Raw genomic sequence first — 54,583 nt, forward strand, 5'->3', positions numbered from 1 at the left:
TCCCGATCTGCGGATCCCGGTCACCACCCCGCAGCCAGAGTCCTGAGCCTCGCCGCCCCCGAAACCTGGAGTGGCATGATCCGTGCTCCACTCAACGCGCAACCCCACCCGCGCGGAGGATGCGTGATGACACCAGGTCTCGCCTCCCTGATCGCCCGCCCCACCGACGGCAGTTCCGGCGCCGGGGCGGCAAAGGCTGCCGCCCTCAACACCCGGAACGCGGCACAAACGGCCGCCCGGACCGGGGAGACCGGCGGCCCGCCTCGGGAGACACCCCCGGACGGGCGCAGCCAGGCGGCCCAGACGTTCCTCGATCTCATCGACGGCTCCCTTGAGGAGCGCTACTTTGAAATGTTGCTGGCCGCGAAAGGCTATATGCGCGAGCAGTTCGAGGCGCTGCCGCCCGAGAAGAAGCGGGAGGTGGACGACGCGATCCGCCAGGAGATCCGCCAGAAGACCAAGGCCAAGGTCGAGGCCGGGCCCCAGGCCGACCCCACGTCGGCCGGCACCGCCGCGATCCCCGGCGCGCGCCTGGCGCTCGGAACGCTGGCCGCGACCGGTCACGCACCCCCCGACGCGACCGCGGCCGGACCGGTGTGGGACCTCCTGGGGCAGCCGGCCCGCCGCGACGGTGGACCGTTCCGCCCGCCCGGCGACGCCGAGCCGGGCACCGGCCGCCCGTCCCGAACCACGCAGGCGTGAAAAAAGGGGGCCGGCCCGTTGGCCCGCCCCCTTGTTCACCTGTGTCTCGTCTCTGTCTCGTCGGCGTTCTGTCCGACCAGACCGCCGCGACCTAGAGCCGATTGTACGAAATCGGAACCGCAAATGCGGTCCGATTTCGAACGTGACTCGGCTCTACATTGTTGATTTTAGAGCAGAGTACCGTGCCAAAATGGGACCGCGGCGCGATTCCATTTTGGCGCGATCTGCTCTATGCCTCGTCGTCGTCGTCCTGGCCCCGGTTTTCCCAGGTCGGTCCGGCGTCGGTCGCCTTGGCGTCGGGGTCGCGGTCCACCAGTTCAATCACCGCCATCGGCGCCGCGTCGCCGTAGCGGAAACCGGCCTTCAGGACCCGGGTGTAGCCGCCGGGACGGGCCTGGTAGCGCTCGGCCAGGGTGGAGAACAGTTTCGCCACCACCTTCTCATCGCGCAGCTGTGCGAACGCCTGACGGCGGGCGTGTAGATCGCCGCGCTTGCCCAGCGTGATGAGCTTCTCGGCGATGGGCCGCAGTTCCTTGGCCTTGGGCAGGGTGGTCTTGATCTGCTCGTGCTTGAGCAGCGAGGCCGCCATGTTGGCGAACAGCGCCCGGCGGTGGCCGCGGGTGCGGCTGAACTTGCGATGCGCCATGCCGTGTCGCATGGGAGGCTCCTTTCACGTCTGGGCTTCGCGCGCGAAGCGGATCGGGGGACCCGCCACCACCCGGCCGCTCCGAAGAGGCGGCCGCGATGCCATGGCGGGCGGGGCCCGGGACGGGCCGGTGCGGGGCCGTTGGCCTCGGCCCCGCGGGGATCAGTACGGCTCTTCGAGTTTCTTGGCCAGGTCCTCGATGTTCTCCGGCGGCCAGTTCGGAATCTCCATGCCCAGATGCAAGCCCATCTGGGACAGGACCTCCTTGATCTCGTTGAGCGACTTGCGGCCGAAGTTCGGGGTGCGCAGCATCTCGGCCTCGGTCTTCTGGACCAGATCGCCGATGTAGATGATGTTGTCGTTCTTCAGGCAGTTGGCCGAGCGCACCGACAGCTCCAGTTCGTCCACCTTGCGCAGCAGGTTCTTGTTGAACGGCAGCTCCTCGTCCTCGCGCTCGGTCGGGGCGTGCTGCGGCTCCTCGAAGTTGATGAAGAGCTGAAGCTGGTCCTGAAGAATGCGGGCCGCCAGCGCCACGGCGTCGTCGGGCGTGATCGAGCCGTCGGTCTCCACCTGCATGGAGAGCTTGTCGAAGTCCGTCACCTGACCGACGCGGGTGTTCTCCACCTTGTACGAGACGCGGCGCACGGGGCTGAAGATGGCGTCGATCGGAATCAGGCCGATGGGCGCATCCTCCGGCCGGTTCATCGGACCCGGGACATAGCCCTTGCCGGTGTTGACCGTCAGCTCCATCGACAGCGTGGCGCCCTCGTCCAGGTGGCACAGCACCAGCTCGCCGTTCATGATCTCGATGTCGGCGCTGGTCTCGATCTGGCCGGCGGTGACCGGCCCGGGGCCGGTGGCCTTCAGGATCATGCGTCGCGGTCCCTCGACGTGCATGCGCACGGCGATGGACTTGACGTTGAGGATCACATCGGTGACATCCTCACGCACGCCCGGGATCGACGAGAACTCGTGCAGCACACCCTCGATCTGGATCGCGGTCACCGCCGCGCCCTGGAGCGACGACAGCAGCACGCGGCGCAGCGCATTGCCCAGGGTGATGCCGAAACCGCGCTCCAGGGGCTCGGCCACCACCGTGGCCAGGCGGCGCGGATCGGCGCCCGGCTGGACATTGAGCTTGTTGGGCTTGATGAGCTCCTGCCAGTTTTTCTGGATCAGCGACATGGCGGTTTCCTGCGGCCGGGGTTGGCGGGGTCGGCTCCGCGCCGTTCTTCGGCGGCGGCGGGGGGCTGGCGCGGCGGTTCGCCAGCCCGGTCCCGAACCGGAACCCGCTGGCCAGGGTGGCGGTGCCGTCGGACACCGGGACCCTGGACCGGGGACATGTTTCGCGGCGGGGGGACGCGGCGGCCCTCACCGGAGGGCCGGGGGCATGGGGCGGCGGACCGACCACCGCGACCGGGCGCCGCCCCTGCGCACGCACGACGGCGCCGGTCGGCGCGGCCCGGACGTCCCACAGCCCCCCGAACACGGTCGGTGGCGGGGACGACGCGGGGCCGCGCGCCCCGGCGCGCGCCCCTGATCCGCGTTACACGCGCCGGCGCTTGCGCGGCCGGCACCCGTTGTGCGGAATCGGTGTAACATCGCGGATGGCGGACACCGTGAAGCCGACGGCCTGAAGCGCACGCAGGGCCGATTCACGGCCCGAACCCGGCCCCTTCACCTGCACCTCCAGGGTCTTCATGCCGTGCTCCTGGGCCTTGCGGCCGGCGTCCTCGGCCGCCACCTGCGCCGCGTACGGCGTGGACTTGCGCGAGCCCTTGAAGCCCTGCGAACCCGACGAAGACCAGGAAATGGCGTTGCCCTGGACGTCGGTGATGGTGATCTTGGTGTTGTTGAAGCTGGCGTTGACGTGCGCGATGCCGGAGGTGATGTTCTTCCGCTCGCGACGCTTGGGCCTCGCTGCTGGTTTGGCCATGGACTTGTCCTGTCTCGGCTGCGTCGTGATAGGGGCGTGATCGGGAGAGGCGCCATCGCCCGGGCACGGCGAGCGCCGCGTCCGGGCCAGGGTCGCCAGGGTCGGCGCGGGTCGCAGGCCCGGCGCCGCCCACCGGCTCCGAGGCCGGCGGGCGCGGACCGACCGGGCGGACGCCTGCTATTTCTTCTTGCCGGCGATCGGCTTGGCCGGCCCCTTGCGGGTCCGGGCGTTGGTGTGCGTCCGCTGACCGCGCACCGGCAGGCCCTTGCGGTGACGCAGGCCGCGGTAGCAGCCCAGGTCCATCAGCCGCTTGATGTTCATCGCCGTTTCGCGCCGCAGATCGCCCTCGACCTTGTAGTCGTTGTCGATCAGCTCGCGGATGCGCTGAATCTCGTCTTCGCCCAGATCATTGACCCGGCGCCCCCAGTCCACACCGACCTGCGAACAGATCTGGCTGGCCTTGGTCCGCCCGATCCCGTAGACGTAGGTGAGCGCGACGCCCACCGGCTTTCCGCTCGGGACATTCACACCAGCGATTCGTGCCAAAACCCGCTCTCCTCAACCCAACAAACGAATGCTCGGCCCGTCACATCATGGGAGGGGCCGAATACAGCACAGACTGTCCTGGGGCGACGGCGACCGCCAAGGGCGCGGATTATAGGAACCCGCCGCCCCCTGTCAACCGCTGAGTCGCCACCGGTTTCGATTTCCCCGCCGCGGGGCAGGGCTCAGGCCACCCCCACCACGCGCTCCATATCGGCGGTGACCGCATCCATATCCTGGGTGCCATCCACCACGCGCAGCAAGTCCCGCGCCTCATAGAATGGCTTCAGGGGCTCGGTCTGCTCGTGATAGGCGGCCAGCCGGCCCTTCACCGTCTCGGGATTGTCGTCCGACCGGCGCGTGAACTCGGTGTGGCCACAGTAGTCGCACTTGCCCTGGACCTCGGGCTGATGGAACGTGTCGTGGTAGTTGGCGCCGCAGTGGGCGCAGAAGAACCGCCCCGTCAGCCGCTCCAGCAGCCGCTCGTCCGGCACCCGCAACTCGATCACGGCGTCCAGCGGCGTGCCCTTGTCCCGCAGCAACGCCTCCAGCGCCTCGGCCTGGCCCACCGTGCGCGGCACGCCGTCCAGGATGAAGCCGTTGGCGCAGTCGGGCTGATCCAGCCGCTCCGAGATCACGCCCATGATCTCGTCGTCCGACACCAGCCGCCCCTCGTCGAGGATCGCCTTGACGCGCTGCCCGAGCGGCGTACCGTCGGCGATCGCCTTGCGCAGGATGTCCCCGGTGGAGAGCTGAGGCCAGCCGTGTTTTTCTTCCAAACGCTTCGCCTGGGTTCCCTTGCCACCGCCCGGCGGGCCCAGAAGGACGATCCGACGCGCCTCGCTCATCCCCGTCTTCCCCTCAGCTTCGATTTCTTGATCAGGCCCTCGTACTGATGGGCCAACAGATGGCTCTGGACCTGGGCCACGGTGTCCATGGTGACCGTGACCACAATCAGGAGGCTGGTGCCGCCGAAGTAGAACGGCACGCCGACCTCGGCGATCAGATACTCCGGCATGACGGAGATGGCGACCAGGTACAGCGCGCCGACCGCCGTCAGCCGCGTCAACACGTAGTCGAGATACTCCGCCGTGTTCTTGCCCGGCCGGATGCCCGGCACGAACCCACCGTACTTCTTCAGGTTCTCCGCCGTGTCCTCGGGGTTGAACACAACCGCAGTGTAGAAGAAGGCGAAGAAGATGATGAGGGCCGAGTAGAGCGCCAGATAGAGCGGCTGCCCGTGACCCAACAGCGCGGTGATGCCGGTCAGCCACTCCGGCCCGCCCTGGCCGCCGCCGCTGAACCCGGCCACCGTCATCGGCAGCAGCAGCAGCGAGCTGGCGAAGATCGGCGGAATCACGCCCGGCGTATTGATCTTCAGCGGCAGATGCGTGCTCTCGCCACCGAACATCTTGTTGCCGCGTTGGCGCTTTGGATATTGCACCAGGATGCGCCGCTGCGCCCGCTCGATGAACACGATGAAGGCGATCACCGCCACCGCCAGAACCAGCAGGCCGACGATGATGACCGGCGACAGCGCCCCGGTGCGGCCCAACTCCAGGGTACTCGCCAACGCCACGGGCAGGTTGGCCACGATGCCGGCGAAGATGATGAGCGAGATGCCGTTGCCCACACCGCGGGCGGTGATCTGTTCGCCCAGCCACATCAGGAACAGCGTGCCCCCCACCAGGGTGACCACCGTCGTGAAGCGGAAGAACCACCCCGGGTCGATGACGGCGCTGGAGCCACCCGCGCTCATGCCCTCCAGGCCGACCGCGATGCCGTAGGCCTGCAAGGTGGTGATGAACACCGTGAGGTAGCGGGTGTACTGGTTGATCTTCTTGCGGCCGGTCTCGCCCTCTTTCTTGAGCTGCTCCATCGTCGGGCTGATGGAGGTCATGAGCTGCATGATGATGGCGGCCGAAATGTACGGCATGATGTTCAGGGCAAAGATCGTCATGCGCGACAGCGCACCCCCGGCGAACATGTCGAACATGCCGAGGATGCCGCCCTGCTGCTGGGCGAAAATCGCCTCCAGCGCCACCGGGTCGATGCCCGGCAGGGGAATGTAGGTCCCCAGGCGATAAACGATGAGCGCACCCAGCGTGAACCAGATGCGCTTCTTGAGTTCGGTGGCCTTGGCGAGGACGCCGAAGTTGAGATTGGCGGCAAGCTGTTCGGCGGCGGACGCCATGCTCTACTCCCAAATCCGCGGACGGCCGGCCCCGGTGGTCGGCCCCGACCGTCCCTTCCGTGTGCGGCTTCGTGCGCGGCGCGGCCGGCGGCCGCTGCGGCCCCCGGCGCCGCCGGTGCGCGACTGCGCCCCCCGCTGCGACGACGAGGCGTCACGGCCTGTCCGTCCGTCCGACCAGCAGCCCGCGATTACACCCAGTTCGGGCGTCAGACGCAACCCCTGGGAGGATCGGGTCAACACCGACCACGCGGCCACCCGACCCTCCGAGGGGCAGCGTCGCCCCGCCGCGGCGGGGCGACGGCCCGTCGGTCAGGCCGACTCGGACCCCGACTCCGGAGCCGCCGCCGGGCCCAGCCCGGTCACGGTGACGGTCCCGCCCTGGGCCTCGACCGCCGCGCGTGCCCCGGCCGACGCCCCGGTCACCGTGATGGTGACGGCGCTGGTCAGGGTGCCGGTGCCGAGCAGGCGCACACCGTCCCGGATACGGCCGACCAGGCCGGCCTCGACCAGCCTGGCCTCGTCGATGGGCTGGCTGGCGTCGAGCCGGCCGGCGTCGATGGCCTTCTGGAGCCGGCCCAGGTTCACCTCGGCGAAGTGCTTGGCGAACTTCGCGTTGGTGAAGCCGCGCTTCGGCAGGCGCCGGTAGAGCGGCATCTGGCCGCCCTCGAAGCCCTTGATCGACACGCCGGTGCGCGACTTCTGGCCCTTCTGGCCCTTGCCCGACGTCTTGCCGGTGCCCGAGCCGATGCCGCGACCGATCCGCTTGCGCGCCTTGGTCGCGCCCGCGTTGTCGCGCAGTTCGTTGAGTTTCATGATCGGAACATCCCTCTCGCAAACGGTCGCGCGCGCCGGACAGCGGCGAGCCGGGCCGCTCAGGCCGGCTCCACCGTCACCAGGTGCGCGACCTTGCGGATCATGCCGCGCACCGCCGGCGTATCCTGGATCACACGGGACCGGTGCATCTTGTTGAGGCCCAGGCCGACGAGCGTGGCCCGCTGGTCCGCCGTGCGGCCGATCGGGCTGCCCACCTGGGTCACCTTCAGGCGGCCGCCCTCGGCCGCGTTCGCGTCAGTGGCCATGCTCGCCTACTCCCTGCCCGCGCCGGCCGCGGCGGCCTCCTGGGCCGGCGCCTGGGTCGCGCTGCCCGGCGCGCCGTCCCGCCGCCCGATGATGTCGCCCACCTTCTTGCCGCGCCGCGCCGCGACCTGGCGCGGCGAGAACGAGTTCTGCAGCGCGTCGAACGTGGCCTTGACCATGTTGTACGGGTTGGTCGTGCCGTTGCACTTGCCGACCACGTCCTGCACGCCCATGGTCTCGAACACCGCGCGCATCGGGCCGCCGGCGATGATGCCGGTCCCGGCCGGCGCCGCGCGCAGGGTCACCCGGCCGGCGCCGAAGTGGCCCTTGATGTCGTGATGCAGGGTGCGGCCCTCGCGCAGCGGCACCCGGATCATGGTGCGCTTGGCCTGCTCGGTGGCCTTGCGGATGGCCTCCGGCACCTCGCGGGCCTTGCCGGTGCCGAAGCCGACGCGGCCCTTGCCGTCGCCCACCACGACCAGGGCGGCGAAGGCGAAGCGCCGGCCGCCCTTGACCACCTTGGCGACGCGGTTGATGTGGACCAGCTTGTCCTTGAACTCGTCGTCGCGCTCGTCGCGGCGATCGCCGCCGCGCGACCGGCCCCGGTCCCGATCGCCGCCACCGCCCCGTTCGTTGGGATTGCGTGCCATATCTCGTCTACCTTCCCTCGAACCTTCGGTGTTCAGAACTGGAGGCCGCCCTCGCGGGCGGCATCGGCCAGAGCCTTCACCCGCCCGTGATAGATGTAGCCGCCGCGGTCGAAGACCACCGCGCCCACACCCTGGGCCACGGCCCGCTCGGCCACCAGCTTGCCGACCGCCGCGGCCGCGGCCGTGTCGGCCCCGGTCTTGAGCGTGGCGCGCAGGTCCTTGTCCAGCGTCGACGCGGCGGCGACGGTGCGCCCCGCCACGTCGTCGATCACCTGGGCGTAGATGTGCTTCGAGGACCGGAACACCGACAAGCGGGGACGGCCTCGGGCCTTCTTGCGGAGCGCGTAGCGGACCCGGCCGCGGCGACGCTCGAACAGCTGCTTCGCTGACGTCATACCCGTATCCCCGCCTACTTCTTCTTGCCTTCCTTGCGCAGGATGCGCTCGTCCGCGTACTTCACGCCCTTGCCCTTGTAGGGCTCGGGCGGCCGGAAGCCGCGCAACTCGGAAGCGACCTGCCCGACCCGCTGCTTGGAGGCGCCGGAGATCTCCACCTGGGTGGGGGCCGGCGCGACGATCTTCAGATCGTCCGGGATCGGATACGTGATGTCGTGGCTGTAGCCCAGCGACAGCACCAGGGTCTGGCCCTGCACCTGCGCCTTGTAGCCGACGCCGACCAGTTCGAGCTTCTTGGTGAAGCCCTCGCCGACGCCCTTGACCACGTTGTTGAGCTGCGCCCGGGTGGTGCCCCAGTGCATGCGCGCCTGCTTGTGCGTCGCCTTCGGACGGACCCAGATCTGGTTGTCTTCCAGGCTGGTCTCGACCTCGTCGGAGCACCGGTAGGTCATCTCGCCGAGCTTGCCCTTGGCCGTCACCACATTGTCCTCGATGGTGACGGTGACGCCGCTGGGGACGTCGACGGGGTATTTTCCGACACGTGACATGGTTTCGTCCCCCTCGCCTAAAACACCTTGCAGAGGACTTCGCCACCCACGTTCGCCGCACGCGCCTCGGCGTCGCTCATGACGCCGCGCGGCGTGGACAGGATGGAAATCCCCAGGCCGTTGTAGACCTTGGGCAGGTCCTTGATCTTCGAGTAGACGCGCCGGCCGGGCCGGGAGACGCGGGCGATGGTGCGGATCGCGGGGGCGCCCTCGTGGTACTTCAACTCGACCACCAGTTCGTCCACGCCCTTGCGCACGTTCGCCCACGAATAGCCGCGGATAAAGCCTTCACGCTGCAGCACGTCCAGCACGTTCGCCCGCAACTTGGACGCCGGCGCCTTGATCACCGCCTTGCGGGCCTGCTGGCCGTTGCGGATACGGGTGAGCATGTCACCCAAGGGATCACTCAGAGCCATGGGCCACCTTCCTCACCAACTCGACTTGACCATGCCGGGGATCTGGCCCGTGGAGGCCAGGTCACGCAGCACCACGCGGCCCAGGCGGAACTTCCGGTAGACCGAATGCGGCCGGCCGGTCAGATCGCAGCGGTTCTTCACACGCACCGGGGACGAGTTGCGGGGCATCTTGGCCAGCTTCATGACCGCGTCGAACCGCTCCTCGGGGGAGACGTCCCGGTTCTTGACGACGGCCTTCAATTCCGCGCGCTTGGCGGCCCGCGTCTTGGCCATGCGGACGCGCTTCTTGTTGCGCTCGACGGCACTCACTTTCGCCATGGGTTCGTTTCTCCAAGCGCCTAGTTCTGGAAGGGCATGTTGAACCCTTCCAGAAGGGTCCGTGCCTCGTCGTTCGTCTTGGCCGTGGTGCAGATCGTAATGTTCATGCCCCGCATCTTGTCGACCTGGTCGTAGTTGATCTCGGGGAAGATGATCTGCTCCTTGACGCCCATGTTGTAGTTCCCGGCGCCGTCGAAGCCGCTGGCCGGCACGCCGCGGAAGTCGCGCACGCGCGGCAGGGCGATGTTCACCAGGCGGTCCAGGAACTCGTACATGCGCTCGCGCCGCAGGGTGACCTTGCACCCCACCACCATGCCGTCGCGCAGCTTGAACTGGGCGATCGACTTCTTGGCGCGGGTGATGATCGGCTTCTGGCCGGCGATCGCGGTCAGGTCCTTGACCGCGCCCTCGATGAGCTTGCGGTCCTGGGCCGCCTCGCCGACGCCCATGTTGATGACGATCTTGTCGAGCCGCGGGACTTCCAGCGGGTTCTTGTACCCGTGCTTGTCCTTCAGGGTGTCGCGGACGACGGTGTTGTAGTGTTCATGCAGCCGTGCGGTCATCGGGGCCTCCTCAGACGTCGATGACTTCGCCGGAGCGCTTGGCGAAGCGCACCTTGCGGCCATCCTCGAGAACCTTGAACCCCACCCGCGTCGGCTGGTTGTCCTTCGGATCCTCGTGCATCACGTTGGAGACGTGGATCGGAGCCTCCTTTTCGATGATGCCGCCCTGGGCGGTCTGGGTCTGGCGCTGGTGGCGCTTGACCTTGTTGACCCCCTGCACGATCACGCGGTCCTCCCGCGGCATCGCCTTCAGCACTTCGCCGTGGCGGCCCTTGTCGCGGCCGCTGACCACGACGACCTTGTCGCCCTTGCGGATTCGCGCGGCCATCACAGCACCTCCGGCGCCAGCGAGATGATCTTCATGAACTTCTTGGCGCGCAGCTCGCGCGTCACCGGACCGAAGATCCGGGTGCCGATGGGCTCGTTCTGCTTGTTCAGCAGCACGGCCGCATTGCCGTCGAAGCGGATCACCGAGCCGTCGGGGCGGCGGATCTCCTTTGCCGTGCGCACGATCACCGCCCGGTGCACGTCGCCCTTCTTGACGCGGCCGCGCGGGATGGCCTCCTTGACCGAGACCACGATGACGTCGCCCACGCCCGCCGTCATGCGCTTCGAGCCGCCCAGGACCTTCACGCACATGACCCGCCGGGCGCCGGAATTGTCGGCGACATCCAGGTTGGTCTGCATCTGGATCATGATGACTATTCCCTAAGAGTACCCGCGACTGGTCACGCGCCCACCGGCGCGTCCTGGTCCGCGGTGGAGTCGAGAACGACTTCCCAGGTCTTGCGCTTCGAAATGGGAGCGCACTCACGGATTCGCACGATATCGCCCACCTTACACTGGTTGGCCTCGTCATGCGCGGCGAACTTTTTCGAACGCCGGATGAACTTCTTGTAGACGGGGTGCTTGAAGCGACGTTCCACGCTCACGACCACGGTCTTGTCGTTCTTGTCGCTGACGACCACCCCCTGAAGGATACGCCTCGGCATCGGTCCTGCTCTCCTTACGACGTGGCGCCGGCGGCGGCCGCCTGGGCGGCCTGGGCCTTCTCGGCCTGGATGGTCTTGATGCGCGCAACCGTGCGGCGCACCTCCCTCACCCGGGCGGTGTTGGCGAGCTGACCGGAGGCGGCCTGGAAGCGCAGATTGAACTGCTCCTTCTTCAGCTCGATCAACTTGTCCCGGAGCTGATCCGGGCTCATCTGGCGCAGATCCTCCGCGCCGGTATCCTTGCCCTTCGCCATCGCTCCTTACTCCCCGATGCGGGCCACGAACTTGGTCTTGATCGGCAGCTTGGCCGACGCCAGCTCGAACGCGCGGCGCGCGACCTCTTCCGAGACGCCGTCCAGCTCGAACATGACACGGCCGGGCTTGACCTTGGCCACCCAGTACTCCGGCGAGCCCTTGCCGGATCCCATGCGGACCTCGGCCGGCTTCTTGGAGACCGCCACGTCCGGGAAAATCCGGATCCAGAGCCGCCCCTGGCGCTTCATGTAGCGCGTGATGGACCGGCGGGCGGCCTCGATCTGGCGCGCCGTGATGCGCTCGGGCTCCACCGCCTTGAGGCCATAGGCGCCGAAGTTGAGCGCGCTACCGCCCTTCGCCTCGCCCTTGATGCGGCCCTTGTGAAACTTGCGAAACTTAGTGCGTTTCGGACTCAGCATTGTCTTTCCGCTCCTTCAGCCCGGCACGGACCGTCGCGCGACCCCCGGGGGGTCAGCGCGGCGTGTCGCCGCGGCGCCGGTCCTGGGCCATGGGATCGTGCTCCAGGATCTCGCCCTTGAAGATCCACACCTTGACGCCGCAGCTGCCGTAGGTGGTCTTGCCCGTGGCGGTGCCGTAGTCCACGTCGGCGCGCAGCGTGTGCAGCGGCACCCGGCCCTCGCGGTACCATTCGGTGCGCGCGATCTCGGCACCGCCCAGGCGGCCGGCGCAGTTGATCCGGATGCCCTGGGCGCCCAGACGCATGGCGTTCTGCACCGCGCGCTTCATGGCGCGGCGGAAGGCAACGCGGCGCTCGAGCTGCTGGGCGATGTTCTCGGCGACGAGCTGTGCGTCCAGTTCCGGCTTGCGGATCTCGACGATGTTCAGGTGAACCTCGTTGCCGGTCATCTTCTGCAGATGCTGGCGCAGCTTCTCGATGTCCTGACCCTTCTTGCCGATCACCACGCCCGGCCGCGCCGTGTGGATGGTGATGCGGGCCTTCTTGGCCGGCCGCTCGATGACGATGCGCGACACCCCGGCCTGCGCCAGGCGCTTCTTGAGGTACTGGCGGATCATCAGGTCCTCGTGGAGGAGATCCGCATAGTCGTGGTCGGCGTACCAGCGCGAGTCCCAGGTGCGGTTGATGCCCAGCCGCAGACCGACCGGATTGACTTTCTGTCCCATTACGCCAACTCCTCGCGCTCACGCACCACGATCGTCAGGTTCGCCCAGGGCTTCAGGATCTTGCCGACCCGGCCGCGGGCGCGGGCGCGCCACCGCTTCATGACCAGCGACTTGCCGACGTAGGCCTCGGTCACCACGAGCTGATCGACGTCGAGCTGGTGATTGTTCTCGGCGTTGGCGATGGCGGACTCCAGCACCTTGCGCACCTCGACGGCGATGCGCCGGTTCGAGAAGGCCAGCTCCGACAGCGCGCGCTCCACCGGCATGCCGCGGATCGACGCGGCCACCAGGTTCAGCTTGCGCGGGCTGGTGCGGATCATGCGGGAGACCGCCCGGGCCTCGGTATCGTCGAGGCGACGTTCCGCAGACGTCTTGCCCATGGTTATCTCCTCTTCGCCTTCTTGTCGGCGGCGTGGCCGTAGTAGGTGCGCGTGGGCGAGAACTCGCCGAACTTGTGCCCGACCATGTTCTCGGTCACCAGCACCGGCACGAACTTATGCCCGTTGTAGACCCCGAAGGTGAGGCCCACGAACTGCGGCAGGATGGTCGAACGCCGCGACCAGGTCTTGATCACTTCATTGCGGCCGGAGGCGCGCGCCGCCTCGGCTTTCTTGAGAAGGTAGCCGTCGATGAACGGACCTTTCCAAACGGAACGAGCCACGAGCGGCCTCCTTACTTCTTCTTCGCCTGGTGGCGGCTGCGCATAATCAGGCGGTCGGTCTTCTTGTTCGACCGCGTGCGCTTGCCCTTGGTCGGCTTGCCCCACGGCGTGACCGGGTGGCGGCCGCCGGAGGTGCGGCCCTCGCCGCCGCCGTGCGGATGGTCGACCGGGTTCATGACCACGCCGCGCACGTGCGGGCGCTTGCCCATCCAGCGCTTGCGACCGGCCTTGCCGAGCTTCTCGTTCGCGTTGTCGGGGTTCGACACCGCGCCCACGGTCGCCATGCATTCGCCGCGCACCATGCGCAGTTCGCCCGACGACAGCCGGAGCTGGGCGTAGCCCTGGTCCTTGCCGATGAGCTGGGCATAGCAGCCGGCCGAGCGCGCCATCTGACCGCCCTTGCCGGGCTTCAGCTCGACATTGTGCACGATCGTGCCGACCGGCATGCCCTTCAGCGGCATGGCGTTGCCCGGCTTGATGTCGGCGCGCTCGTCGGCGATCACGGTGTCGCCCACGCCCAGGCGCTGCGGCGCCAGGATGTAGGACAGCTCGCCGTCCTCGTAGCGCACCAGGGCGATGAACGCGGTGCGGTTGGGGTCGTACTCCATCCGCTCGACCGTCGCCGGCATGCCCATCTTGCGCCGCTTGAAGTCGACCATGCGGTAGCGCCGCTTATGACCGCCGCCGCGCTGCCAGGCCGTGGTGCGACCCTGGTTGTTGCGGCCGCCGGTCTTGGTCAGGCCCTGCGTCAGGCCCTTGACGGGCTTGCCCTTGTGCAGCCCGCCGCGGTCGACCAGCACCAGGTTCCGCATCCCCGGCGTGACCGGGTTGAACTGTTTCAGTGCCATCGGATCAGACCCCCGTGCCGACGTCGATGGAATGGCCCTCGGCCAGGGTCACGATCGCCTTCTTGACGTCGGACCGCTTGCCGATGGTGCCCCGGAACCGCTTCACCTTGCCCTTTTGGATCAGGGTGTTGACGGCCGTCACCTTGACGTTGAACACGCCTTCCACCGCCTGCTTGATCTCCGGCTTGGAGGCGTTTAGCGGCACCTTGAAGGTGAACTGATTGTACTGGGACCCCATGGTCGCCTTTTCGGTGATCACGGGGGCGCGGATGATGTCGTACATCCGCTCCTTGTCGAGGGTCGCCACCGGCTTGCTCATTTCAGGCGCTCCTGCAGGTGGGCCACGGCGTCCTTGGTCAGCACCAGCGTGTCGCGGCGCAGGATGTCGCGCACGTTCGCGCCCTGCTGCGGCAGCACATCAAGGCCGACGATGTTACGGGCCGCGCGGGCGAAGCCCTCGTTCACCGCCGGGCCGTCGATGACCAGCGCACTGGTCCAGCCCAGGGCCGCCAGGCGGGCCGCCAGGTCCTTGGTCTTGCCGGTCTCGGACGTGGCCGCGTCCAGCACCACCAGCTTGTTGTCCGCCAGCTTGGCCGACAGCGCCGTCTTCAGGCCCAGCTTGCGGACCTTCTTGGGCAGGTCGTGGGCGTGCGAGCGCACCACCGGGCCGAACACCGTCTGGCCGCCCCGGAACTGGGTGGCGCGGCGCGAGCCCTGGCGCGCCCGGCCGGTGCCCTTCTGCTTGAAGGGCTTGGCCGTGGTGCCGCTGATCTCGCTGATGCCCTTGGTCTTGTGCGTGCCGGCCTGGCGCCGGGCCAACTGCCAGCGCACGACCCGGTGCAGGATGTCGGGGCGCACCGCGACGCCGAAGACGGCCTCGTCCAGATCGACGCTGCCGGCCGCCTCGTTGTCCAGCGTGATGACGTCGTGCTTCATGACTCTCAGCTCTCCTTGCCGGCGCCGTCGCCGTCACCGTCGGCGCCCGCGGCTTCGGCCGGGGCCTCGTCCGCCGCGGCCTTCACGCCGGCCGGCATCGGCACACCCTCGGGCAACGCCTTCTTGAGGGCATCCGAGATCTCGACCCAGCCGCCCTTGGCGCCGGGGACGGCGCCGCGCACCATCACGAGGCCGCGCTCGGCGTCGACATCGACCACCTTCAGGCTCTGCACCGTGACCCGCTCGAAGCCCAGGTGACCGGCCATCTTCTTGCCCTTGAACACCTTGCCGGGGTCCTGGCACTGGCCGGTGGAGCCGTGCGAGCGGTGCATGATCGACACACCGTGCGTCGCCTCCAGGCCGCGGAAGTTATGCCGCTTCATGGCACCCGCGAAGCCCTTACCGATGCTGGTGCCGACCACGTCGACATACTGCCCGGGCACGAAATGGGCCGCCGACAGCTCGGTGCCGGGCGCGACCAGACAGTCGTCGGACACCCGGAACTCCACGACATGCCGCTTGGGTTCCACCCGCGCCTTGGCGAAATGGCCGCGCATCGCCTTCGAGGTGTTCTTCACCTTGGCGCGGCCAGCGCCGAGCTGCACCGCCACGTAGCCGTCCGTCTCGCGCGTGCGGTTGGCCACCACGTGGCACTCCTCCACCCGCAGCACGGTGACCGGAACGTGGACGCCCTCGGCATCAAACAGTCGGGTCATGCCGACCTTCTGCGCTATCAGACCGGAACGCATCGTCCTTTATCCTCAAATCCTTGGACCCGACCCCGGAGCCGGCCCGCCGGGCCGGTCCTGACGGACCGCATCGCGTGATCGCACACCGGACCGCGACGGCCTGCCGGATGCCGGCCGCGCGCCGCACCCCGGTCGTCCCGTCGCGCCGGACGGTCCCCGCCGACCCGCGCCCGTGGGCCGGCCGGCGGCGCCGCCGTCGCCTAGAGCTTGATCTCCACGTCCACGCCGGCCGCCAGATCCAGCTTCATCAGCGCGTCCACGGTCTGCGGCGTCGGATCGACGATATCCAGCAGACGCTTGTGGGTCCGGATCTCGAACTGCTCGCGCGACTTCTTGTCGATGTGCGGCGACCGGTTGAGCGTGAACTTTTCGATCCGCGTGGGCAGGGGGATCGGCCCGCGCACCTGCGCGCCGGTCCGCTTGGCCGTGCCGACGATCTCGCGCGTGGACTGGTCCAGCACGCGGTGATCGAACGCCTTGAGGCGAATGCGGATATTCTGACTGTCCATCATGGCCATGCTCTGACCCAATCCTGTGCAATCCAGCGTCAATCTGCGATCCGCCCCGTGTCCCCGCCGGCCAGGCCGACGGTTGCGAAGCGGTGGGGCCCGACGCACGGCCGGGAGATCCCGTGTCCGGCGCCTTCCCGTGACCCCCCGGGGGTTCGCCGAACCAACGTCGAAAAAAGAACACCAAAAGAGACCGCAGCGGCTGTCTTTCGGGGCTCCCCCGCATCACCCGGCCCGGCGCGGGGTCCGCCGGCCCGGATGCCCGCCCGGCCGAGCCCGGACGCCACCCATCCCCGACCGCTTCCGGCCGGAGGAAGACGCGGACGGGTCCGGCGGCCGAAAGGCCGATCCCCCGGACCCGATCCGTGCCCGAACACCCTGCCCGCCCGGGGCGCGCCGCGGGGGCGGCGCCGGGCGGGACCTGGAGACTACTCCAGGATGTTGGCGACCACGCCGGCGCCGACGGTGCGCCCGCCCTCGCGGATCGCGAACCGCAGGCCCTCGTCCATCGCGATCGGCGCGATCAGGTTGACCGTCATCGCGATGTTGTCGCCCGGCATCACCATCTCGGTGCCCTCGGGCAGCTCGATCGTCCCGGTCACGTCCGTGGTCCGGAAGTAGAACTGCGGCCGGTAGTTCGAGAAGAACGGCGTGTGACGACCGCCCTCTTCCTTGGTCAGGATGTAGCACTCGCACTTGAACTTGGTGTGCGGCGTGATCGTCCCCGGCTTCGCCAGAACCTGACCGCGCTCCACGTCGTCGCGCTTCGTGCCCCGCAGCAGCGCCCCGATGTTGTCACCGGCCTCGCCCTGGTCCAGCAGCTTGCGGAACATCTCAACCCCGGTGCAGGTCGTCTTCACCGTGTCCTTCAGGCCCACGATCTCGACTTCCTCGCCGACCTTGATCACGCCCCGCTCCACGCGGCCCGTCACCACCGTCCCGCGCCCCGAGATCGAGAACACGTCCTCGATCGGCATCAGGAACGGCTGGTCCTTCGGACGCTCCGGCTGCGGCACGTAGCTGTCCACCGCCTTCATCAGTTCGATGATCGACTCCCGGCCGATCTTCGCGTCGCCATCCTCCAGCGCCGCCAGCGCCGAGCCCTTGACGATCGGGATGTCGTCCCCCGGGAAGTCGTACGACGACAGCAGCTCGCGAACCTCAAGCTCCACAAGCTCCAGAAGCTCCTCGTCGTCCACCTGGTCGACCTTGTTCATGTACACGACCAGCGCCGGAACACCCACCTGACGCGCCAGAAGAATGTGCTCGCGCGTCTGCGGCATCGGACCGTCCGCCGCCGACACAACCAGGATCGCGCCGTCCATCTGCGCCGCACCCGTGATCATGTTCTTCACGTAGTCGGCGTGACCCGGGCAGTCCACGTGCGCGTAATGCCGGTTCTCCGTCGTGTACTCCACGTGCGCCGTCGAGATCGTGATCCCGCGCGCCTTCTCTTCCGGCGCCTTGTCGATCATGTCGTAGGCCGAGAACGTCGCCCCGCCCGTCTCCGCCAAGACTTTCGTGATCGCCGCCGTCAGCGTCGTCTTGCCGTGGTCAACGTGCCCAATCGTCCCCACGTTGCAGTGCGGCTTGCTGCGGTCAAACTTTTCCTTCGCCATTCTCTCTGGTCTCCGTTCGCACGGTCGGGTTGGAGGGTCTGGACTCGTACTCGCCCGGTCGCGGCGGGCCGCCGATGCGCGGCCGCCGCCGGCGGCCGTCCCGCGGCCCTAGCCCGCCATCTTGGCCTTGATTTCCTCGGACACGTTGTTCGGCACCTCGGCGTAGCTGTCGAAGTGCATGGTGTACTGGGCGCGGCCCTGACTCATCGACCGCAACGTGTTGACGTAGCCGAACATGTTGGCCAGCGGCACCTGGGCGGAGACGACCCGCGCGTTGCCGCGCTGGTCCATGCCGGAGACGTTGCCGCGCCGGCTGTTCAGGTCCCCGATGATATCGCCCATGTACTCCTCGGGCGTGACCACCTCGACCTTCATCATCGGCTCCAGCAGCTTCGGCCCTGCCTTGGGCATGCCGTCGCGGAAGGCCGCGCGCGAGGCGATTTCGAACGCCATGACGCTGGAGTCCACGTCGTGATAGGCGCCGTCAACCAGGGTGGCCTTGAAGTCCGTGCACGGGAAGCCAACGATCACGCCGTTGTCGATGCTCGACCGCAGCCCCTTCTCGACACCCGGCACGTACTCCTTCGGCACCGTGCCGCCGACGATGGTGCTCGCGAACTCGAAGCCGGAGCCCGGCTCCAGCGGTTCGAACTTGATGACCACGCGCGCGAACTGGCCGGAGCCGCCGCTCTGCTTCTTGTGCGTGTAGTCCACCGTATACGGCTTGGAGATCGTCTCGCGGTAGGCCACCTGCGGGGCCCCCACGTTGGCATCGACCTTGAATTCCCGCTTCAGGCGGTCGACGATGATCTCCAGGTGCAGCTCGCCCATGCCCTTGATGACCGTCTGCCCACTCTCGACGTCGGTGGAGACGCGGAACGACGGATCCTCGGCGGCCAGACGCGCCAGCGCCATGCCCATCTTCTCCATGTCCGCCTTGGTGCGCGGCTCCACCGCGACCTCGATCACCGGGTCGGGGAATTCCATGCGCTCCAGGACGACCGGCTTGGCGGGGTCGCACAGCGTGTCGCCGGTGGTGGTCTCCTTCAGTCCGACCAGGGCCACGATGTCACCGGCCGACGCCCACTTGATCTCTTCACGGTTGTTGGAGTGCATCAGCAGCATGCGGCCGATGCGCTCGCGCTTGTTCTTCACCGTGTTCAGGACGTAGGAGCCACTCTCCAGCACACCGGAGTAGATGCGCGCGAAGGTCAGCGAGCCGACGAACGGGTCGTTCATGATCTTGAACGCCAGGGCCGAGAACGGCTCCTTGTCGTCGGCCTTGCGCTCCACCTGGTCCTCGCTGTCCGGCAGCACGCCCTTGATGGCCGGCACGTCGAACGGCGACGGCATGAAATCGACCACCGCATCCAGCAGGGTCTGCACGCCCTTGTTCTTGAACGCCGACCCGCACAGCACCGGCACGAAGCTGCGGCTGATGGTGCCCTTGCGGATACAGGCCTTCAGCGTGTCCTCGTCGGGCTCGTTGCCCTCCAGGTACGCCTCCATGGCGTCGTCGTCGACCTCGACCGCGGTCTCCACCAGAGCCTCGCGCAGCTCCTGCGCCTTCTCCTGAAGGTCGGCCGGGATGTCGAGGTAGTCGAACTTCGCTCCCAGGGACTCGCCCTGCCAGATCACGGCCTTCATCTTGACGAGGTCGACCACGCCGGCGAAGTCGCTTTCGCTGCCGATCGGCATGTTCAGCACCAGCGGCCGCGCCCCGAGCCGATCGACAATCATGTCGACGCAGCGATAGAAGTCGGCCCCCAGGCGGTCCATCTTGTTGACGAAGCACATCCGCGGCACGCCGTACTTGTCGGCCTGGCGCCACACCGTCTCGGACTGCGGCTCGACCCCGGCCACGGAGTCGAACACCGCCACGGCGCCGTCGAGCACGCGCAGCGAGCGCTCCACCTCAATGGTGAAGTCGACGTGACCCGGGGTGTCGATGATGTTGACGCGATGGTCCTTCCAGAACGCGGTGGTCGCGGCCGACGTGATCGTGATGCCGCGCTCCTGCTCCTGCTCCATCCAGTCCATGGTGGCGGCGCCGTCGTGCACCTCGCCGATCTTGTGCGACTTGCCCGTGTAGTACAGGATTCGCTCGGTCGTCGTGGTCTTGCCGGCATCAATGTGCGCCATGATCCCGATGTTTCGGTAGCGCTCGATCGGGGTCTCGCGTTTCATGTCAGCTTCCTCGCGGGCCTGGACGGTGTGGGGCGCGGTGTCGCGTCGAAGGGGTTACCAGCGGTAATGGGAGAAGGCCTTGTTGGCCTCAGCCATACGGTGGGTATCTTCGCGCTTCTTGACGGCGCCACCGCGGTTGTTCGACGCATCCAGGAACTCGCCGGAGAGACGGTCGACCATGGTGGTCTCGGAGCGCTTGCGCGCGAAATCAATGATCCAGCGCAGCGCCAGGGCCTGGCGACGCTCGGGCCGCACCTCCACCGGCACCTGGTAGGTCGCGCCGCCGACCCGGCGGGAGCGCACCTCAAGGGCCGGCTTCACGTTATCGACGGCATCGTGGAACACCTTGACCGGATCATTGCTGGTACGGGCCGCGATCTTGTCCAAGGCACCGTAGACGATGCGCTCGGCGACCGACTTCTTGCCTTCCAGCATGACGGCGTTGATGAACTTGGCGACGACCTTGTCGCCATACTTGGCGTCCGGCAGGACTTCGCGCTTGATGGCGGCACGACGACGGGACATCCGGGCTTCTCCTTACTTGGGACGCTTGGCGCCGTACTTCGACCGGCGCTGACGACGATCCTTCACCCCCTGGGTGTCCAGGGTGCCGCGGATAATGTGGTAGCGCACGCCCGGCAGGTCCTTCACACGGCCGCCACGGATCATCACCACCGAGTGCTCCTGGAGGTTATGCCCCTCGCCGGGAATGTAGGAGGTGACCTCGAAGCCGTTGGTCAGACGCACGCGCGCCACCTTCCGGAGGGCCGAGTTCGGCTTCTTCGGCGTGGTGGTGTAGACGCGCGTGCACACGCCGCGCTTCTGCGGGCAGGCCTGCATGGCCGGCACCTTGTTTCGTTTGACCTGCGGCGTCCGCGGCTTGCGGATCAGCTGGTTGATCGTCGGCATCCAACAACCGTCCCTATGTGTCTCGCGTCTCTGTCTCGCGTCATGCGCCTCGCGCCTGACCGTCGGCTCCACAGCGGAGCCCGCGCACCGGCCCGAGCGATCCCCCGAACCCGCGCCCCCAAGGCAAACACGACGCGCCCCAAGCGGACGCGTCGGTACAAAAGAACCCCGCGGGCCCCCTGGTCGAGGGCCCCGAGTCGAGGGGGGAGGCCGTCGGGCCTGGTCATGAGTCGGGCCCAGACGCGCACGGCAGCGCGGGTTCAAAGCGCGCGCCAGCGCCTCGGGAGCGCGCATACTATGCATCGGCCCCTACCCCGTCAAGCCCGACGGGGGAAAAACCGTGCACCACCAACCCGGTTCCCGCCGGCACCGACGGCCGGCGCGGCCGTCGGTGGCCATCCGGCCCGCGACCGCCGCCCCGTCGGCGGAAAAAACCGGCCCCGGTCGCCCGCCGCGGCCGCCCCCGCGCCGTGCGCGGCCCGCCGCCCACCCGCTTTACCGGCGGGCCGCGGGCGACTCGACGGCGCGCGCAGGCGGAGTCGCCCGCCCGCGGGTGCGCCCGGATCAGTCCTCGCCGCCGCCCGGACCGGGCTCGCCCGGCGCCGGATGCGGCGCGGCCTCCGTCGGCAGCGGCACCACGGTGCCCTCGCCTTCGGCCTCGCCCTCGTCCTCGTGCATCGCCAGCGCCATGGCGCGGTCGCGATCGGCCGCGATCTGGCGGTAGCGGTTCATGGTCGAGCCGGTCCCGGCCGGGATCAGGCGGCCCACGATGACGTTCTCCTTCAGGCCCACCAGCGAATCGCGCTTGCCGGCCGTGGCCGCCTCGGTGAGCACCCGGGTGGTCTCCTGGAAGGAGGCGGCCGAGATGAAGGAATGCGTCTGCAAGGACGCCTTGGTGATGCCCTGCAGCACCGGGTCGGCCACCGCCGCCCGGCCGCCATCCTTGATGGTCTTCTCGTTCTCGGCGGCGAACTCCATGCGGTCCACCAGCTCGCCGACCAGCAAGGTGGTGTCGCCCGGCTCGCGGACCTCCACCTTCTGGAGCATCTGGCGGATGATGACCTCGATGTGCTTGTCGTTGATCTTCACGCCCTGGAGTCGATAGACGTCCTGGATCTCCTTGATGAGGTAGTCCGCCAGCGCCTCCACACCCAGCACCCGCAGAATGTCGTGCGGCACCGGGTTGCCGTCCATCAGCGGGTCGCCCTTGCGGACGTAGTCGCCCTCCTGAACGGTGACGTGCTTGCCCTTGGGCAGCAGGTACTCCATCTCGGTGCCGTCCTCGGCCACCACCAGAATGCGCCGCTTGGACTTGTAGTCCTTGCCGAACTCCACCCGGCCGTCGATCTCGGCGATGACGGCGTGGTCCTTGGGCTTGCGGGCCTCGAACAGCTCAGCCACGCGCGGCAGACCGCCGGTGATGTCGCGCGTCTTGGAGCCCTCGCGCGGGATACGCGCCAGCACCTCGCCGGCCTTCACCCGCTGGCCCGGCTCCACCGACAGGATGGCGTCCACCGACATGAAGTAGCGCGCCTCCAGGCCGTTCTCGAGCGTGATGATCTCGCCCTGCTCGTCGCGCAGCGTGATGCGCGGCTTGAGGTCGCCGGACCGCGGCTGCGAGCGCCAGTCGATCACCACCCGCGACGAGATGCCGGTGGCCTCGTCGGTGACCTCGCGCATCGACACGTTGTCGATCAGGTCGACGTAGTGCGCGATGCCCTCCTTCTCGGTCACGATCGGCAGGGTGTACGGATCCCATTCCGCCAGGCGCGTGCCCTTCTCGATCTTCTGACCCTCGTCAACCAGAAGCCGGGCACCGTAGGGGATGCGATGGCGGGCCTTCTCGCGGCCCAGTTCGTCGGTCAGCACGACCTCCAGGTTGCGGGCCATGACGACGAGCACGTCGCCCTCGCCCACCACCACCTGGCGGTTCTCGATCCGCACAATGGCGTCGAAGGCCGCCTCGACACTCGACTGCTCGGCCCCGCGCTGGGCGGCGCCGCCGATGTGGAAGGTCCGCATCGTGAGCTGGGTGCCCGGTTCGCCGATCGACTGGGCTGCGATCACACCGACCGACTCGCCGTCGTTCACCGGCGTGCCGCGGGCCAGGTCGCGCCCGTAGCACTTGGCGCAGATGCCGCGCTCGGCCTCGCAGGTCAGCACCGAGCGGATGCGAACCTGCTCGACGCCGGCCAGTTCCAGCTTCTCGACGTCGGCTTCCTCGATCAGGTGGTTGCGCGCCAGCAGCAGGCCGCCGTTGTTGTCCAGCACCTCCTCGGCCGTGGTGCGGCCCAGCACGCGCTCGCCCAGCGAGACGATGATCTCGCCACCGTCCACCACCGGGTTGACGGTAATGCCCTCGGTGGTGCCGCAGTCCGGCTCGCAGATGATGGCGTCCTGCGCGACGTCGACGAGACGGCGCGTCAGGTAGCCGGAGTTCGCGGTCTTCAAGGCGGTGTCGGCCAGACCCTTACGCGCGCCGTGGGTGGAGTTGAAGTACTCCAGCACGGTCAGGCCTTCCTTGAAGTTCGACACGATCGGCGTCTCGATGATCGAGCCGTCCGGCTTGGCCATCAGGCCGCGCATCCCGGCGAGCTGCTTCATCTGCGCGGGCGAGCCTCGGGCGCCGGAATGCGCCATCATGTAGACGCTGTTGATCGGCTTGCCGGGCTCGATCTTGGCGATCTCCTTCATCATCTCGTCGGCGACCCGGTCGGTGCAGTGCGCCCACGCGTCGATGACCTTGTTGTACTTCTCGCCCTGGGTGATGAGGCCTTCCAGATACTGGTGTTCGAATTCCTTCACCTGGGCCTCGGTCTCCGCCACCAGGTGCTCCTTGGTGGCCGGGATCACCAGATCGTCCTTGCCGAAGGAGATGCCGGCACGCGCCGCCTGCCCGTAGCCCAGGGACATCATGCGGTCACAGAATATCACCGTCTCCTTCTGACCGCAGTGGCGGTAGACAATGTCGATGACGTCCTGAAGATCCTTCTTCCGCAGCAGGCGGTTGATGGTCGAGAACGGCACGTTCTTGTCGCGCGGCAGCAGCTCGTAGATGCGCAGGCGGCCCGGCGTGGTCTCCACCACCCGCGACACCGGCGCCCCGGTCTCGTCCACGGTGTCGATGCGGCACTTGACCCGGGCGTGCAGCGCCACGCGGCCGTGGAACAGGGCGTGTTCGACCTCCTGCACGTCGCCGAACACCATGCCCTCGCCGGCCTCGCCCTCGCGCTCCATCGACATGTAGTACAGGCCCAGGACGATATCCTGCGTCGGCACGATGATCGGCTTGCCGTTGGCCGGGCTGAGGATGTTGTTGGTCGACATCATCAGCACGCGGGCCTCAAGCTGCGCCTCCAGCGAGAGCGGCACGTGCACGGCCATCTGGTCGCCGTCGAAGTCGGCGTTGAAGGCGGTGCAGACCAGCGGATGGAGCTGGATCGCCTTGCCCTCGATCAGCACCGGTTCGAACGCCTGGATCCCCAGGCGGTGCAGCGTGGGGGCGCGGTTGAGCATCACCGGGTGCTCGCGGATCACCTCTTCGAGGATGTCCCACACCTCGGGCCGCTCCTTCTCCACCATGCGCTTGGCGGCCTTGATGGTGGTGGCGTAGCCGTACAGCTCCAGCTTCGAGTAGACGAAGGGCTTGAACAGCTCCAGCGCCATCTTCTTCGGCAACCCGCACTGGTGCAGCTTCAGTTCCGGTCCGACCACGATGACCGAGCGGCCCGAGTAGTCCACGCGCTTGCCCAGCAGGTTCTGGCGGAACCGACCCTGCTTGCCCTTCAGCATGTCGGACAGCGACTTCAGCGGGCGCTTGTTGGCGCCCGTGATGGCGCGGCCGCGCCGGCCGTTGTCGAACAGCGCGTCGACCGACTCCTGCAGCATCCGCTTCTCGTTGCGGATGATGATGTCGGGCGCGCGCAGTTCGATCAGCCGCTTCAGGCGGTTGTTGCGGTTGATGACGCGGCGGTACAGATCGTTGAGGTCGGAGGTCGCGAAGCGGCCGCCGTCGAGCGGCACCAGCGGGCGCAGCTCGGGCGGGATCACCGGCACCACGTCCAGGATCATCCACTCGGGCCGGGTGTCCGACTCCATGAACGCCTCGACCAGCTTGAGGCGCTTGACCAGTTTCTTGCGCTTGGCCTCGGAGTTGGTCTCCTTCAGCTCGAAGCGCATGTCGTCGCGCAGGGCTTCCAGGTCGATGGCCGACAGCATCTCCTTGAGCGCCTCGGCGCCGATGCCGGCGTGGAAGCTGTCCTCGCCGTAGTCCTCACAGGCACGCTGGTACGCCTCCTCACTCAGCAGTTCGTTCTGCTTGAGCGGGGTCATGCCCGGTTCGATGACCACGTAGTTCTCGAAGTACAGGACCCGCTCCAGGTCCTTCAACGTCATGTCGACCAAGAGGCCGATGCGGCTCGGCAGCGACTTCAGGAACCAGATGTGCGCGACCGGCGCGGCGAGCTGGATGTGCCCCATGCGCTCACGCCGCACCTTCGACAGCGTGACCTCGACACCGCACTTCTCGCAGATGATGCCGCGATACTTCATGCGCTTGTACTTGCCGCACAAGCACTCGTAATCCTTGATGGGGCCGAAGATCCGGGCGCAGAACAGGCCGTCCCGCTCCGGCTTGAAGGTACGATAGTTGATCGTCTCCGGCTTCTTGATCTCGCCATAGGACCACGACAGCACCTTGTCGGGGCTCGCAATCGAGATCTTGATCTGGTCAAACGACTGCGTGCCGGTGACCTGACCGAAGATTTTGGTCAACTCATTCATGATCATCTCTCCGCCGGTTCGCGGGGGACGGCAGGCCCCGGGGCGCCGTCCGGAAATCGTCGCGGACTATCGTCGTCGCTCGCGCATCATCGCTTGCGGCATATGGGGTGCGGCCGCCGCCACCGGAACCCGCCACCGGAATCCGGCCGCGGCCGCAGCCCGTCATCGACCCGCCGTCAGGGCGTCGACTGGTCCATTTCCACGTCCAGGCCCAGCGAGCGCATCTCCTTCACCAGCACGTTGAAGGATTCGGGGATGCCGGCCTCGAAGGCGTCGTCGCCGCGCACGATGGCCTCGTAGACCTTGGTGCGGCCGGCCACGTCGTCCGACTTGACGGTCAGCATTTCCTGGAGCGTGTAGGCGGCGCCGTACGCCTCCAGCGCCCACACCTCCATCTCGCCGAAGCGTTGGCCGCCGAACTGCGCCTTGCCGCCCAGCGGCTGCTGGGTGACCAGCGAGTACGGCCCGATGGACCGGGCGTGGATCTTGTCGTCCACCAGGTGGTGCAGCTTCAGCATATAGATGTAGCCCACCGTCACCTGGCGGTCGAACGGCTCGCCCGTGCGCCCGTCGTGCAGCGTCACCTGGCCCGAGGCGTGCAGGCCGGCCTTCTCCAGCATGGTCACGATATCGGCCTCGCGCGCGCCGTCGAACACCGGGGTGGCGATCGGCACACCGCTGCGCAGGTTGTCGCCCATCTCCAGCAGGTCGGACTCGTCCAGGTCGGCGATCGCCTCCTGATACTCGGCCGGCCCGTAGACGTCCTCCAGCCGCGCCCGCAGCGCCGCGCTGTCGTTCATGCCCCGGCGGATGCCCTCCAGCAGTTCGTTGACCTGCTGGCCCAGGCCGCGGCAGGCCCAGCCCAGGTGGGTCTCCAGGATCTGGCCGACGTTCATGCGCGACGGCACGCCCAGCGGGTTCAGCACGATGTCCACCGCCGTGCCGTCCTCCAGGTAGGGCATATCCTCGATCGGATTGATCTTGGAAATCACGCCCTTGTTGCCGTGACGCCCGGCCATCTTGTCGCCGGGCTGCAGCTTGCGCTTCACCGCGACGAACACCTTGACCATCTTGAGCACGCCCGGCGGCAGTTCGTCACCGCGCTGGAGCTTCTCGACCTTGTCGTCGAAGCGGGCGTGGATGCGCTCGATGCTCTCTTCGAAGGTCTTCTTGCGGGCCTCCACCTCGGCCATGACGGTATCGTCGTCGACGGCGATCTGGCGCCACTGGCCCGGCGTGAACTGGCCCAGCAGCTCTTCGGTGACCGCCACGCCGGCCTTCATGCCGCGCGGCCCCGAGACCACCGTCTTGCCGAGCAGGATCTCCTTGAGCTGGGCCGAGAAGCTGCCTTCCAGGATGGCCTTCTCGTCGTCGCGGTCCTTGGCCAGGCGCTCGATCTCGGACCGCTCGATGGCGAGCGCGCGTTCGTCCTTGTCGACACCGCGGCGGTTGAACACGCGCACCTCGACCACCGTGCCCGTCACCCCCGGCGGCACCCGCAGGGAGGTATCGCGCACGTCGGACGCCTTTTCGCCGAAGATGGCGCGCAGCAGCTTCTCCTCCGGCGTCATCGGGCTTTCGCCCTTCGGCGTGACCTTGCCGACCAGAATGTCGCCGGCCTGCACCTCGGCGCCGATGTAGACGATGCCGGCCTCGTCGAGGTTCTTCAGCGCCTCCTCACCCACGTTGGGGATGTCGCGCGTGATCTCCTCCTGACCCAGCTTGGTGTCGCGCGCCATGACCTCGAACTCCTCGATGTGGATCGAGGTGAAGACGTCATCGCGCACGATGCGCTCGGAGATCAGGATGGAGTCCTCGAAGTTGTAGCCGTTCCAGGGCATGAACGCGACCAGCACGTTGCGCCCCAGCGCCAGTTCGCCCAGGTCGGTGGACGGGCCATCGGCGATGATGTCGCCCTTGACCACGATGTCGCCCACCTTCACCAGCGGGCGCTGGTTGATGCAGGTGTTCTGGTTCGAGCGCTGGAACTTGCGCAGCCGGTAGATATCCACGCCGGAGGCGGTGGCATCGGTCTCCTCGGTGGCCCGGACCACGATGCGGGTGGCGTCCACCTGCTGCACGCGCCCGGTGCGCCGGGCCACGATGGTGGCGCCGGAATCGCGCGCCACCGCCGACTCCATGCCGGTGCCGACGAACGGCGCCTCGGCGCGCACCAGCGGCACCGCCTGGCGCTGCATGTTCGAGCCCATCAGCGCGCGGTTGGCGTCGTCGTTCTCCAGGAACGGAATCAGCGCCGCGGCCACCGAGACGAGCTGTTTCGGCGAGACGTCGATCAGGTCCACCTTGGAGGGGTCGACCAGCTCGTAGTCGCCGGCGTGACGCGCGCTGACCAGGTCGGAGACGAAGCGGCCGTTCTCGTCCAGCTCGGCGTTGGCCTGGGCGACGGTGTGCTTGCCCTCCTCCATCGCCGACATGTAGAGGACCTCGTCGGTCACCTGGCCGTCCACCACGCGCCGGTACGGGCTCTCGATGAAGCCGTACTGGTTCACCCGCGCGAAGGTCGCCAGGCTGTTGATGAGGCCGATGTTCGGGCCTTCCGGCGTCTCGATCGGGCAGATGCGGCCGTAGTGCGTGGGGTGCACGTCGCGCACCTCGAAGCCGGCGCGCTCACGCGTCAGGCCCCCCGGACCCAGCGCCGACAGGCGGCGCTTGTGCGTCACCTCGGACAGCGGGTTGGTCTGGTCCATGAACTGCGAAAGCTGCGACGAGCCGAAGAACTCGCGCACCGCCGCCGCCGCCGGCTTGGCGTTGATGAGGTCGTGCGGCATCACGGTGTCGATGTCCACGGCGCTCATGCGCTCGCGGATCGCCCGCTCCATGCGCAGCAGGCCGACCCGGTACTGGTTCTCCATCAGCTCGCCGACCGAGCGCACGCGCCGATTGCCCAGGTGGTCGATGTCGTCCACCTCGCCGCGGCCGTCCTTCATCTCGACCAGGAGCTTGATGATGGAGAGGATATCGGCCTTGCGAAGCACGCGCACGTGGTCCGGCACGTCATCGTTGCTGAAGCCCAGGCGCGCGTTCATCTTGACGCGGCCCACGGCGGACAGGTCGTAGCGCTCGGAGTCGAAGAACAGGCCCTTGAACAGCGCGTCGGCGGTCTCCAGGGTCGGCGGCTCGCCCGGCCGCATGACCCGGTAGATGTCGATCAACGCCTCTTCGCGCGACGTGTTCTTGTCGACCGACAGCGTGTTGCGGATGTACGGCCCGACGTTGACGTGGTCGATGTGCAGGACCTTCAACTCGGTCACACCGGCCTTCTCCATCTCGGCCAGCATGTCCTCGGTCAGCTCCTCGCCGGCCTCGGCGAAGACCTCCCCGGTCTCCTCGTTGATCATGTCCTCGGCGGCGTAGCGCCCGGCCAGCTCCTCGGGGAACACCCGCTGGCTGGTCATGCCCTCCTCGGCCAGCTTGCGCGCCGAGCGCGGCGTGACCTTGGCGCCGGCCTCCATCTTGACCTCGCCGGTGTCGGCATCGACCAGATCGTAGTTCAGCTTGACGCCGCGCATGCGGTCGGGATCGAAGGGGATCTTCCAGCCCTTCTCGTCGCGCGCGAACGTCAGCGTGTCATAGAAGTAGTTCAGGATCTCCTCGGCGGTCATGCCCTGGACCTCGAACGGGTCCACGGGCTTGCCGGCCTCCGCGCGCTGGGCGCGCAGGCGTTCGGTGGCCAGGCCCTCCAGGGCGTACAGCAGCGTCGTCACCGGCAGCTTGCGGCGCCGGTCGATGCGCACGTAGACGAGATCCTTGGCGTCGAACTCGAAATCGAGCCACGAGCCGCGGTACGGGATGACCCGGGCCGCGAACAGATACTTGCCCGACGAGTGCGTCTTGCCCTTGTCGTGATCGAAGAACACGCCCGGCGAGCGGTGCATCTGCGAGACGATGACGCGCTCGGTGCCGTTGATGATGAAGGTGCCGTTGGACGTCATGAGCGGCATGTCGCCCATGTAGACGTCCTGCTCCTTGATGTCGCGAATCGAGCGCGCGCCGGTCTCCTCGTCCACGTCCCAGACCAGCAGGCGCAGGGTGACCTTGAGCGGCGCGGCATAGGTCATGCCGCGTTGCTGGCATTCGTCGACATCGTACTTAGGCGTCTCCAGGTCGTAGGAGACGAACTCCAGTTCCCCCTTGCCGGCGAAGTCCCGGATCGGGAACACGGACTTCAACACCTCCTGGAGGCCGCTGTCGGTGCGTGCCTCGGGGCGGATGCCCACTTGCAGGAACTGATCGTAGCTGCTCTTCTGCACCTCGATCAGGTTGGGCATGGGGGCCACGGTGGAGATGCGCCCGAAGTCCTTGCGGACCCGCCTCCGACTTGTCAACGACTTGGTCATTGCCGCTCCTTACCTGCTGTCCTGCCTGCGCCACCCCTGTGCGGCCGTGACCCTGGCCACGCCGCGTCCGCCATCGTACCCTGCGGACCGCCCGGCGGCGGCGGCCCGTGCCCCCCGATCGTCTGTCCGGACGCCCGCCGCCACCGGCCACGGCGCATCCGGATCGCCCCGTCCTGCAGCGGAGCCCGCAACGCCCGAAAGCCGGGGGGACTGCCGTCGTCCCCCCGGCCCGGCGGTGCTGTGTCGGACGTGTCCGCCCGTGCGGTCCTTACTTGACCTCGACGGTGGCGCCCGCGTCCTCAAGCTTCTTCTTCATCTCCGCGGCCTCATCCTTGGTGACCGCTTCCTTCACCGGCTTCGGCGCGCCCTCGACCAGTTCCTTGGCCTCCTTCAGGCCCAGGCCGGTGATGGCGCGGACTTCCTTGATGACGTTGATCTTCTTGTCACCGGCCGAGACCAGGATGACGTCGAACTCGGTCTTCTCTTCCTCGGCCGCGGCCGCCTCGCCGCCGCCCGCCGGCATGGCGCCGGCCACCGCCACCGGGGCCGCCGCCGACACGCCCCACTTCTCCTCGAGCATCTTGGACAGCTCGGCGGCTTCCAGGACGGTCAGGGCGGACAGGTCTTCGACCAGCTTTTCCAGATCGGCCATTCTACAACACTCCTCGTCGGATCGACTTGAACAGGGTTCGGTCTAGGGGATGGGGATCGCGGCGATCACGCCGCCTCGCCCTGGGATTCGGCATCGGCATGGGCCTTGAGCACCCGGGCCAGCTGACCGGCCGGCGCCTGCGTGACGCTGGCCACCCGCTGCGCGGGCGTGGTGATCAGGCCGGCGAGCTGCGCCCGCAGCTCGTCCAGCGACGGCAGCTTCGCCAGGTTGCCGACGCCCTCGGCGTCGAGCACCTTGCCCTGCATGGCGCCGCCCAGGATGACCAGCTTGTCGTTGGTCTTGGCGAACTCCACGCAGGCCTTGGCCGCCGCCACCGGATCCGCCGACGTGGCAATCGCCGTCGGGCCGGTGAACAGGTCGCTCAGACCCTCGAACTCCGTACCGTCCAGAGCGAGTCGGGTGAGCCGGTTCTTGGTGACCTGGAACCGGGCCCCCACCTCACGCACCTTGCGCCGGAGCGTCTCCATCTGTGCCACCGTCAGACCCTGGTAGTGGGTGACGATGCAGACGGCCGACTCTCCGAACTCGGCCTGCAGGCGGGACACGAGTTCCTTCTTTTCGTCTCGGTTCACGTCCGTCTCCGCTGACTGGGTCCGCGGCCCGGACCGGCCATCGGCCGGCCCCGCGCCACGGACGCGGTTCTCGTCCTCGCGCCCGCGTCACCGCAGGACCCATCCCCTGCCCCCGTCCCCCATGGGGGCGGTGGCACCGGGAGCCGGATCCCGCGCGCCACGCGCTCGCGGGACCTGCCCTCGGAAAGTTCAAGCCGCGCCGTCGAGGAGTCCCCCGCCGCCACCCCGGATGACCCCGGCGTCGCGACGGCCGACCCTCGCCGGTCGTACCCGTCACTTCCCGTCTGCGCGGGCGGGAGGCCTCCCTTCAAGGCCCGGCCCGCCCCTTTGGACGGATCCGGACCACCCACGGTCTCGGACAGGGTGGAACGGCCGCCGGCATTGCCGGCCCCGTTCCGCGATCGGCCACCGCCCCGCCCGAAGACGACTGCGGCGACCCATTCCTGCGCCGGCGCGGACCCACGATCCGCGACCGGCAAACGGTGCGACCCGCCTCGCGCCGGCCGCCCCTACACCGGGGTGGCGACCGAGGCCACGTTGACCCGCAGGCCCGGCCCCATGGTCGAGCTGATCGACACCTTCTTCAGGTAGGTGCCCTTGGCGCCCGTGGGCTTGGCCTTGACGATGGCATCCACGAAGGCGTGGATGTTCTCGGCGAGCTGGTCGTCGCTGAAGCTGATGCGACCGACACCGCCGTGCACGATGCCGGCCTTCTCGACGCGGAACTGCACCTGGCCGGCCTTGGCCGCCTTGATGGCGTCGGCCACGTTCGGCGTCACCGTGCCCAGCTTGGGGTTCGGCATCAGGCCGCGCGGACCCAGGATCTTACCCAGGCGGCCGACGATGCCCATCATGTCCGGCGTGGCGATGCAGCGATCGAACTCGATGGTGCCGGCCTGGATGGTGGCCATCAGGTCCTCGGCGCCCACCACGTCGGCGCCGGCGGCCGTGGCCTCCTCGGCCTTGTCGCCCTTGGCGAACACCGCCACCCGCACCGTCTTGCCGGTGCCGTGCGGCAGCGAAACGACGCCGCGCACCATCTGGTCGGCGTGGCGCGGGTCGACGCCCAGGTTCATGGCCACCTCGACGGTCTCGTCGAACTTGGCGGTGGCGCGCGCCTTGATCATCTGCACGGCCTCGGGGAGATCGAACGCCGTGTTGCGGTCCAGCCCCTCGTAGGCCTGACGCAGTCGCTTGCCCTTCTTCGCCATGCCGCTTACTCCACCACGCTCAGGCCCATGGACGAGGCCGATCCCTTCACCATCTCCATCGCCGCCTCGACCGTCGGACAGTTCAGGTCCGGCATCTTGGTCTGGGCGATCTCGCGCACCTGCTCCAGCGTGACGGTGCCGACGGTGCCACGGCCCGGCGTCTGCGAGCCCTTCGGCAGACCGGCGGCCTTCTTCAGGAAGTAGCTCACCGGCGGAACCTTGGTGATGAAGGTGAAGGAGCGGTCGCCGTAGGCCGTGATGACCACGGGGATCGGCATCCCGGGCTCCAGGTTCTGCGTCGCGGCGTTGAAAGCCTTGCAGAACTCCATGATGTTCAGGCCGCGCTGGCCCAGCGCCGGACCCACGGGCGGTGACGGCTTGGCCCCGCCGGCCGGGATCTGGAGCTTGATGTATCCGACAATCTTTTTCGCCATGATGTCCTCGGCACGTCAGTCACGTGTCTCTTGTGTCCAAGGGGCGTGGTGCGGTCCCCCGTGGCCTTCCGGGGGCAGCCTTCCACGCGGACCGGGCGCCGCCGCGCGGGCGTCACCCGGGCGACCCGCCGTCCACCCGGACGGTGGGTCGAGTCGAGCCGGCCCCGCAGGACGCGGCTCACGGCCGGCGCCAGGGCCGCGACCGGCTCAGAGCTTCTCGACCTGCGAGAACTCCAGCTCCACCGGAGTCGAGCGCCCGAAGATCGACACCGACACCTTGAGCCGGGCGCGTTCGTCGTCGACGTCCTCGACCAGACCATTGAAGGAGGCGAACGGGCCGTCGGCCACGCGCACCTGCTCGCCGATCTCGAAGGTGATGGCCGGCTTGGGCCGTTCGATGCCCTCCTGCACCTGGTGCAGGATGTGGGCCACCTCCTTCTCGGAAATCGGGGCGGGACGCCCGCGCCCGCCCAGGAAGCCGGTGACCTTGGGTGTGTTGGTGACCAGATGCCAGCTTTCGTCGGTCAGCGCCATCTTGACCAGGACGTAGCCGGGGAAGAACTTGCGCTCCGCGTTCACCTTGGCGCCGCGGCGCACCTCCACGACCTCCTCGGTCGGCACCAGGATCTCTTCGAACAGGTCCTCCATGCCCTTCTGGGCTGCCTGTTCGCGGATCGACTGCGCCACCTTGTTCTCGAATCCGGAATAGACGTGGATGACGTACCAGCGGGCATCCATGCCGACTTACCCTCCCAGACCGAAAATGAGCTGCACGCCCCAGGCGAGGCCCTGATCGACCACGAAGAAGAACAGCGCGGCAAGAAAGACCATCACGAACACCATCAGGGTCGAGATGCCGGTCTCCTTGCGCGACGGCCAAGTGACCTTGTTCAGCTCCTGGCGGACCTGCCGCACGAACTGGCCGGGATTCGTCTTTGCCATGTGACCGCTAATCTCGTCCGCTTCCGGTTCCCGCCGCCTTGGGCGGCCCTGGTGGCTGTCGCCGGGCGCCTGGCACCCGGTGATCGCGTCCGCCCGGCGGGGCGCGCTGGGCTGTCGCCGACCCGCCCGACTCCACCACCCGCGACACCCACGCGGGGCTGGCGGACGGGGGCACGACGGACGGGGACCGGGCAATGGCCATGGCAGGGGCGGCAGGACTTGAACCCGCAACCCCCGGTTTTGGAGACCGGTGCTCTACCAGTTGAGCTACACCCCTCCAGGGCCATGCTGCCACGGCGCCGCCGGACCTGTGGTCCGAGGTGCCACACCGTGGCCGTCCCGCCGACCGCGGCGGGCGGCGGCGGCGGTGTCTCCGCCCGACCTCCCGGGCGGAGCCGCCTCTCTTACCCGGGTTGACCGTTCGGATCAACCCCTTTTTGCCCGCCCGGGGCGCGCCGCGGGGGCGGCGCCGGGCGGGACCTGGAGACTACTCCAGGATGTTGGCGACCACGCCGGCGCCGACGGTGCGCCCGCCCTCGCGGATCGCGAACCGCAGGCCCTCGTCCATCGCGATCGGCGCGATCAGGTTGACCGTCATCGCGATGTTGTCGCCCGGCATCACCATCTCGGTGCCCTCGGGCAGCTCGATCGTCCCGGTCACGTCCGTGGTCCGGAAGTAGAACTGCGGCCGGTAGTTCGAGAAGAACGGCGTGTGACGACCGCCCTCTTCCTTGGTCAGGATGTAGCACTCGCACTTGAACTTGGTGTGCGGCGTGATCGTCCCCGGCTTCGCCAGAACCTGACCGCGCTCCACGTCGTCGCGCTTCGTGCCCCGCAGCAGCGCCCCGATGTTGTCACCGGCCTCGCCCTGGTCCAGCAGCTTGCGGAACATCTCAACCCCGGTGCAGGTCGTCTTCACCGTGTCCTTCAGGCCCACGATCTCGACTTCCTCGCCGACCTTGATCACGCCCCGCTCCACGCGGCCCGTCACCACCGTCCCGCGCCCCGAGATCGAGAACACGTCCTCGATCGGCATCAGGAACGGCTGGTCCTTCGGACGCTCCGGCTGCGGCACGTAGCTGTCCACCGCCTTCATCAGTTCGATGATCGACTCCAGTCCGATCTTCTCGTCGCCATCCTCCAGCGCCGCCAGCGCCGAGCCCTTGACGATCGGGATGTCGTCCCCCGGGACGTCGTACGACGACAGCAGCTCGCGAACCTCAAGCTCCACAAGCTCCAGAAGCTCCTCGTCGTCCACCTGGTCGACCTTGTTCATGTACACGACCAGCGCCGGAACACCCACCTGACGCGCCAGAAGAATGTGCTCGCGCGTCTGCGGCATCGGACCGTCCGCCGCCGACACAACCAGGATCGCGCCGTCCATCTGCGCCGCACCCGTGATCATGTTCTTCACGTAGTCGGCGTGACCCGGGCAGTCCACGTGCGCGTAATGCCGGTTCTCCGTCGTGTACTCCACGTGCGCCGTCGAGATCGTGATCCCGCGCGCCTTCTCTTCCGGCGCCTTGTCGATCATGTCGTAGGCCGAGAACGTCGCCCCGCCCGTCTCCGCCAAGACTTTCGTGATCGCCGCCGTCAGCGTCGTCTTGCCGTGGTCAACGTGCCCAATCGTCCCCACGTTGCAGTGCGGCTTGCTGCGGTCAAACTTTTCCTTCGCCATGGTCTGTCCCGTCCTCGTCTGTTTGGCGCGTGGCGCGGGTCGGCCGACCGCCGCCCCATCGTCGCGATCTTGATTCACGAACGCCCCGGACCACCCCTGCCTCCGGCGGCCGGCCCGCATGCGCGTGCGTCACCGCGCCCCGACCGGATCGGCGGGCGGCATCGCCGCGCGGGGCGGCACGGCGTCGTCCCGGACAGAAGAGAGTGGGGTGGAGCGGGTGATGGGAATCGAACCCACACAACCAGCTTGGAAGGCTGGGGCTCTACCATTGAGCTACACCCGCACCCCCAGTATCCCGCTTGGCAGGCTATCCCGCTTGGGCGGCTATCCCGCCTGGGCGGGCGTCCCGCTGGGGCAGGCATCCCGCGTGGGGCTCCGCGGCCGGACGGGAAGCGTGGTTGGTGGAGGGGGTTGGATTCGAACCAACGTAGGGTTTCCCCGCCGGATTTACAGTCCGGTGCCTTTAACCACTCGACCACCCCTCCAGGGGTCGCTTCCCGCCGCCGCGGAGACCCCGCACTATGGGGATTTCCGGCCCCATGTCAATGATGATTTGCGTCGTTTCAAAGCGTTCCGCAGACCGCGCGTCCATGGTAACGCGGACCACGCCGTCCCCGTTCCCCGGAGCCTCTGTCATGTCCCGTCCCCCCCGGTCCGGCCGCCCCGGCCGCCGCTCCGCCGCCCCACCGCGCAGCCCCGCCCGGGCACCCGCCGGCCCGTCGCGGGACGGGCCGAGCGCCCCCGGACCGCTGCGCCTGTACGGCCGCCACCCGGTCCTGGCCGCGCTCGCCAACCCAACGCGCCCCCTGTCGCGGCTGCTGGCCACCGCCGAGGCGGCGCCCACCGTGAGCGACGCCGCGGCCGGCCGCGGCCTGACCGTGGAGACGGTCGCGCGCGCCGCGCTGGACGCCCTGGCGCCGCCCGGGGCGGTACACCAGGGGCTGGTGCTCGAGGCCGGCCCCCTGCCCGAGCGCGCCGTGGAGGACATAGCCCCCGCCGGCCCGGCGGAGTCCGCCGTGGTGGTGGTGCTGGACCAGGTCTCCGACCCCCACAACGTGGGCGCCATCCTGCGCTCGGCGGCGGCCTTCGGCGCCCGCGCCGTCGTGACCCAGGACCGCCACAGTCCGGCCGAGACCGGCACGCTCGCCAAGGCGGCTTCCGGCGCGCTGGAGCGGGTGCCGCTGGTGCGGGTGGCGAACATTGCCCGCGCCCTCGACGCCCTGCGCGATCGCGGGTACTGGAGCGTCGGGCTGGCGGCCGAGGCGCCCACCACCCTGGCCGGCGCCCGGCTGACGGGGCCGTTGGCGCTGGTGCTGGGCGCCGAGGGCAGCGGCCTGCGTCGGCTCACCCGGGCGCGGTGCGACCACCTGGCCCGATTGCCGATGACCGACGCGGTGGAGAGCCTCAACGTCTCCAACGCCTGCGCCGTGGCCCTGTACGAACTGCGCCGCACCACCCTGGAGGGCCGGGCCGGCCGGGAAAACGCGGACAGGGCGACGGGTGGATCTTCTGCTTGAGAGCGGCGACGATGCCGAGACAGCGGGCAAAGGTTGGGCACCGCGAAGCGGTGCCGGGGCGCGCCGGCCGTCAAGGCGAACGTGGTCCTTGCGGCGCTCAAGGGCGAGAAGACTCTGGCCGCGTCGGCCCAGCCGTTCGCCATCTCCCCGAACCAGATCACCGCATGGCGCACCCAGCCTCCGCATGGCTCGGGCAGCAGCGCATTCAAGGGACTCTCCCTTGAATTTCGACGCATTATAAATCCAGTTACTATCTTGAACACCCCCGTCCTCTGGAAAGTAAAATAAAAATCGTCGATTTTTTCGAGACACAGTTGCCTTTCCCAAGACCAGCTCTTTGGATTCTATCAAACCCCTGTCAAATACTGCCTCCATCCGCCCCGGTCCGTAATGTCCTCGCCACCGGCGATCGCGGCCGGCTCGCACACGAACCCCTTCACGCGGCGCCCGTCCGCCAGATCCATGGTGCCAATGGCCAGGGGCGGCGGCACCTCCTCCACGAAAGCGCCGAAAGCCGCCTGCGTCATCCGCCAGACCTCGGCGAGGATGCCCGGCCCAATGAATCCCGGGTCGCGGACCAGACCGGGCTTGGGCGGCACCGTCCCCGCCAGGGCATACAGGCGGTAGTCCCGGGCCGTCCGTGTGGTCTCCACCAGAACCGCGCCCCGGTCGGTCAACTGGTGATTCAGCGGCATGCCGCTCAGATGGGCGCCGACCACGGCGAGGTCCACCAGGTCCGGCGCATCCTGGACAACCAGGGCGGGCACCGGCACCCGATCCCGACCGGCACCGAGGCCAAGGGCCCGATGCAGCCGGTCGCCCAGCACCGCCAGGGCGGCGTCGGTGAAGGCGGGCGCGATCAGCGTCACCCCGAAGGCCAGGCCCCCAGGCGTGAACCCGGCCGGCACCGCCACCGCCGCCAGATCCAGCAGATTCACGAAGTTGGTGTACAGGCCGAGTGTCGCGTTCAGGGCGACCGGGTCGGTCTTCACGGCCTCGACCGTGTACTGCGTCGGCGCGGTCGGCAACAGCAGGGCATCCACGGTGGTCCAGACGGCGGCGCAGGCGCGTTCATGGGCCTTCAGCGCATAGATCCCCTGGAAGGCATCCACGGCCGAGGGCGCCGGTCCGTCCAGGATGATTCCCGCCACGGTGGGGTCGCAGTCGGCCCGATGGGCGGCGATGAAGCCCCCCACTGCGGCCGCACGCTCCGCCACCCAGGGACCGGCGTACAGCAGCCGCGCGGCCTCCCGGAACGGACCGCAATCAATCTCCCGGATCGTCCAGCCCAGGCCTTCGGCGCGGGCAACGGCGTCCTCGTACAGAGCCGCCGTCGCCGCGTCACCACAGAAGTCGCGGTCGGCCGGCGCCAGCACACCCACGGCCGGCGCCTCCAGGGGCAGCGGCCGGGACCGGGCCGGACGCGACCAGGGGTCGGCGGGATCGAAGCCTTCCACGACCCGCCGCACCGCATCGCCGTCGGCGCAGGTCAGGGAAAAGATCGACACGCAGTCCAGGGACCGGCAAGCCGGCACCACGCCGGCGGTGCTGAGCAGACCCCGTGTCGGCTTGAGGCCGACGATGTTGTTGAAGGCGGCGGGCACCCGGCCGGATCCAGCCGTGTCGGTGCCCAGAGCGAAGGAGACCAGCCCCGCCGCCACGGCCACCGCCGATCCGCTGCTTGAGCCGCCGGAAATGTAGCGTTCATCGAACACGCACCGGGGCGCGCCGTAGGGGGAGCGCGTGCCCACCAGCCCGGTGGCGAACTGGTCCAGGTTGGTCTTGCCGACGAGGATGGCGCCCGCCTCAAGCAGACGGTCCACGACGAACGCGCCCCGCTCCGGGCGATAGCGGTACACCGGGCACCCCGCCGTGGTCTCGAGGCCCTCGGCATCGAGGTTGTCCTTCACGGCGAAGGGAATGCCGGCCAGGGGCGCGTCCAGGGGGACCGCCCGGGCCCGGGCCAGGGCCTCCGCGCGGGGCGTCAGGGCGATCCACACGGCCGGGTCCGGCGACCGGTCGATGCGATCATAGACGGCGTTGATCACCGCCTCGGGCGTCTGCGTGCCGGCGGCGTAGGCGGCCCTCAGCGCCAGCACACCCAGATCGAGAGCCCTCGTGTCGAACTTGGACGGCATGGCTCAGTCCTTCGTCACGATCAGCACGGCCTCGCCCGCCTGCACGGTTTGGCCCGGCTGGATGCACGCCTCGTGGATAACACCGCCCTGGGGGCTGGGAACGCGGATCTCCATCTTCATGGACTCCAGGATCGCCACGTCCTGGCCGGCCGAGACCCGGTCACCCGGCGCGACCAGCAGCTTCCACACCGATCCGGGGATCGGCGCGTCCACGGTGACCGCCCCATCGGGCAGGTCGAGCGCAACGCCGGACGCGGCCGGGCCGCCGTGCTCCTCGGCGACCTCGGCCAGCCCCAGCTCCGCCCAGCGCTGCCGCTCGGCCTGGAACGCGCGATCACGATGGGCCTGAAACGCGGCGATATCCCCCGCGTTGCGGTCCAAGAATGCGCGGTAGTCCGCCAGCCGGAACACATCCCGCTCGATGCGGAGCGGGTAGGCGCCGTGCGGGAACGCGGCCCGGGCTTCGGCCAACTCTTCCGCCGACACGGGGAAGAACCGCAGGCGGTCGAAAAAGCGCAACAACCAGGGTTTGTCCGGCTCGAACGGCGCCGGGCTCCGCCAGCGGTTCCACATCTGAATGGTGCGGCCCACGAACTGGTAGCCGCCGGGGCCCTCCATGCCGTAGACGCACAGGTACGCCCCGCCAATCCCGACCGCGTTTTCGGGAGTCCAGGTGCGGGCCGGGTTGTACTTGGTGGTCACGAGGCGGTGGCGGGGATCCACCGGCGTGGCCACCGGTGCGCCCAGGTACACGTCGCCCAGGCCGAGCACCATGTATTCAGCCCCGAAAACGATGTCCTTGACCGCCTGCTCATCCTCCAGGCCATTGATCCGGCGAATGAACTCGATGTTGGACGGGCACCAGGGCGCGTCGGGCCGGACGCTCGACTGATACTTGCGGATGGCCTCCCGCGTGCTTTCGTCGTCCCAACTCAGCGGCAGGTAGACGGTCCGGGACGGCACGGTGATGCCGTCGACCGGCGGAAGCTCCGCCTCCGCCCGTTGCAGGATATCGAGCAGCCGCGCCGTGGGCAGCGCCGCGCTGTCGTGGTGGATCTGCAACGATCGGATGCCGGGCGTGAGGTTCAGAACCCCGGGCACCCGCTCCGCCGTCAGCCACTCCATCAGGGTGTGGGCCTGGAAGCGCAGGGTGAGGTCGAGCTGGTCGGGGCCGAACTCCACCAGGGTGTAGGCATCCCCGGCCCGGCGATAGGTCAACCGGGTGCCATTGCTCTCGCCCTCGGCCAGGACGGCGCCCTCGGGGGACCGCCCCGCCGACGCCACCACCGGCGCGGACACCGGCACACCGGCGATGGTGGCCTCGGCGGCGCGGCGCAGGGACTCGGCCTTGTCCGCGGAGACGGCATGGAAGCGCACCCGGTCGCCCGGTTTGAACTGGCCGATCTTCCACAGCTCGGCCTGGATGATGGTGGCCGGGCAGACGAAGCCGCCCAGGCTGGGGCCGTCGGGTCCCAGGATGATCGGCATGTCCCCGGTGAAGTCGATGGTGCCGACGGCGTAGGCGTTGTCGTGGATGTTGGAGGGGTGCAAACCCGCCTCGCCGCCGTCCTCCCGCGCCCACTGGGGCTTGGGCGCGATCAACCGCACGCCCGTGCGGGCGCTGTTGAAGTGCACCGTGTGGGTGGTGCCAAAGAACGTGGCGATATCGTCCTCGGTAAAGAAATCAGGGGCGCCGTGGGGGCCGTAGAGGACGGCGACGTCCCAGTCATGGGTCAGGTCCGGCCGTCGCTCCTCGGGCAGGCGGTTGCCGCACGGGCGCAGACCGTCCGTGTCCTGGCGAAGGCGCAACGCGTCCCCGGCGCGCAGGGCTCCGGTGGCGTGGCCGCCGAACCCGCCGAGGGTGAAGGTGGCTGCACTGCCCAGGTACAACGGCACGTCCAGCCCGCCGCGCACCGCCAGATAGGTGCGCTGGCCCGGCCCGCTCACGGTTCCGAGGGCCAGGGTCTGTCCGGCGCGGACCGGAACGGCCTGCCACAGGGAAACCGGCGCGCCGTCCAGTGACGCCATCATGTCGGCCCCACCGAGGGCAATCACCGCGTCGCCGAGGAACCGCAGGGTCGGGCCGGACAGGGTGCACTCCAGCCCCGGCGCGCCCTCCGGATTGCCGAGCAGGCGGTTGAGCAGCCGGAAGGAGCGGGCATCCATGGGGCCGCCGGGCGGAACACCCACGTCCCAGTACCCCACGCGGCCGGGCCAGTCCTGGACCGTGGTCAGGGCGCCGGGGGCCAGAACCTCGATGCCGCGGCCTTCGGGCGGAACCTCCCCCAGCACCCGGGTGGCCACCGCACCATCGGCGAACCAGGGCGCGGCGGCGATCTGGCGCAGGTAATCCAGGTTGGTGTCGACGCCGTCGATCCGCGTCTCGCCCAGGGCCTCGCGCAACGCGGCCACCGCCCCGGCGCGATCCGGCCCGATGACGATCAGCTTGGCCAGGAGGTTGTCGTAGAACGGCGTGACCTCGGTTCCGGTCTCGATCCAGCCATCCAGCCGGACCCCCTCGGGAAAGGCGACCCGCGTCAGCGTCCCGCTGCCGGGGCGATAGTCGCGCACCGGATCCTCGGCGTTGATGCGCACCTCGATGGCCGCCCCATGGGGGGTCAGGGACAGGGTGTCCAGCGGCGGCATGTCGCCCGCCGCCTGCCGCACCATCCAGGCCACCAGATCGACGTCATACACGGCCTCGGTCACGCCGTGTTCCACCTGAAGGCGGGTGTTGACCTCCAGAAAATAGAAGCGGCCGCTTTCGGCGTCGTAGATGAACTCTACCGTGCCGGCCGATTCATAGGCCACCGCTTGCCCCAGCGCGACCGCCGCCGCGTGCAGGGCGTGGCGCATCGTGTCGGGCAGGTTCGGGGCCGGGGTCTCCTCGACCACTTTCTGATTGCGCCGCTGAAGGGAGCAATCCCGCTCGCCCAGCGCCACGACACCACCCCGGCCATCACCGAAGATCTGCACCTCGATATGGCGGGCCGTCTGGACGTACTTTTCCAGGAACACCCCGTCGTCGCCGAAGTTGCTGGCGCCGAGGCGCCGCACCACCTCGTACTCGGTGGCCAACTGGGCCGCGTCGCGGCACAGCCGCAAGCCGATGCCGCCGCCCCCGGCGGTGCTTTTCAGCATCACGGGATAGCCGATGTCGGCGGCGGCCGCCGTCGCGGCCTCCCGGCTGTCGAGCAGGCCCGACCCGGGCACCAGCGGCACGCCGGCGGACTCCGCCGCCGCCCGGGCCTCGTGCTTAAGGCCGAAGCGGCGCAGGTGCTCCGGGCGCGGGCCGATGAAGGCGATGCCCTCGGCGGCCAGACGCTCGGCAAACGCCACGGTCTCGCTCAGAAAGCCATAGCCGGGATGCACCGCCTGGGCGCCGGTCTCGCGGCAGGCGGCCAGCACGGCGTCGATGTTGAGATAGCTTTCCCCGACCGGCGGCGGGCCAAGCCGAACCGCGCGGTCGGCCTCGCGCACGTGCGGCGCATGGCGATCGGCGTCCGAATACACGGCCACCGACGTGATGCCCATCGCGGACAGAGTCCGGATGATCCGGCGGGCGATCTCCCCCCGGTTGGCGACAAGAACGGTTGTGAACACGGCTTAATCCCAGATCAGCACGTCGATGGGGGTGGGGTCGTAGGCGTTGCAGGGGTTGTTGAGCTGCGGGCAGTTGGAGATGAGAACGATCACGTTCCGCTCCGCCCGCATCTCCACGTATTTCCCCGGCGCGCTGATGCCGTCCTCGAAGGTCAGGCCCCCGTCCGGTGTGATCGGAACGTTCATGAAGAAGTTGATGTTGTGGGCAATGTCCCGCTTGGTCAGCCCGAACTCCGGATGCTCCTGCACGGCCTTCAGCCAGCTGTCCCGGCAGGCGTGCATGTGCTTTTTCTCCAGGGCATAGCGCACGGTGTTGGATTCCGTGGCGCAGGCCCCGCCCAGGGTGTCGTGGCGGCCGCAGGTGTCGGCGACGATGGTCAGCAGGGGGCGGCCCGCGTCCGAGCGCAGCACGCTGCCCGTGGTGAGATAGACGTTGCCCTGTTCGCGGATCGTATCGACCGCGCTGTAGTGTTCCGCCGGATCGTCCGCGTTGAAAAACAGGGTATCGGCGGCCTGGTTGCCGTGGGTGTCCAGGATGCGCAGGGTCTGGCCCTGGCGGACCACCTTCATCCAATAGTCCCCGGCCGGCACCGTGTCGTGCAGAACGGCGGCGGCGGTGTCGCGTGTGCTTTCGGTCAGCATGGATCGGTCCTCCCGCCTCAATGGCCCGCCGTCGGCGCGCAGACCGTGTACAGCTCTGTGTTGGCGAAGCCGCGCTGGTTTTCCGGCCGGAAGGTGCGGCAGTAGTCGTCCTGCGCGACCGGCTCGGCCCGATGGAACTGGTACGTGATGGGCCGGCGCGGATACGCGTCGGCCGTGTTCATGGGGTGCGGGCAGGTGTGGAACAGCACCAGGGTGTCCATCTCGAACCGCAGGGCCACGGAGCTCCCGGCCGGGCTGTTGCCGGGGTCGAAGGTCATCGCCCCGGCCTCGTCGGTCTGCACCCGCGAGAACAGGTTCAGCGGCGCGGGAAGATCGCGGCGCGTCAGACCGTACTTGGCGCCCTCGACCAGGAAGCTGTCGCGGCCGTTCTGGGTCCAGTCGTTGCGGGCTTCCTGATAGGTGCGGGTGCCCCATTTTTCGGCCACCATGGCGGCGGTCAGGGTGCCACCGACGGTGTCGTGCCAGCCCACGGTGTCCTCGACGATGGAGCAGAAGATGCGGCCCATGTCGGAGTACAGGCAGTGGCCCCGGGTCAGCTTGAAGGTGTGCTGGCCCTTGAGCGTGTCGGGCGCGTTGTAGCGTTCCAACGTGTTGGCCGGGTTGAAGAACACCATGCCGACGTTGGCGCCACCCTCGACGTCGATCAGACGCAGGGTGATGCCACGCCGCACCGTGAAGGACCAGTGGGCCCCGCCGGGCAGGCTGTCCTCGTACAGCGGTGTCGCGAGTGAGGAGGTCATGCGGTCTCACCGTCGCGGGAGGCCGGGTCGTCCCGGCGCGTTGTTGAACCCGGGGCCGGGTCGTCCCGGTCGGCCTGGGCGGCCATGGCCGCCAACTCCTCGCCCAGCTCATCCGTCGCGGAGCCGTGTTCGGCTTCCCGCAGGCGCTCCTTGATGGGCGCGGCCGGATCAAGGGCAATGTCAAAGGTGATGCGGGCGCCGAAGCGCGAGGCGTCTTTTTCCGTGGGGCGGTCGAAGGCCACCACGCGGGTGCCCAGATAGAACGCTTCGCGCAGATCGTGGCTGACCATGAACACGGTCATGCGGGTGTCCCACCACACCGAGAGCATCAGATCATGGATATCGGCGCGGATGCCCGGGTCCAGCGCGCCGAACGGCTCGTCCAGCAGCAGAATCCGGGGCTTGCGGGCCAGCGCCTGAGCGATGGCGAGCCTCTGTTGCATGCCGCCCGACAGTTGGGCCGGGTACTTGCCGCGCGCGTCGCCCAGGCCCACGCCCTCCAGGAGGGCGCCGGCCTCGTGCAGCGCGGCCCGCCGGGCGCGCCCGAACAGCCGCCCGGTGAAGGGCGCGCGCGCGAACTCCTGGCCCAGCGCCACGTTTTCGACCGCCGTCAGATGCGGGAACACCGAGTACTTCTGGAACACCACGCCACGATCGGGCTGGGGCTCATCGGCCAGCGGCTGGCCGTCGACGAGAATGGACCCCCGCGTGGGCTTCTCCTGACTCAGCAGCATGCGCAGGAAGGTGGACTTGCCGCAGCCGGACGGGCCGACCAGCGAGACGAAGGAATGCGGGGCGACATCCATCGTGATGCGCTCCAGCACCACCTGATCGCCGTACTCCTTCCATAGGTTGCGGACTTCGACGCGGCTCATCGGCTGCCGCCCTCCAGGGCGAACCAGGGGAACAGGCGGGTCTGAAGCGCGCGCAGCAGCCAGTCGAAGGAAAACGCCAGCACCGTGATCCAGGCCACGTAGGGCAGGATGACGTCCATCGCCAGATACCGGCGCATCAGGAAGATCCGATACCCCAGCCCGTCCTGCGAGGCCACGGCCTCGGCCGCGATCAGGAACAGCCAGGCCGCGCCCAGCGACAGCCGCACCGAGTCCATCAGGCGCGGCCACACCTGCGGCAGCACCACGCGGGTGCAGATCTGCCACGTCGACGCCCCCAGGGTCTGCGCCTTGATGATCTGCTCGGTCGGCAGTTCGGCCACGCGCATCGCGATGTCACGGGCGATGAACGGACCGATGCCCGCGAACACCAGTACGAACTTGGAGAGTTCTCCCAGGCCGAACAGGATGAACAGGATCGGCAGGATCGCCAGCGGCGGGATCATCGCGACGGCCGACAGAAAGCCGCCCAGCGTGGCCCGCGCGTACGGCAGCAGCCCCACCGACACCCCCACCAGAAGCCCGAACACGGTGGCGATGGCGACGCCCCCGCCGATGCGAGTCAGGCTCGCCACCGTGTCGACCCACAGCAGGTAATCGCCGGTGCGCTTGTCCGGGGTGAAGGCCATGCGTTCGATGGCGTCGCCCAGCGCCCTGAACGACGGCAGCAGCTTGTCGTTCGGGTTCTCCGCCAACCGAAGGTCCGAGCCGATGGCGTAGGCGGCGATCAGCAACGCAAACGGCAGCATGGCCAGAAGGAGGCGCGTGGGACGGTCCGGGTGCCTGTTCACCAGACGGGTCATGGCGGCGATCCTGTGGAGGGCGGGAACGGACGGGTGGGAACGAGGCGTGGGAACGAGGCGTGGGAACGAGGCGCGGGATTGGACCGGGGCGACGCCGGCAGGAGACGGCGCCGCCCCAGTCTCCGCCGGTCCTAGAGGTCGCCGTCCGCCGCCATATCCATGTACCGGGTGGTGAAGCGCAGCTTCACGTTGGCCGCGTCGCCCATCACCGTCCCATCTGCGAATTCGATGCCCACCACATCGGCGCTGGGGGCGCCGTCGCCCAGCAGGCCGTGGTCGAACAGGAAGGTCCGCACCGAATCCATGGTCGTCTTCAGGTCGGCTGAGGCGCCAAAGGCCGCAGCCTCGGCCGGATCGAAGAACATCTTGGTGCTGGCGAGTTGCATGTCGTAGCCGGCCAGATCCGTCCCGGACGCCTTGCCCATGGCGGCCCGGGCGGCGCGGCCCTCCTCGGTGTCGGACATCATGATGCTCATGGTCTCGTACCAGGCCCCGGCGAGCGCCTTGCCGAGGGCCGGGTTGTCGGCCAGCGTCTCCGAGTTGACCACCGTCAGGTCGATGATCTCGCCCGGAATGTCCGAGGAGTCGAACACCTTGGTGGCGTTCGGCATGGAGAGGATCTCGGCCACCAGGGGGTTCCAGGTGACGACGGCGGTCACGTCGTCGGTCTGGTAGGCGGCGATCATGTCGGCGTCGGAGGTGTTGACCACGGTGACGTCGCGCTCGGCCTTGCCGATGGTCTCCAGCGCCCGCGCCAGCAGATAATGCGAGACAGACAGTTCGACCAGATTGACGTTCCGACCGATGACGTCCTCGACCGCGTCGCCGTCCTTCAGGATCAGCGCGTCATTGCCGTTGGAGAAGTCGCCGATCAGCAGGGCGGTGGTATCCACGCCACCGACAGAAGGAATGCCCAGGGCATCCATCTGGGTGGCGGTCACACCGTCGAAGGCGCCGGCGGTGTACTGGTTGATCGACTCGATGTAGTCGTTGAACTGCACGACCTCGATGTCGATGCCGTACCTGTCGGCCCACTTGTCCACGATGCCGGTGTCGGCCGCCCATCCCCACGGCATCCAGCCGACATAGATGGACCAGGCCAGCTTGAAGCTGGTCCTTTCGGCCGCCTGGGCGGCCGGAGCGGCCGCGGTCAGCCCGATGGCGACGATGGCCACGGCCGCGATCACGGTGTTCCGGAAGACCGTCTTGAAGGGATTCGTCATGTCAAACTCCCAAGGTTCTGACCTGTCCCGAACCTTGTGGGCTTGACGATCACGGCGAAACCTGCCGGTGGCCGGCGGCCAACCCTACAAGGTCTCCCGGGATTTTGTCCCGCCGTGTACCCAAGGGCTGTTGACCCCAAGGGCTGCAGCTCTCGGACCAGCCGTTCGCCATCTCGCGCCTTCGCGCACAGTACCGAACCGGAACCCTAGCCGCTCTTGTGCTTCGTATGCCGAATTCCCGGCCGCGACGCAACCCCCAATCTGATGAAAATGAATGCAGACGGGGGACCCCCGCCCTCATATGCACAGATCCTGGGCAGGCGGGCCGCCGTGCGGACACGGCCGGACACCGACGCGCGTCCCCAGCCCATCCCGACCAGCCAATCCCGAAAGAAGTCCGCCACCCAAAAGCCAAGTGGACAGCGTCCGGTGAGAAATGCGGGCCACCATCGGCGATGGCTCCAAGCATTCAGACCTCCGTGACGGTCAGCTCATGTGACGGGTGATGAACCGCCGCAGGGTATCGGCGTTCCAGGGGCGGTTGCGCACGGTGGCAAGGCCGGCTTGATTCAGCGCGGCCGCGGCCTTGGTGGGGTGGGCCGCGCCATCGAGGCCCGCCGCTGTCAGGGTCGCGTCGACGCGCTCGGCCAGCACGCGGGCGCGGTCGGCCTCGCGCCCCGGCCCCTCCGGTCCCGTCAGCAGCGTGCGCACCGCCTTGAAGTGCCCGATGGGGTCGAACAGGCCCAGGCCCTCAACCGGCATCGGGTCGGGCGGCAGACCCAGGGAAGACACCGGCGCCATGGCGATCTGTTGCTGGATGTGGCTGTTCTGCCGCCACCCGGACGCCGACGCGAAATCCACGTACAGAAGCTGCGCATCGTTGTCCTTGGCCGTGCGCAACACCGCGACCAGGTCCGGCACGATGGCGTCACTGGGGCGGTCACCGGGCTCCAGATAGACCGCCTCGGCCAGCAGTTTGCCCTTGCACGCGGCGACATGGGCGCGGATGCGCGCGCGCTGATAGGCGATGGTCCGGCTGGCCTTTCCGCCGGCCTCCGGGTCCCGGGGCAGCGTGGTGAAGCCGAAGGCCGGCAGCGCATAGGTCCAGGCAAAGCCCACGAAGGTGCGATAGTCTCCCCAGGTCATGGCCCCTCCCGCGTGCGCTCCGGAAAACTCCGACGTCGTCAGTTTTCCGCCTCCGGTTGGCGTAGGGTGAGCCCTATCGGATGCGCCGTCCAGCGCCCAACACCCAACCGGGAGGCCCCGCCATGACGAAGACCACGCCCTGTCCCCTGCCCCTGACCGAGGCCCTGGCCGTCGCCCGCGACGCAGCGGTGCTGGCCGGCGCGCTGCTGCGCGAGAGCGTCCACCGGCCCGTCGGACCTGAAGGCGACCATGGCAGGAACGCGGCCGACACCGCGGCCGAAATCCTGATCCGGGACCGCGTGCAGGCGGCCTTCCCCGACACCACGTTCACCGGCGAGGAGACGAAGCCGGTCCCCGGCCAGCCCGGCCAGCCCGAATGGGTCGTCGATCCGCACGACGGCACGGCGACATCGGCGGAGGGTACGGACCCTTCGAATGCGCCTTCCGCTCCGGGGCTCTCGACCTGATCATGACACGGTTGGAAGAGGTGGCGGGGACGTGACCTCCCACGCTGACAGGATCCCCTCACGGCAACGCCCCCCACGCCTGCCGATGCGGGTGGACCATGGCGGTAAGTTCGGGCGGGCTGAGGACCTCGACGCGGTCGCCCCAGGTGTAGAGGTGCCAGGCCATCTCCAGCAGGCCGCCGGCGCGGAAGCGCACGATCAGGGACCCGTCCGACTGGTCCTCGGCTGTCTGGTCGGGGTGGAAGGCATAGGCGCGGGCCTCCTCGGCGACGTCCGCAGAGAACCGCCAGGCCACGTCCACCGGGTCTTCCTGGAACACGCCGAAGGCCTGTTTCGCGAAGGCGGTGATGTCGAAGCCGGGCGGGCGCTCGGCCGGCTGGTCCAGGGGTTCGATGGCGGTGATGCGCGGCAGGCTGAACAGGCGCAGGCCCTCCGGCGCGGGGTCGCTCTGGTGACCGACGAGGTAATGCCGGTGCCCGTGCAGCACGCCATAGGGATGCACCAGCCGCGCCGTCGGCGTGGGATCGCGCCGCGAGCCATAGGTCAGACGCACGGCCACCCCGGCCTTCAGGGCGTTTCGCAGGGCATCGGCGATATCCAGGTTAAGACGCGGGCGCGGGCCGGGGCGACAGGCGAGGCCCTCGGCCTCCAGCAGGGCTTCGACGTCCGGTTCGACCCGGCGGGCGTGCTCCGGCGGCATCACCGCGCGCAGCTTGGCCGACAGCCCGGCCAGGGTGGCGGCATCCAGATCGCGGCCCTGGGCCTCCAGCAGGCGCACGGCGGAGTCCAGAACGGCCAGCTCGTCCGCCGGCACCGAGGCCAGCCGGTCGAGCGTGCCGGGCGGGATGTGCCAGCGCTTCTGGCGGTCCTCGCCCTCGGTCTCGATGGCCTGGGGGAAGACGCGCAACACCGCGTCCCGCATGCGCATGGCGGTGCGCCGGCCGACGCCGAAGCGCTCCTGGATCTGGCGCAGGGTCAGGCCGGCGCGGGCCGCCTGCATCTCCAGGGCCAGGGTCAGCAGGGCCTCGCCCTTTTCATGGCGCATGGGGGACGTCTCCGGCGAAAAAAGAACAGAGAGCGAACATGGGTGACCGCTTTTGACTCGCTCCAGCGTGTATATGATGGGGATCGGAGCCGCCCGGCCCCCGCATATGGAGCCCTTGCCCATGGCCCAGCCCCTCATCCCCGGCGCCCTGCTGATGCCCTCCGGCGCGCTGCTGCTGCGGCGGCGGGACGGCCTGCTGATGCTGGCGCCCTGGGACGGGCGATTGGGTGATGGACGGCTGCGGGCCGGGTGGGTGAGCGCGCAGGGTGTGACCGAAGATGACATACCCCGGCCGTTCACGCAAAGGGTTGTTTTGTTTGATCGACGCGGGGTTTGGCTGTGGCCGGGACCGCTGCTGGAGAATGACCCAGCGGCCACCGGCCGGGCCGATTACGCCGCGGTCTTTGGCGCTATTCCGGTTGTCGAGCGGCTGCGGATGGCGGAGCGGGCGCTTGACCTGGCGCCTTTGATGGACGAAGCATGACCGCTTCTGGCCTGTCCATCAGGAAAGATGCTCCTGACCGCCGCCGTCCGGCCCCAGGAGTGCCCCCGCCATGACCGCCGATCCGATCCCCGACCAAGCCCGTGCGCCGTCGGCGGACGACCGGCCCTCCGCCGACGCGCTGTCCCGCGCGGCCCGGGAGCACCTCGCCGATCTGCTGTTCGCGCTGGCCGACCTGAAGACGCAGGCCATGCGGGCGGAGGCCCCCACCCTGGCCCACCGCCTGGAGGCCCTGATGGCCGCCATCGCCGCCGCCGAGGCCGCCTGCCTGCCGAGGCCGTCGCCCCGACCCAATCTGCTGCATTGATGCGGCGTTGATGGCGTTGCCAGCCAACCCGCCTTCGCCCCCGCTCTGCGCCGCCTGCTGCAAGGGACCACCCCCGGCGGAGCTGCGCGTCGTGCCCGGGCTGTACTGGCACCGCCTGACCGAGGACGCGGTGGTCGCCGTCACCGGGGCCGACCTGCCGCCGCAGGTGGATGGTGAGGCCCGCGAGCCCTGGACCAGCTTCGCGGTCAAGGCTGGCCAGCGCCTCACCTTCGGCCCCCTGCGCGACGGCGCCCGCGTCTACATCGCCGTGGCCGGCGGTCTCGACACCCCGCCCGCCCCGACGCCGGGCCGGCACCATCCGCCGGTCCGGCCGCGGGCGAAGAGGCAAGGCCACCGGAAACCAAGGGGCGCGGCCCGCAACGACCGCGCCCCGTTCCGTCCCCCTGCCATCAGGCCATGGAGCCGATTGTTCGAAATCGGAACCGCAGATGCGGTCCGATTTCGAACGTGAATCGGCTCTACATTATTGATTTTACAGCCGATTATCGCGACAAACCGAAGTCGTGTCGCGATTCCGGTTTGTCGCAATCGGCTGTAACCGACGCCTTGCGCCCCATCATGAGACGCAGCGGGCGGTAGACCATCACGGTCTCGCCGCGCTGGTTGCGCACCGTGTTGAGGGTGCGCACGAGACCGCGCGGCCCGGTGCTCTCCGGACGCACCTCCAGAACCTCGATCTCGACCTCGACCGTATCGCCAGCAAACACCGGTCCCTTGATGTCCAGGTCGGTGCCCAGGAAGGCCAGCCCGGTTTCCTGGGCCGTGGCATTGAGGACCAGCCCCTCCGCCACCGCGAACACCAGGGCGCCGGGGCAGACCTCGCCGCGGATGGCCGCTTGTGTGCGCCGGTACTCGGCGTTGGTGAACAGGACCTCGATCATCCCCGCGAGGCCGACGAACCGGCTGATATCGGTGCTGGAGATGGTGCGACCGTAGGTCCGGAACCGGTCTCCCGGCTGCAACTCCTGCCAGAAGAAGCCGCGGCCGAGAAGAAGGGGCTCGTCGGTCTCGGTCATGGGAAACGTCTCCCGAAAGGGCGCGTGGTCGCGCAGCGTCACAGGTCGGTGGCCAGGGACGCCGCCACCGGCGGCCGGGAAGCGGCGCCAACGGCGCCGCTGGCCGCCAGGGCCGCGATCCGGCGCGGGTCGTAGCCGATGTCCCGCAGGACCTCCTCGGTCTGCTCGCCCAGCCGCGGTGGCGGCCGGGTCAGGCCGGCAGGGGTCTGCGAGAACCGCGTCGGCACCGCCGTGGTGCGCACGGTGCCCTCGCTCGGATGGGCATACTCGACAAAGAAGCCGGTCGCCTTGAGGTGCGGATCCTCGGGCAGATCGTCGAGGGACTGCACCGGGACGCCCGGCACGTCGATCTCGTCCAGGATGCGGATCCATGCCGCCGTCGTCCGCGCCGCCACCAGTTCGGCGACCAGGCCGTACAGGGTGCCGATGTGACGGCTGCGGGTGGCGGGATCGACGACGCGGGGATCGTCGGCCATCTCCGGCCGTCCGGCGGCGCGGAAAAAGCGCTGCCAGTGCGCGGTGCTGTAGGGCATGACAGCCATGTAGCCGTCCCGGGTGGCATAGGGCCGACGGTGCGGGGCGAGCGCACGGTCGTAGCCCATGGGCCGGTCGGCGGGGGGAAACGTGCCGGCCCCGAGGTGTTCGACCAGCAGGAACGAGGCCATGGATTCGAGCATCGGAACCTCGACCTCCTGCCCCCGGCCGGTCCGCGCCTGGTGGAACAGGGCGGCCATGACCGCATAGGCCGCGGTCAGCCCGGTCGTCTTGTCGGCCACCACCGTGGGCGCATAGCGCGGCTCGCCCCCCGCCCGGCCCGCCAGGTCGGCCAGGCCGGACAGGCTCTGGATCACGTCATCGTAGGCCGGCCGGTTGCCGTACGGCCCGTCCTTCCGGAAGCCCCAGGCGTTGCAGTAGACCAGGCGCGGGTTGTGCGGCGCCAGCGCGGCGTAGTCCAGTCCGAGGCGCTGAATCGCCTGCGGCCGCATGCTGTGCAGGAAAACGTCGGCGTCGCGCACGAGGTCGACCAGGACCGCCCGCGCGTCCGGGCGTTTCAGGTCGAGCACGACGCTCCGCTTGTTGCGGTTCACGCCCAGGAAGACCGCCCCCATGCCGGGGTGGCGGGATGGTTCGATGTGACGGGTGATATCCCCCTCCGGCGCCTCCACCTTGATCACGTCCGCCCCCAGGTCGCCGAGGATCATGGTCGCATAGGGGCCAAGCACCACCGAGCTGAGGTCGATCACCCGGACCCCGTTGAGCGGCCCGTGCGGCGCCGTGACTGTTTCTGTCTGTTCCACCGTGTCCCCCCTGTCCGGCCGACCGGTTGTGAATGGTAGTTCCAAAACCCTGGCAGACCGTGATAGCCTTCGTCAACAAAATGAAAGAGTGTTTCATTATATGAAACGGAGGAGACGGCATCATGGATTTCGCGCTCAGCGAGGATCAGGTTCGGTTGCAGGAGACGGCGCAGGCATTCGCCACACGGGAGATGACGCCGGTGGCGCGCAACCTTGAACGCACCGGCGCCCCCCTCGACAGGGCCTGGCTGTCCCGCTACGCCGAGATGGGCTTTCTCGGCCTCAACATTGATCCGGCCTACGGGGGCCTGGGCCTCAGTGACCTGGACGCGGTCCTGGTGATCGAGGCATTCGCCAAGATACACCCGGCGGTGGCGTTCCCGATTTTCGAAAGCTGCGTGGGGCCGGTGAAGGCCGTCGAGCGGTTCGCGCCCGAACCCCTGAAGGCCCGCCTGCTGCCCGCCGTCTGCCGCGGCGAGCGGGTCATCGCCGTCGCCATGTCGGAGCCGGACGCCGGCAGCGCGCTGACCGACCTGCGCACCCGCGCCGTCGTAGACGGCGACCAGGTCCGCCTGTCCGGCATGAAACGCTGGTGCAGCGGCGGCGGACACGCCGACGGCTATGTGGTCTACTGTCGCCTGTCGGATGCGCCCGGGGCCAAGGGGCTCGGCGCCGTTTACGTTGATGCCGACACCGACGGCCTGTCGTTCGGCCCGCCCGAGCGCCTGATGGGCTTCCGCGGCATTGCCAGCGCAGACATCCACTTCGACGACGTTACGGTGCCGGCCGGAAACGTCATCGTCCCCGCCGGCGGCTTCGGTCGCATGATGGAAGCCTTCGACCTGGAGCGCTGCGGCAATGCCACCATGTGCCTGGGACTCGCGGCCGCCGCCCTGGAGGACGCCCTGACCTATGTCCAGGAGCGGCACCAGTTCGGCAAACCGATCGTCGACTTCCAGGCGGTCCAGCTCAAGCTGGCCGACATGGCCATGCAGGTGGAGGCCGCCCGCCTGTTGATCCACCGTGCCGTCAGCCGCGCCGAGGGTGGTTTTCCGTCGGTGGCCGACAGCTCCATCGCCAAGTGCTTCGCCAACGAGATGGTCCGCACCGTCTGCGGCACGGCGATGCAGCTCCTGGGCGGCTATGGCTATTCGACCGAGTATCCCATGGAACAGCGGTTCCGCGATGGCTGGGGTTGGGGCATCGCCGGCGGCACCATCGACATCCAGAAGGTCAACATCGCCGCCGCGCTGGTCGGTCGCCGCTTCAATCAGAGGGCGCGATAATCCGAAAGATCATCCCCCCTGTGCACAGAGCGCCGGCAGTGTACACTCAGACACTCCGGCCTCCTTCCGGAGCTGCCGTCACGACGAGACCCGAAGGCGTATGGCATCCTTCAATCCGGTAACCGCCCTGACCCGCGGGCTCGATGTCCTGCGGACCGTCAACCAGCTCGGCACAGCGTCCGTCGGCCAGGTGCACGCGGAGACCGGCCTGCACAAGGCCACCATCGTGCGCATGCTGGAGACACTGGAACACGAGGGCTACATCGCCCGCAGCCACAACGAGGCGAAGTACCACCCGACGGGCCGCGTGCTGCTGCTCGCCTCGGGCTACGACCTGCACCGGCGCGTCGCCGAGATCGCCGACCCGATCATGGGCGAGTTCCGCCGCAGCATCGGGTGGCCATCGGACGTGGGGGTGTTCGACGAGGACGCCATGATCATCGTCCTCACCAGCCGCGCCTTCGGCACG

The 54,583-nt window shown here is 68.6% G+C and carries 60 protein-coding genes, 3 tRNA genes and 1 riboswitch (2 of these 64 only partly in view); of the genes, 9 read left to right on the forward strand and 54 right to left on the reverse strand.

Going from position 1 to position 54,583, the window contains the following annotated elements; genetic code table 11:
- Both GGD88_RS07695 and GGD88_RS07700 read left to right on the forward strand, forming a co-directional pair.
- On the forward strand, positions 1-46 hold the 3' end of the coding sequence (locus GGD88_RS07695; RefSeq protein WP_184433731.1) for an SEL1-like repeat protein. The gene continues 2,081 nt to the left of window position 1, outside the view; only the last 46 of its 2,127 coding nucleotides appear in the window; its start codon lies beyond the left edge, outside the window; its stop codon occupies positions 44-46.
- An 80-nt stretch (positions 47-126) separates the two neighbouring features.
- The gene (locus GGD88_RS07700) at positions 127-702 is read left to right on the forward strand and encodes a hypothetical protein (RefSeq protein WP_184433734.1); all 576 of its coding nucleotides are present in this window, start codon (positions 127-129) and stop codon (positions 700-702) included.
- Positions 703-931: 229 nt separating this feature from the next.
- Here GGD88_RS07700 and rplQ read toward each other — a convergent pair whose 3' ends face one another.
- From rplQ to GGD88_RS07915, 43 genes are all read right to left on the reverse strand, one after another.
- Complete coding sequence (gene rplQ / locus GGD88_RS07705; protein ID WP_184433737.1) at positions 932-1,360, reverse strand: 50S ribosomal protein L17; 429 nt, start codon at positions 1,358-1,360, stop codon at positions 932-934.
- 150 nt (positions 1,361-1,510) lie between these two features.
- The gene (locus tag GGD88_RS07710; RefSeq protein WP_184433968.1) at positions 1,511-2,527 is read right to left on the reverse strand and encodes a DNA-directed RNA polymerase subunit alpha; all 1,017 of its coding nucleotides are present in this window, start codon (positions 2,525-2,527) and stop codon (positions 1,511-1,513) included.
- Between the two features lie 367 nt (positions 2,528-2,894).
- Positions 2,895-3,284, reverse strand: a complete 390-nt coding sequence (rpsK, locus tag GGD88_RS07715; RefSeq protein WP_184433740.1) for a 30S ribosomal protein S11 — start codon at positions 3,282-3,284, stop codon at positions 2,895-2,897.
- Positions 3,285-3,461: 177 nt separating this feature from the next.
- Complete coding sequence (gene rpsM / locus GGD88_RS07720) at positions 3,462-3,830, reverse strand: 30S ribosomal protein S13 (protein ID WP_184433743.1); 369 nt, start codon at positions 3,828-3,830, stop codon at positions 3,462-3,464.
- 182 nt (positions 3,831-4,012) lie between these two features.
- Positions 4,013-4,675, reverse strand: a complete 663-nt coding sequence (locus tag GGD88_RS07725; protein WP_184433746.1) for an adenylate kinase — start codon at positions 4,673-4,675, stop codon at positions 4,013-4,015.
- Positions 4,672-6,021: a preprotein translocase subunit SecY gene (secY, locus tag GGD88_RS07730; RefSeq protein WP_184433749.1), complete on the reverse strand. Its 1,350-nt coding sequence runs from the start codon at positions 6,019-6,021 to the stop codon at positions 4,672-4,674. Before secY ends, GGD88_RS07725 begins: the two co-directional genes overlap by 4 nt.
- Positions 6,022-6,330: 309 nt before the next feature.
- On the reverse strand, positions 6,331-6,834 hold the full coding sequence (gene rplO, locus GGD88_RS07735; RefSeq protein WP_184433752.1) for a 50S ribosomal protein L15: 504 nt from the start codon (positions 6,832-6,834) through the stop codon (positions 6,331-6,333).
- Between the two features lie 59 nt (positions 6,835-6,893).
- Positions 6,894-7,100, reverse strand: a complete 207-nt coding sequence (gene rpmD, locus GGD88_RS07740; protein WP_184433755.1) for a 50S ribosomal protein L30 — start codon at positions 7,098-7,100, stop codon at positions 6,894-6,896.
- Positions 7,101-7,106: 6 nt separating this feature from the next.
- The gene (rpsE, locus tag GGD88_RS07745; protein WP_184433758.1) at positions 7,107-7,748 is read right to left on the reverse strand and encodes a 30S ribosomal protein S5; all 642 of its coding nucleotides are present in this window, start codon (positions 7,746-7,748) and stop codon (positions 7,107-7,109) included.
- Between the two features lie 32 nt (positions 7,749-7,780).
- Complete coding sequence (gene rplR / locus GGD88_RS07750) at positions 7,781-8,143, reverse strand: 50S ribosomal protein L18 (protein WP_184433761.1); 363 nt, start codon at positions 8,141-8,143, stop codon at positions 7,781-7,783.
- Positions 8,144-8,157: 14 nt separating this feature from the next.
- A complete protein-coding gene (rplF, locus tag GGD88_RS07755; protein ID WP_184433765.1) occupies positions 8,158-8,691 on the reverse strand; it encodes a 50S ribosomal protein L6 in 534 nt (177 codons plus the stop codon).
- Positions 8,692-8,708: 17 nt separating this feature from the next.
- Positions 8,709-9,107, reverse strand: coding sequence for a 30S ribosomal protein S8 (gene rpsH, locus GGD88_RS07760; protein WP_184433768.1), 399 nt, complete (start codon positions 9,105-9,107; stop codon positions 8,709-8,711).
- A 12-nt stretch (positions 9,108-9,119) separates the two neighbouring features.
- Entirely contained in the window at positions 9,120-9,425 is a 306-nt protein-coding gene (rpsN, locus tag GGD88_RS07765; RefSeq protein WP_184433771.1) for a 30S ribosomal protein S14, read from the reverse strand.
- Positions 9,426-9,445: 20 nt separating this feature from the next.
- Complete coding sequence (rplE, locus tag GGD88_RS07770; RefSeq protein WP_184433774.1) at positions 9,446-9,988, reverse strand: 50S ribosomal protein L5; 543 nt, start codon at positions 9,986-9,988, stop codon at positions 9,446-9,448.
- Between the two features lie 10 nt (positions 9,989-9,998).
- Positions 9,999-10,319, reverse strand: coding sequence for a 50S ribosomal protein L24 (gene rplX / locus GGD88_RS07775; RefSeq protein ID WP_343056308.1), 321 nt, complete (start codon positions 10,317-10,319; stop codon positions 9,999-10,001).
- Positions 10,316-10,684 (reverse strand): 50S ribosomal protein L14, encoded by a 369-nt coding sequence (gene rplN / locus GGD88_RS07780; protein WP_184433780.1) that lies wholly within the window; start codon positions 10,682-10,684, stop codon positions 10,316-10,318. Before rplN ends, rplX begins: the two co-directional genes overlap by 4 nt.
- 32 nt (positions 10,685-10,716) lie before the next feature.
- Positions 10,717-10,980, reverse strand: coding sequence for a 30S ribosomal protein S17 (gene rpsQ / locus GGD88_RS07785; RefSeq protein WP_184433783.1), 264 nt, complete (start codon positions 10,978-10,980; stop codon positions 10,717-10,719).
- A 14-nt stretch (positions 10,981-10,994) separates the two neighbouring features.
- Entirely contained in the window at positions 10,995-11,234 is a 240-nt protein-coding gene (gene rpmC, locus GGD88_RS07790) for a 50S ribosomal protein L29 (RefSeq protein ID WP_184433786.1), read from the reverse strand.
- A 6-nt stretch (positions 11,235-11,240) separates the two neighbouring features.
- Positions 11,241-11,654 (reverse strand): 50S ribosomal protein L16, encoded by a 414-nt coding sequence (gene rplP / locus GGD88_RS07795; protein ID WP_184433789.1) that lies wholly within the window; start codon positions 11,652-11,654, stop codon positions 11,241-11,243.
- 52 nt (positions 11,655-11,706) lie between these two features.
- Positions 11,707-12,378 carry a 30S ribosomal protein S3 gene (gene rpsC / locus GGD88_RS07800; RefSeq protein WP_184433792.1) on the reverse strand — a complete coding sequence of 224 codons (672 nt, stop codon included), beginning with the start codon at positions 12,376-12,378 and terminating at the stop codon, positions 11,707-11,709.
- Positions 12,378-12,758: a 50S ribosomal protein L22 gene (gene rplV, locus GGD88_RS07805; RefSeq protein WP_184433795.1), complete on the reverse strand. Its 381-nt coding sequence runs from the start codon at positions 12,756-12,758 to the stop codon at positions 12,378-12,380. Before rplV ends, rpsC begins: the two co-directional genes overlap by 1 nt.
- 2 nt (positions 12,759-12,760) lie before the next feature.
- On the reverse strand, positions 12,761-13,039 hold the full coding sequence (gene rpsS / locus GGD88_RS07810; protein ID WP_184433798.1) for a 30S ribosomal protein S19: 279 nt from the start codon (positions 13,037-13,039) through the stop codon (positions 12,761-12,763).
- Between the two features lie 11 nt (positions 13,040-13,050).
- Positions 13,051-13,887 carry a 50S ribosomal protein L2 gene (rplB, locus tag GGD88_RS07815; RefSeq protein WP_184433802.1) on the reverse strand — a complete coding sequence of 279 codons (837 nt, stop codon included), beginning with the start codon at positions 13,885-13,887 and terminating at the stop codon, positions 13,051-13,053.
- Positions 13,888-13,891: 4 nt separating this feature from the next.
- Complete coding sequence (locus tag GGD88_RS07820) at positions 13,892-14,206, reverse strand: 50S ribosomal protein L23 (RefSeq protein ID WP_184433805.1); 315 nt, start codon at positions 14,204-14,206, stop codon at positions 13,892-13,894.
- Positions 14,203-14,823, reverse strand: coding sequence for a 50S ribosomal protein L4 (gene rplD / locus GGD88_RS07825; RefSeq protein WP_184433807.1), 621 nt, complete (start codon positions 14,821-14,823; stop codon positions 14,203-14,205). Before rplD ends, GGD88_RS07820 begins: the two co-directional genes overlap by 4 nt.
- A gap of 5 nt (positions 14,824-14,828) precedes the next feature.
- Positions 14,829-15,572 carry a 50S ribosomal protein L3 gene (gene rplC / locus GGD88_RS07830; RefSeq protein WP_184433810.1) on the reverse strand — a complete coding sequence of 248 codons (744 nt, stop codon included), beginning with the start codon at positions 15,570-15,572 and terminating at the stop codon, positions 14,829-14,831.
- A gap of 200 nt (positions 15,573-15,772) precedes the next feature.
- The gene (gene rpsJ / locus GGD88_RS07835) at positions 15,773-16,081 is read right to left on the reverse strand and encodes a 30S ribosomal protein S10 (RefSeq protein WP_184433970.1); all 309 of its coding nucleotides are present in this window, start codon (positions 16,079-16,081) and stop codon (positions 15,773-15,775) included.
- 428 nt (positions 16,082-16,509) lie between these two features.
- Positions 16,510-17,700: an elongation factor Tu gene (tuf, locus tag GGD88_RS07840; RefSeq protein WP_184433813.1), complete on the reverse strand. Its 1,191-nt coding sequence runs from the start codon at positions 17,698-17,700 to the stop codon at positions 16,510-16,512.
- A 108-nt stretch (positions 17,701-17,808) separates the two neighbouring features.
- Positions 17,809-19,887 (reverse strand): elongation factor G, encoded by a 2,079-nt coding sequence (gene fusA, locus GGD88_RS07845; protein ID WP_184433816.1) that lies wholly within the window; start codon positions 19,885-19,887, stop codon positions 17,809-17,811.
- A gap of 54 nt (positions 19,888-19,941) precedes the next feature.
- A complete protein-coding gene (rpsG, locus tag GGD88_RS07850; protein WP_184433819.1) occupies positions 19,942-20,412 on the reverse strand; it encodes a 30S ribosomal protein S7 in 471 nt (156 codons plus the stop codon).
- Between the two features lie 12 nt (positions 20,413-20,424).
- Entirely contained in the window at positions 20,425-20,796 is a 372-nt protein-coding gene (rpsL, locus tag GGD88_RS07855) for a 30S ribosomal protein S12 (RefSeq protein WP_184044044.1), read from the reverse strand.
- 564 nt (positions 20,797-21,360) lie between these two features.
- The gene (gene rpoC / locus GGD88_RS07860) at positions 21,361-25,578 is read right to left on the reverse strand and encodes a DNA-directed RNA polymerase subunit beta' (protein ID WP_184433822.1); all 4,218 of its coding nucleotides are present in this window, start codon (positions 25,576-25,578) and stop codon (positions 21,361-21,363) included.
- Positions 25,579-25,754: 176 nt separating this feature from the next.
- Entirely contained in the window at positions 25,755-29,936 is a 4,182-nt protein-coding gene (gene rpoB / locus GGD88_RS07865) for a DNA-directed RNA polymerase subunit beta (RefSeq protein ID WP_184433825.1), read from the reverse strand.
- Positions 29,937-30,204: 268 nt separating this feature from the next.
- A complete protein-coding gene (gene rplL, locus GGD88_RS07870; RefSeq protein ID WP_184433828.1) occupies positions 30,205-30,588 on the reverse strand; it encodes a 50S ribosomal protein L7/L12 in 384 nt (127 codons plus the stop codon).
- Positions 30,589-30,653: 65 nt separating this feature from the next.
- Complete coding sequence (gene rplJ, locus GGD88_RS07875; protein ID WP_184433831.1) at positions 30,654-31,181, reverse strand: 50S ribosomal protein L10; 528 nt, start codon at positions 31,179-31,181, stop codon at positions 30,654-30,656.
- 509 nt (positions 31,182-31,690) lie between these two features.
- Positions 31,691-32,392 (reverse strand): 50S ribosomal protein L1, encoded by a 702-nt coding sequence (rplA, locus tag GGD88_RS07880; RefSeq protein ID WP_184433834.1) that lies wholly within the window; start codon positions 32,390-32,392, stop codon positions 31,691-31,693.
- Positions 32,393-32,397: 5 nt separating this feature from the next.
- Positions 32,398-32,826 carry a 50S ribosomal protein L11 gene (gene rplK, locus GGD88_RS07885; protein WP_184433837.1) on the reverse strand — a complete coding sequence of 143 codons (429 nt, stop codon included), beginning with the start codon at positions 32,824-32,826 and terminating at the stop codon, positions 32,398-32,400.
- A gap of 207 nt (positions 32,827-33,033) precedes the next feature.
- Complete coding sequence (gene nusG, locus GGD88_RS07890) at positions 33,034-33,564, reverse strand: transcription termination/antitermination protein NusG (protein WP_184433840.1); 531 nt, start codon at positions 33,562-33,564, stop codon at positions 33,034-33,036.
- 6 nt (positions 33,565-33,570) lie between these two features.
- Positions 33,571-33,768, reverse strand: coding sequence for a preprotein translocase subunit SecE (gene secE, locus GGD88_RS07895; RefSeq protein WP_184433843.1), 198 nt, complete (start codon positions 33,766-33,768; stop codon positions 33,571-33,573).
- Between the two features lie 201 nt (positions 33,769-33,969).
- A tRNA-Trp gene (locus GGD88_RS07900) sits at positions 33,970-34,045 on the reverse strand.
- A gap of 210 nt (positions 34,046-34,255) precedes the next feature.
- The gene (gene tuf / locus GGD88_RS07905) at positions 34,256-35,446 is read right to left on the reverse strand and encodes an elongation factor Tu (protein WP_184433846.1); all 1,191 of its coding nucleotides are present in this window, start codon (positions 35,444-35,446) and stop codon (positions 34,256-34,258) included.
- A 209-nt stretch (positions 35,447-35,655) separates the two neighbouring features.
- A tRNA-Gly gene (locus tag GGD88_RS07910) sits at positions 35,656-35,729 on the reverse strand.
- 116 nt (positions 35,730-35,845) lie between these two features.
- Positions 35,846-35,931 (reverse strand) — tRNA-Tyr (locus GGD88_RS07915).
- 150 nt (positions 35,932-36,081) lie between these two features.
- On the opposite strand from GGD88_RS07915, the gene rlmB reads away from it, so the two are divergent.
- Positions 36,082-36,963 (forward strand): 23S rRNA (guanosine(2251)-2'-O)-methyltransferase RlmB, encoded by an 882-nt coding sequence (gene rlmB, locus GGD88_RS07920; protein ID WP_184433849.1) that lies wholly within the window; start codon positions 36,082-36,084, stop codon positions 36,961-36,963.
- Positions 36,964-37,310: 347 nt separating this feature from the next.
- Here rlmB and atzF read toward each other — a convergent pair whose 3' ends face one another.
- From atzF to GGD88_RS07960, 8 genes are all read right to left on the reverse strand, one after another.
- Positions 37,311-39,101: an allophanate hydrolase gene (gene atzF / locus GGD88_RS07925; RefSeq protein WP_184433851.1), complete on the reverse strand. Its 1,791-nt coding sequence runs from the start codon at positions 39,099-39,101 to the stop codon at positions 37,311-37,313.
- A 3-nt stretch (positions 39,102-39,104) separates the two neighbouring features.
- Positions 39,105-42,704, reverse strand: coding sequence for an urea carboxylase (gene uca, locus GGD88_RS07930; protein WP_184433854.1), 3,600 nt, complete (start codon positions 42,702-42,704; stop codon positions 39,105-39,107).
- A 3-nt stretch (positions 42,705-42,707) separates the two neighbouring features.
- On the reverse strand, positions 42,708-43,346 hold the full coding sequence (locus tag GGD88_RS07935) for an urea amidolyase associated protein UAAP2 (protein ID WP_184433857.1): 639 nt from the start codon (positions 43,344-43,346) through the stop codon (positions 42,708-42,710).
- 17 nt (positions 43,347-43,363) lie between these two features.
- On the reverse strand, positions 43,364-44,107 hold the full coding sequence (locus GGD88_RS07940) for an urea amidolyase associated protein UAAP1 (RefSeq protein ID WP_184433860.1): 744 nt from the start codon (positions 44,105-44,107) through the stop codon (positions 43,364-43,366).
- A complete protein-coding gene (locus GGD88_RS07945; protein ID WP_184433862.1) occupies positions 44,104-44,982 on the reverse strand; it encodes an ABC transporter ATP-binding protein in 879 nt (292 codons plus the stop codon). Before GGD88_RS07945 ends, GGD88_RS07940 begins: the two co-directional genes overlap by 4 nt.
- Positions 44,979-45,803 (reverse strand): ABC transporter permease, encoded by an 825-nt coding sequence (locus GGD88_RS07950; protein WP_184433865.1) that lies wholly within the window; start codon positions 45,801-45,803, stop codon positions 44,979-44,981. Before GGD88_RS07950 ends, GGD88_RS07945 begins: the two co-directional genes overlap by 4 nt.
- 131 nt (positions 45,804-45,934) lie before the next feature.
- Positions 45,935-47,026 carry a putative urea ABC transporter substrate-binding protein gene (locus GGD88_RS07955; protein ID WP_184433868.1) on the reverse strand — a complete coding sequence of 364 codons (1,092 nt, stop codon included), beginning with the start codon at positions 47,024-47,026 and terminating at the stop codon, positions 45,935-45,937.
- A gap of 91 nt (positions 47,027-47,117) precedes the next feature.
- Positions 47,118-47,247: riboswitch (guanidine-I (ykkC/yxkD leader) on the reverse strand.
- A gap of 265 nt (positions 47,248-47,512) precedes the next feature.
- Complete coding sequence (locus tag GGD88_RS07960) at positions 47,513-48,172, reverse strand: hypothetical protein (RefSeq protein WP_184433871.1); 660 nt, start codon at positions 48,170-48,172, stop codon at positions 47,513-47,515.
- A 122-nt stretch (positions 48,173-48,294) separates the two neighbouring features.
- On the opposite strand from GGD88_RS07960, the gene GGD88_RS07965 reads away from it, so the two are divergent.
- Positions 48,295-48,639 (forward strand): inositol monophosphatase family protein, encoded by a 345-nt coding sequence (locus tag GGD88_RS07965; protein WP_184433874.1) that lies wholly within the window; start codon positions 48,295-48,297, stop codon positions 48,637-48,639.
- Positions 48,640-48,697: 58 nt separating this feature from the next.
- Here the strand turns inward: GGD88_RS07965 and GGD88_RS07970 are convergent, their stop codons facing one another.
- On the reverse strand, positions 48,698-49,684 hold the full coding sequence (locus GGD88_RS07970) for a helix-turn-helix transcriptional regulator (RefSeq protein ID WP_184433877.1): 987 nt from the start codon (positions 49,682-49,684) through the stop codon (positions 48,698-48,700).
- 121 nt (positions 49,685-49,805) lie between these two features.
- Here GGD88_RS07970 and GGD88_RS07975 point away from each other — a divergent pair, with 121 nt between their 5' ends.
- From GGD88_RS07975 to GGD88_RS07985, 3 genes are all read left to right on the forward strand, one after another.
- A complete protein-coding gene (locus tag GGD88_RS07975; protein ID WP_184433880.1) occupies positions 49,806-50,168 on the forward strand; it encodes a hypothetical protein in 363 nt (120 codons plus the stop codon).
- A 70-nt stretch (positions 50,169-50,238) separates the two neighbouring features.
- Positions 50,239-50,493, forward strand: coding sequence for a hypothetical protein (locus GGD88_RS07980; RefSeq protein ID WP_184433883.1), 255 nt, complete (start codon positions 50,239-50,241; stop codon positions 50,491-50,493).
- A 10-nt stretch (positions 50,494-50,503) separates the two neighbouring features.
- Positions 50,504-50,965, forward strand: coding sequence for a 5-oxoprolinase subunit C family protein (locus GGD88_RS07985; protein ID WP_184433886.1), 462 nt, complete (start codon positions 50,504-50,506; stop codon positions 50,963-50,965).
- A gap of 31 nt (positions 50,966-50,996) precedes the next feature.
- Here the strand turns inward: GGD88_RS07985 and GGD88_RS07990 are convergent, their stop codons facing one another.
- Both GGD88_RS07990 and GGD88_RS07995 read right to left on the reverse strand, forming a co-directional pair.
- Positions 50,997-51,530 carry a MaoC family dehydratase gene (locus tag GGD88_RS07990; protein ID WP_184433889.1) on the reverse strand — a complete coding sequence of 178 codons (534 nt, stop codon included), beginning with the start codon at positions 51,528-51,530 and terminating at the stop codon, positions 50,997-50,999.
- A gap of 38 nt (positions 51,531-51,568) precedes the next feature.
- Positions 51,569-52,828, reverse strand: coding sequence for a CoA transferase (locus GGD88_RS07995; protein WP_184433892.1), 1,260 nt, complete (start codon positions 52,826-52,828; stop codon positions 51,569-51,571).
- Between the two features lie 122 nt (positions 52,829-52,950).
- Between GGD88_RS07995 and GGD88_RS08000 the strand changes: the two genes are divergently transcribed.
- Both GGD88_RS08000 and GGD88_RS08005 read left to right on the forward strand, forming a co-directional pair.
- Positions 52,951-54,114, forward strand: a complete 1,164-nt coding sequence (locus tag GGD88_RS08000) for an acyl-CoA dehydrogenase family protein (protein ID WP_184433895.1) — start codon at positions 52,951-52,953, stop codon at positions 54,112-54,114.
- Between the two features lie 100 nt (positions 54,115-54,214).
- On the forward strand, positions 54,215-54,583 hold the 5' end (the start) of the coding sequence (locus tag GGD88_RS08005; RefSeq protein WP_184433898.1) for a helix-turn-helix domain-containing protein. It continues 423 nt past the right edge of the window; 369 of the gene's 792 nt are visible here — the first part of the coding sequence; it begins with the start codon at positions 54,215-54,217; the stop codon falls past the right edge of the window.

The organism is Roseospira goensis (genome assembly GCF_014197795.1).
In the GTDB taxonomy this organism is placed as follows: domain Bacteria; phylum Pseudomonadota; class Alphaproteobacteria; order Rhodospirillales; family Rhodospirillaceae; genus Rhodospira; species Rhodospira goensis.

Bases quoted from the DNA above. Each gene is read 5' to 3' on its own strand.
- GGD88_RS07700 (WP_184433734.1), top strand. From the start codon at position 127: ATGACACCAGGTCTCGCCTCCCTGATCGCCCGCCCCACCGACGGCAGT.
- rplQ (WP_184433737.1), bottom strand. From the start codon at position 1,360: ATGCGACACGGCATGGCGCATCGCAAGTTCAGCCGCACCCGCGGCCAC.
- rpsK (WP_184433740.1), bottom strand. From the start codon at position 3,284: ATGGCCAAACCAGCAGCGAGGCCCAAGCGTCGCGAGCGGAAGAACATC.
- GGD88_RS07725 (WP_184433746.1), bottom strand. From the start codon at position 4,675: ATGAGCGAGGCGCGTCGGATCGTCCTTCTGGGCCCGCCGGGCGGTGGC.
- secY (WP_184433749.1), bottom strand. From the start codon at position 6,021: ATGGCGTCCGCCGCCGAACAGCTTGCCGCCAATCTCAACTTCGGCGTC.
- rplO (WP_184433752.1), bottom strand. From the start codon at position 6,834: ATGAAACTCAACGAACTGCGCGACAACGCGGGCGCGACCAAGGCGCGC.
- rpmD (WP_184433755.1), bottom strand. From the start codon at position 7,100: ATGGCCACTGACGCGAACGCGGCCGAGGGCGGCCGCCTGAAGGTGACC.
- rpsE (WP_184433758.1), bottom strand. From the start codon at position 7,748: ATGGCACGCAATCCCAACGAACGGGGCGGTGGCGGCGATCGGGACCGG.
- rplR (WP_184433761.1), bottom strand. From the start codon at position 8,143: ATGACGTCAGCGAAGCAGCTGTTCGAGCGTCGCCGCGGCCGGGTCCGC.
- rplF (WP_184433765.1), bottom strand. From the start codon at position 8,691: ATGTCACGTGTCGGAAAATACCCCGTCGACGTCCCCAGCGGCGTCACC.
- rpsH (WP_184433768.1), bottom strand. From the start codon at position 9,107: ATGGCTCTGAGTGATCCCTTGGGTGACATGCTCACCCGTATCCGCAAC.
- rpsN (WP_184433771.1), bottom strand. From the start codon at position 9,425: ATGGCGAAAGTGAGTGCCGTCGAGCGCAACAAGAAGCGCGTCCGCATG.
- rplE (WP_184433774.1), bottom strand. From the start codon at position 9,988: ATGACCGCACGGCTGCATGAACACTACAACACCGTCGTCCGCGACACC.
- rplN (WP_184433780.1), bottom strand. From the start codon at position 10,684: ATGATCCAGATGCAGACCAACCTGGATGTCGCCGACAATTCCGGCGCC.
- rpsQ (WP_184433783.1), bottom strand. From the start codon at position 10,980: ATGCCGAGGCGTATCCTTCAGGGGGTGGTCGTCAGCGACAAGAACGAC.
- rpmC (WP_184433786.1), bottom strand. From the start codon at position 11,234: ATGGCGAAGGGCAAGGATACCGGCGCGGAGGATCTGCGCCAGATGAGC.
- rplP (WP_184433789.1), bottom strand. From the start codon at position 11,654: ATGCTGAGTCCGAAACGCACTAAGTTTCGCAAGTTTCACAAGGGCCGC.
- rpsC (WP_184433792.1), bottom strand. From the start codon at position 12,378: ATGGGACAGAAAGTCAATCCGGTCGGTCTGCGGCTGGGCATCAACCGC.
- rplV (WP_184433795.1), bottom strand. From the start codon at position 12,758: ATGGGCAAGACGTCTGCGGAACGTCGCCTCGACGATACCGAGGCCCGG.
- rplB (WP_184433802.1), bottom strand. From the start codon at position 13,887: ATGGCACTGAAACAGTTCAACCCGGTCACGCCGGGGATGCGGAACCTG.
- GGD88_RS07820 (WP_184433805.1), bottom strand. From the start codon at position 14,206: ATGAGCAAGCCGGTGGCGACCCTCGACAAGGAGCGGATGTACGACATC.
- rplD (WP_184433807.1), bottom strand. From the start codon at position 14,823: ATGAAGCACGACGTCATCACGCTGGACAACGAGGCGGCCGGCAGCGTC.
- rplC (WP_184433810.1), bottom strand. From the start codon at position 15,572: ATGCGTTCCGGTCTGATAGCGCAGAAGGTCGGCATGACCCGACTGTTT.
- rpsJ (WP_184433970.1), bottom strand. From the start codon at position 16,081: ATGGACAGTCAGAATATCCGCATTCGCCTCAAGGCGTTCGATCACCGC.
- tuf (WP_184433813.1), bottom strand. From the start codon at position 17,700: ATGGCGAAGGAAAAGTTTGACCGCAGCAAGCCGCACTGCAACGTGGGG.
- fusA (WP_184433816.1), bottom strand. From the start codon at position 19,887: ATGAAACGCGAGACCCCGATCGAGCGCTACCGAAACATCGGGATCATG.
- rpsG (WP_184433819.1), bottom strand. From the start codon at position 20,412: ATGTCCCGTCGTCGTGCCGCCATCAAGCGCGAAGTCCTGCCGGACGCC.
- rpsL (WP_184044044.1), bottom strand. From the start codon at position 20,796: ATGCCGACGATCAACCAGCTGATCCGCAAGCCGCGGACGCCGCAGGTC.
- rpoC (WP_184433822.1), bottom strand. From the start codon at position 25,578: ATGAATGAGTTGACCAAAATCTTCGGTCAGGTCACCGGCACGCAGTCG.
- rpoB (WP_184433825.1), bottom strand. From the start codon at position 29,936: ATGACCAAGTCGTTGACAAGTCGGAGGCGGGTCCGCAAGGACTTCGGG.
- rplL (WP_184433828.1), bottom strand. From the start codon at position 30,588: ATGGCCGATCTGGAAAAGCTGGTCGAAGACCTGTCCGCCCTGACCGTC.
- rplA (WP_184433834.1), bottom strand. From the start codon at position 32,392: ATGGCGAAGAAGGGCAAGCGACTGCGTCAGGCCTACGAGGGGCTGGAC.
- rplK (WP_184433837.1), bottom strand. From the start codon at position 32,826: ATGGCGAAAAAGATTGTCGGATACATCAAGCTCCAGATCCCGGCCGGC.
- nusG (WP_184433840.1), bottom strand. From the start codon at position 33,564: ATGGATGCCCGCTGGTACGTCATCCACGTCTATTCCGGATTCGAGAAC.
- secE (WP_184433843.1), bottom strand. From the start codon at position 33,768: ATGGCAAAGACGAATCCCGGCCAGTTCGTGCGGCAGGTCCGCCAGGAG.
- tuf (WP_184433846.1), bottom strand. From the start codon at position 35,446: ATGGCGAAGGAAAAGTTTGACCGCAGCAAGCCGCACTGCAACGTGGGG.
- rlmB (WP_184433849.1), top strand. From the start codon at position 36,082: ATGTCCCGTCCCCCCCGGTCCGGCCGCCCCGGCCGCCGCTCCGCCGCC.
- atzF (WP_184433851.1), bottom strand. From the start codon at position 39,101: ATGCCGTCCAAGTTCGACACGAGGGCTCTCGATCTGGGTGTGCTGGCG.
- GGD88_RS07935 (WP_184433857.1), bottom strand. From the start codon at position 43,346: ATGCTGACCGAAAGCACACGCGACACCGCCGCCGCCGTTCTGCACGAC.
- GGD88_RS07940 (WP_184433860.1), bottom strand. From the start codon at position 44,107: ATGACCTCCTCACTCGCGACACCGCTGTACGAGGACAGCCTGCCCGGC.
- GGD88_RS07945 (WP_184433862.1), bottom strand. From the start codon at position 44,982: ATGAGCCGCGTCGAAGTCCGCAACCTATGGAAGGAGTACGGCGATCAG.
- GGD88_RS07950 (WP_184433865.1), bottom strand. From the start codon at position 45,803: ATGACCCGTCTGGTGAACAGGCACCCGGACCGTCCCACGCGCCTCCTT.
- GGD88_RS07955 (WP_184433868.1), bottom strand. From the start codon at position 47,026: ATGACGAATCCCTTCAAGACGGTCTTCCGGAACACCGTGATCGCGGCC.
- GGD88_RS07960 (WP_184433871.1), bottom strand. From the start codon at position 48,172: ATGACCTGGGGAGACTATCGCACCTTCGTGGGCTTTGCCTGGACCTAT.
- GGD88_RS07965 (WP_184433874.1), top strand. From the start codon at position 48,295: ATGACGAAGACCACGCCCTGTCCCCTGCCCCTGACCGAGGCCCTGGCC.
- GGD88_RS07970 (WP_184433877.1), bottom strand. From the start codon at position 49,684: ATGCGCCATGAAAAGGGCGAGGCCCTGCTGACCCTGGCCCTGGAGATG.
- GGD88_RS07975 (WP_184433880.1), top strand. From the start codon at position 49,806: ATGGCCCAGCCCCTCATCCCCGGCGCCCTGCTGATGCCCTCCGGCGCG.
- GGD88_RS07980 (WP_184433883.1), top strand. From the start codon at position 50,239: ATGACCGCCGATCCGATCCCCGACCAAGCCCGTGCGCCGTCGGCGGAC.
- GGD88_RS07985 (WP_184433886.1), top strand. From the start codon at position 50,504: ATGGCGTTGCCAGCCAACCCGCCTTCGCCCCCGCTCTGCGCCGCCTGC.
- GGD88_RS07990 (WP_184433889.1), bottom strand. From the start codon at position 51,530: ATGACCGAGACCGACGAGCCCCTTCTTCTCGGCCGCGGCTTCTTCTGG.
- GGD88_RS08000 (WP_184433895.1), top strand. From the start codon at position 52,951: ATGGATTTCGCGCTCAGCGAGGATCAGGTTCGGTTGCAGGAGACGGCG.